Origin of the sequence: Kitasatospora sp. NPDC088548 (assembly GCF_044753005.1) — a bacterium.
Taxonomy (GTDB): Bacteria; Actinomycetota; Actinomycetes; order Streptomycetales; family Streptomycetaceae; genus Kitasatospora.
Genome location: NZ_JBIVMI010000007.1, coordinates 151,804 through 205,087, shown reverse-complemented (window position 1 = coordinate 205,087; position 53,284 = coordinate 151,804). Strand labels below are relative to the sequence as shown.

Genomic DNA, 53,284 nt, shown 5'->3' with positions numbered 1-53,284 from the left:
AAGGTGGGTGTACGCGAAGGGGTCTGGGCCCCGGCCGCCACTCCCTGACCGCACCCCGCGCCCCGGGCCGGCCCGCACGGGACGGTCGGCATGCGGCGGGGCGGGCCCACCCCAGCGGACCCGCCCCGATCACCGGACGCGGCCTCGGACCCGAGGCCCGGGGTCACTTGATGTAGACGCTGGCCCCGAACTCGAAGGTGCGCTCCTCGCCCGGGCGGACGATGCCCAGCACCCGGCCCCGGCAGTCCGCGTGCTCGTAGACGTAGGCGACCTCGTTGGTGTCGTTGGTGACCGACAGCGGCCAGCGCTCGCTGTCGTAACAGCCGCTCGGGTTCTGGTACCGGTGGCCGCTGACGTACAGGTTGCCCGACGCGGCGAGGGCGGCGGCGGGGACGGCCAGGGCCATCGCTCCGGCCGCGGCGAGGGTGGCGCACACGGTTGCGAGACGTCGCATGGTCGATACCTCCGGGGAAGGGGTGACGAAGGAACGGGGGCTCCCGTCTTCGTGGCAGTCCGTACCCGGGTCGCCACGTTCCGAAAGCACAGGTCACCCGCACGCGCATCTCGAACCCGGGGACGTACGGCCGACCGGCCCACCGGCGGCGCCCAGCCAGTGCCCAGGCGGTGCCCAGCCCGTGCCCAGGGAGGGATTACCGGCTGGTCCGTATGCAATTCACCAAAACGGGGGAATTGCTTATCCAGAAGTTTGCCGAGTTCCCGGGTGACCGTCCGGACGGCCAATCGGCCTAACCCTCCACCTGTGCGGGGAATGTGAACTTCCATTCGATTTTTCGTGCGGTTCCAGTGTGTCGTCCGCGTGTTCACACGCCGAAACACGGTCCCCACCTGCGGATTCACCAATTCGGCCGAGTGGCCGACTCCCCCAGGCCAATGGTCGGGATGGATGATGAGAATTTCCTTTGGTCTCGCCATTTCCGCATCCGCGCACGCCCGGGGCGAGTCATGGTGAATGGGCGCGGCATCCGTCCGACTACCCCCATCGAGATCGTCGCGCGCTGCCGCTCCCGTGCGGGGGAACGGCTCATCCGCGTCGTCATTCTGTACACGGATCTGAGGAAGAAACTCCTATGGACGCACACGAGAACACGGGCGGGGCGGGCACCTTGCGCCGACCCGCGCCGGGCCGTGCAGCCGGCTGGCCGGTGGCCGAAGCGCCGGAGCCCCGCAGCCTGCTGGACATCCTCGCCAGAACCGCCGGAACCCACCCGCACGCGCCGGCGCTGGACGTCGGCGGAACGGCCCTCGACTACCGGGCGCTGCTGCACGAGGTCGAGCGGTTCGCCGACCGGCTGGCCGCGCACGGCATCGGCACCGGCGACCGGGTGGGCGTCCGGGTCCCCTCGGGCACCGCCGACCTGTACGTGGCGATCCTGGCCGTGCTGCGGACCGGCGCCGCCTACGTCCCGGTCGACGCCGACGACCCGGACGAGCGGGCCGAGTTGATCTGGCAGGACGCCCGGGTCTGCGCGGTGATCGGTGCGGGCAGGCAGCTGACCGCCGATCTGCGGTGCGCGCCCGGCGGCCGGCCCGGACGCCCCTCCCCCGCCGACGACGCCTGGATCATCTTCACCTCCGGCACCACCGGCCGGCCCAAGGGCGTCGCGGTCACCCACCGCTCGGCCGCGGCCTTCGTGGACGCCGAGGCCCGGATCTTCCTGCGGGAGCGCCCGCTCGGCCCCGGCGACCGGGTGCTGGCCGGTCTCTCCGTCGCCTTCGACGCCTCCTGCGAGGAGATGTGGCTGGCCTGGCGGCACGGCGCCTGCCTGGTGCCCGCGCCCCGCTCGCTGGTCAAGGCCGGGACGGACCTCGGCCCGTGGCTGGTCGAGCGCGGCATCACGGCGGTCTCCACCGTGCCCACCCTGCTGGCGCTCTGGCCCGACGAGTGCCTGGACGCCGTCCGGCTGGTCATCGTCGGCGGCGAGGCCTGCCCGGCCGAGCTGGTCGAGCGGCTGGCCGCGCCCCACCGCGAGTTCTGGAACACCTACGGCCCCACCGAGACCACCGTGGTCGCCACCGCCGCCCGGCTGCTGCCCGGCGAGCCGGTGCGGATCGGCGCCCCGCTGGACGGCTGGGAGATCGCCGTGGTGGACGCCACGGGCCACCCGGTGGGCTGGGACGAGACCGGCGAGCTGCTGATCGGCGGCGTCGGCACCGCCCGCTATCTGGACCCGGCCAAGGACGCCGAGAAGTTCATCGCGCATCCGCGGCTCGGCAGCGCCCGGGTGTACCGCAGCGGCGACCTCGTCCGCAACGACCCGCGCGGCCTGGTCTTCGTCGGCCGCGCCGACGAGCAGGTCAAGCTGGCCGGCCGCCGGATCGAGCTCGGCGAGGTGGACGCCGCGCTCCAGGCGCTGCCCGGGGTCCGGGCGGCCGCCGCCGCGGTGCGGACCACCCCGGCCGGGGGCCAGCTGCTGGTCGGGTACCTGGTACCGGGCCCGGGCGGCACGCTCGACCTCGCCGCCGCCCGCCGCACCCTGCTGGAGCGGCTGCCGCAGTCCCTGGTACCGGTGCTGGCGGTGCTGGACGACCTGCCCACCCGCACCTCCGGCAAGGTCGACCGGAACGCGCTGCCCTGGCCGCTCGCCCCGGCCGGCCCGCAGCCGGAGGCCGGGCCCCGCCCGGACGGCACGGCCGGCTGGCTGGCCGGGCAGTGGGAGGCGCTGCTCGGCCAACCCGTGGGCGCCGACGGCGACTTCTTCGCCCTGGGCGGCACCAGTCTGGCCGCCGCCAAGCTGGTCTCCGTGCTGCGCGCCCGTTACCCCGACGTCTCGGTCGCCGACCTCTACGCCCACCCCACCCTGCCCGGTCTCGCGGCCCGGCTGGACGAGCTGGGCGGCGGTCCGCACGAGGAGCGCCGGGTGCGCCCCACCCCGCTGCGCGCGGGTCTCTGGCAGACCCTGGTGCTGGCCGCGCTGTTCACCCTCGGCGGGCTGCGCTGGGTGCTGGCCCTGGCCGCGCTCGACAACCTGACCGGGGGCAACCTGACCTGGGCCCCGAAGACGTCCTGGTGGCTCGTCATCACCGGGCTGCTGCTGCTCTCCAGCGCGCCCGGCCGGATGGCGCTCGGCGCCGGTACCGCCCGTCTGCTCACCGCCGGTCTGCGGCCCGGGAGTTACCCCCGGGGCGGCGCCGTCCACCTGCGGGTGTGGACGGCCGAGCGGGCGGCGGTCGCGTTCGGGGTGGCCGGTCTCTCCGGCACACCGTGGGCCCGGCACTACGCGCGGGCCCTGGGCTGCGAGGTCGGCGAGGGCGTGGATCTGCACACCCTGCCGCCGGTGACCGGCCTGGCCCGGCTGGGCGCGGGCTGCACCGTCGAGGGCGAGGTCGACCTGGCCGGCTGGTGGCTGGACGGCGATGTGCTGCACCTCGGAACGGTGGAGATCGGCGAGGGCGCCCGGATCGGCACCCGGTCCACCCTGATGCCCGGCGCCCGGGTCGGGGCCGGTGCGGACATCGCCCCCGGCAGCTGCGTCCTGGGCGTCGTCCCGGCGGGCGGGTTCTGGCACGGCTCCCCCGCCCGGCCCAGCACCGAACCGCGCCCGGCCTGGCCCGCGCCGAACGGGCCGCGGCTGCGCCGCCGCGCCCGTTCCCGCCGCTGGGACCTGGCGTACGGGCTGGGGCTGCTCGGCCTCGGCCTGCTCCCGGTGGTCGCCGCCGCCCCCGCGCTCGTCCTGCTCTACTCGATCATCGACGGTGACCGCACGCTCGGCGGCGCGCTGATCCAGCTCCTGCCCGCCAGCGTGCTGCTGACCGTGGTGACGGTCGCCTGCTACGCGGGACTGGTGGCGCTGCTGGTCCGGCTGTTCAGCCGGCCGATCCGGCCCGGCTTCCACCCGGCGCACGGCAAGGTGGCCTGGTGCGTCTGGGCGGTCAGCCGGCTGACCGACACCGCGCGCCGCTCGCTCTTCCCGTTCTACGCGAGCCTGTTCACCCCGGTCTGGCTGCGGATGCTCGGCGCCAAGGTCGGCCGCCGGGTGGAGGCCTCCACCGTGCTGGCGCTGCCCGGGCTGATGCAGGTGGACGACGGCGCGTTCCTGGCCGACGACACCCTGATCGCGCCGTTCGAGCTGCGCGGCGGCTGGCTGCGGGTCGGCCCGGCGCGCGTCGGGCGCCGCGCGTTCGTGGGGAACTCCGGCATCGTCGGCCCCGGCCGCACCCTGCCCGACCACGCCCTGGTCGGCGTCCTCTCGGACGCGCCGGTGCGCAGCCAGCCCGGCTCCTCCTGGCTGGGCCGCCCCGGTTTCGCCCTCCCCCGGGTGGCGGACGCGGGCGAGGACAGCCGCACCTACAACCCGCCGCGCCGGCTGGTGCTGGCCCGGGCGGCGGTGGAGCTCTGCCGCTTCATCCCGCTGGCGCTCGCCGTCGTCCTCGGCAACCTGGTCTTCGGTGCGCTCCAGGAGCTGCGGGACCGCTACGGGCTGGCCGTCTCGCTGGCCGGTGGCGGCGTGGTGCTGATCGCCGCCGCGATCGCCGCCTGCCTGGTCACCACGGTGGCGAAGTGGCTGCTGGTCGGGCGTTTCAAGGCCGCCGAGCACCCGCTCTGGTCCAGCTTCGTCTGGCGCAACGAGCTGTACGACACCTTCGTGGAGGATCTCGCCATGCCGTGGGGCGGTCAGACGCTGACCGGCACGCCGTACCTCAATTTCTGGCTGCGGAGCCTGGGTGCCGAGATCGGCCGCGGGGTCTGGTGCGAGACGCACTGGCTGCCGGAGAGCGACCTGGTCGCGGTCGAGGCGGGCGCGAGCGTCAACCGGGGCACGGTGCTGCAGACCCATCTGTTCCACGACCGGGTGATGCGGCTGGACGCCGTGCGGCTGCGGGCGGGCGCCACCACCGGCCCGCACAGCATCGTGCTGCCGGGCTCGACGCTGGGCGCCGGCACCACGGTCGGGCCCGCCTCGCTGGTGATGCGCGGTGAGAAGGTCCCGGACGGGGGGCGCTGGCTGGGCAACCCGATCGCCGCCTGGCCGGCGGCCGCGGCCACCGCCGCGGCCGTGGCGGAACCGCCGGAGACGCCGCGTCGGGCCGCGGCGGAGGCGGAGTACGTCAGGGTGCGGTAGTCGTCACGGACGGCAGGGCGCACCGGGTGTCGGCCGCCGTACGCGTTCCTCGCGTACGGCGGCCGACGGCGTTCCGGGGCGGCCGGGGCCGGTCGCCGGGCCGGTCGCGGGCGGCCCTGGTCATCGGGCGGGGCCGTCAGGACGCCGGGCTCTCCGCGCCCTCGACGTCGGCGAGCAGTTTGCGCAGGAGCCCGTCCAGGGCGGCCCGTTCCTCGTCCGAGAGGGCGGAGAGCAGCGCGGTCTCGTTGGCCGCGTGGTCGGTGAAGGCGGCGTCCACGAGGGCGCGGCCGGCCGCGGTGAGGGCGATGCGGACGCTGCGCCGGTCCGCCGGGTCGGTGCGGCGTTCCACCAGGCCCGCCGATTCCAGCCGGTCGATCCGGCTGGTCATGCCGGCCCGCGACATCAGCAGCAGCGCGGCGAGTTCGGAGGGCATCAGTTCGTACGGGGCGCCGGAGCGGCGCAGGGTGGCGAGGACGTCGAACTCGCCGCGCTGGAGACCGTGTTGCTTGAACACCTCTTCGACCGCCCGGCCCGCGAGCAGCGCGAAGCGGCCGAGGCGGCCGACGGTGCCGACCGCCGCCAGGTCGAGGTCCGGGCGCTCCCGGCTCCACTGGTCGAGCATGACGTCCACGTGATCCATAGGGGCATATTATTCGATGGGAGATAGTTAGACGTAGTACTATCAGCCAGGGAACTATCGGAGCGCTCACTGTGGGGAGAGGCCAATGACGTTGATCGGACCGGAAGCCGTGGTGGTGCGGGGCGACGAAGCCGAGACCGTCGGAATGCTCGGCGGCAAGGGGCGGCTGCTGGCGGACTCCAGCGCCACCGGCGGCGCCCTGAGCACCCTGCGCGTCACGCTGGGACGCGGAAAGGACGGCGCCACTCCGCACTACCACGGGGGTTCCTCGGAGCTGTTCTTCGTCGTCGACGGCTCGGCCCAGGTGCTGGTCGGGAACGAGGTGGTCACCGCCCGGAGCGGCGACCTCGTGGTGGTGCCGCCCCATCTGCCGCACGCCTTCGCGGCGGCGCCGGACTCCGGGGCGGACCTGCTGATCGTGATCACCCCCGGGGTGGAGCGCTTCGACTACTTCCGCCTGCTGGAGCGCATCCGCGCGGGCGAGGCGACGGTCGAGGAGCTGCTCGCCAAGCAGGACCTCTTCGACAACCACTTCCTGGAGTCGCCGAGTTGGCGCGACGCCCGGGAGGAAGCCGCCCGGTCCGAGCCGTAGACCGCCCGGCACCGGGCCCGGCCCGACAACAGGGGAGGAACCCCGTGACCGACACCCGCACCATCACCAACCCGCCCGGCCTGCACGACCCGACGCCGTTCGGCTACAGCCACGCCGCCTCCGCGCCCGGCGAACCGGTGTTCATCGGCGGCCAGTACGCCTCCGACGCCACCGGCCAGGTCGTGCCCGGCGACTTCGCCGCCCAGGTGGAGCTCGCCCTCGCCAACCTGCGCACCGCGCTCGCCGGGGTCGGCCTCGGCTTCGAGCACGTCGTCCGGCTCGGCTCGTACATCGTCGACCACGACCTGGAGAAGCTGGCCGTCCTCGGCAGGGCCCTGGCCGGGGCCTGGGGCGACCGGCTGCCCGCGCAGACGCTCAGCGGGGTCGCCTCGCTCGCCCTGCCGGGGATGCTCTTCGAGATCGACGCGGTCGCGGTCCGGCCGGCGGCGGCGGGCTGACCCGCCCACGCGAAGGGGTCCCACCGGTCGGTGGGACCCCTTCGCCGTGCCGCCCTGGTCGGCCCGGCGTCGTTCGAGTCGGCGCAGACCGCTCACATGGCCCGGGTCGCCGCGCGCAGCCGTCGTTCCACGGCGCCGGGGTCGTCGCTGAGGAACAGCACCCGCAGGGACGGGCCCACGTCGGTGGCGGCCGTGTCGAGGACCTGGAGCAGGATCGTCAGCTCGCGGACCGGCTCATCGACGAGGACGGCCTCGGCGCCGCTCACCAGGATCAGCAGCCCGGCCGGGTCCGACTGCCGGGGCGGGTAACGGGTGTCGGCGAGGCATTCCTCGAAGGCGTCCCAGTTGTGGCCGAAGTAGGCCGGGAACGCCAGGGCTTTGGCCCACTCGTTGAACAACTCCGGTTTGGTCCGGCAGAGTTCGCCGCGTACGCGGTGCGAGTGGACGGCGCCGCTGGTGCACGGGTCCGCCAGGCCGGCCCACGGACGGCCCGGCAGGAGGTCCCACCGGGCGGCCGCGAGCAGGTCCAGCGGGGTCGGGTCGGTCATGCGATGGCGCCCGTACGGTCGCGGAGGGCGGTGGTGGCGGTCAGCATCCGCCCGCGATCTCACGGAAGTTGTCGTAGTGGTCGTCGGTGTACCAGACCTGCCGGGTGTCCTCGTCGCGGATGATCCGCTCGGCGTCGCGGTGGGTGGTCGGGGTGGGACGCGGGTTGACATCGTACTCGTGGTACTGGCCACCGGCCGGGAGGTCGCCGCTGCGGTTGCCGTACGGGTTGCCGCCGCGGATGTACTCGGGGCCGGGGATCCGGTAGTCCACCGGCCTGGCGGTGGTGGGCCAGTCGAGGTCGCGCCAGATGGCGCAGGCGCGGCCGACCTGCGCCGGGAGGTCCTCCACCGACAGCGGCGGGTAGATGGCGTCGGCGGGTGCGAGGACTGTGGCGACAGCGGGCGCGGCCGAGGCGGGCAGCGCGGCCGCCGCCGGGAGGGCGGCGAGGGCGAGGGAGAGCACCAGCGCTGCCTTGGCCAGTCGGCCGGCCCGGACGGGGAACGTGGTCATACGGGGGTACCTGCCTTGGGATGGAGGTGGGTTGAGGCCGAGAGAAGGAGTACCGCGCGGGGGTGAAAGCCGGTGGGCGACCACGCCGCGCTCAACGGGCTACCACCCGACCGGGTGATGGGCGGGACACCGGTGACTTCGGCCTGCCACTCCGGGAGACCTCGCTCCCCGGGGGCCGGGGCAGGGTGACGCCTCGCCTTCGGAACGGGGGGGCGGGCGGGATCACCGGAGGCGACCGTCCGGCTGCGGGGAACAGCGGTGCCCCTCGTGGGAGCGTCGGAGACCTGGCGGTTTCCAGACGAATGAGTCCGAAGTCAGGGCTTCAGCGGCGGTCGCCGAGACTGGCGACCACGGCGTCCAGTCGACCCATGGTGTGGGCCACGCCGAGCCCGTCCATGTAGTCGCGGACATGCGGACCCGGAGCACCAGGAGGCCGGGAACGCTGAAGGTCTGGCCGGTGGTGGCCACGGTCCCGGTGACGACCTGCTCGACGGTGATCACCTCGGGGTCGGTGCTCTCGTGCACGGCGACTTCGTGGATCTCCCTCGGCTGCACCGGGCTCGCGCCCCAGGCCGCCCGGTAGCCCGCGCGGACCTCTTCGCTCCCCTGGTAGCGCGCGGGCATGCCGGGGGACAGGAACGGGAACTCGTGGACGGCGTCGACCGCGTACAGATCGGCCAGGTCGTCCGCGGACTTGTCCAGCATCGCCCGCTGGTAGCGGGCCAGGACCTCACGAGGGCCGGGGCTGGTGGAGGTTGTGTCCGGCATGGCGGTCGGGCTCCGTTCGGTCAACGCGCGGCCGGGCTCATACGAGCGACAGGCCGGGACTTCGGGCGTACGGACGTGGCGAAGGCCCCCAAGATCCGGTTGTGACGCCCGACTTGGAGACCCTCTTGACCCCACTTTATGTGAAGGCCGGCGACGGGACCGGAGGAACTCGACGGACGGGACGACCACCCCGGCCCAGCGACTCCGAACTCATCCACCTGGCGGCGAACCGCCCCTGCCCGGCTACTGGCTCCGTGTCTCCTGCCGGCAGGAGGTGATGAACCGCAGCAGGTGTTCATTGACCAGGCCGGGGCGGTCCAGGTTGAGTCCGTGGCCGGCCCGTTGCACGATCTCGGCCCGGACTCCCGGGATCAGCGCGGTGACCCTCTTGAGGGCCTGGCGCGGCCGGAGGAGGGCGCTGCGGCTGCCCAGCAGGACGAGGGTGGGCAGCTCGATGGAGCTCAACTCCGCGTCGGTGAACGGCCTGGCCGCGGGGCGGGTGTTCGGCTTGTAGGTCCGCATGCCCAGCATCAGGGGGGCGATCATCTCGGGCGGTGAGCCGAGTGCGGGGTTGGCGAGCAGGCGCCCCAGCGCGGGGCGGAAGCGCCGTGGGGCGAGCATTCCGAACAGGCCCCCGATCATGTGCGCGTAGAACCGGGCGGGGACCTTCTCGATGCCGCCCGGGTCCAGCGGTGCGATCGAGGCGAGGCGCTCGGGTGCGTGGACGGCCTGATTGAGGGCCAGCCACCCACCGTAGGACAAGCCGACCAGGTGGATCTTTTCCAGTCCGAGGCCGGCGAAGACCTCGCCGAGCCAGGCGGCGTTCTCCCTGGATCCCGTTGCGACGGCGCGCTGAACGCTGCGGCCGGGGTCGTCCAGCGTGTCGATCGCGTAGACCGGGTGGTGCCCGCCCAGGGCGGCGATCTGCGGGTACCAGTTGGACGCGTGTCCGGCGTGGCCGTGCAGCAGCACGATCGGTTCGCCGGTCCCGGGCCCGTAGTGGTGGACGTGGACGGTGCCGTAGGCGGTTTCGACATCGAGTTCCCGGCGGGGGCGCGGCCACAGTTCCATCGCCCGGTCGTATGCCTCAAGGAACTTCGTCCGGGCTTCCTCGCTGACGAAGTGTCCGACGCCTGTCCTGGTCATGATCCCTCCCGGTGCACGAAACAACAGGGCTTGATGGTATGTTTGTACCATAAAAATATTCGAAGGAGGTCCGGTGCCGAAGCTGGTGGATCACGAGGAGCGGCGAGCCCACATCATCGACGCCCTGCTCCGCACGGCGGCGGACACCGGGCTGCATGCCGTCACCATGCGGTCCGTCGCGATCGAGGCGGGCGTCTCGGTGCGGCTCGTGCAGTACTACTTCGACACCAAGGAACAACTCCTGCTCGCCGCGATGACCCGCCTGGCCGTGCGCATGGGCGAGCGGGTCCGCGACCGGGTGAGGACGGCCGGGCCCTCGCCGGCTCCGCGCGACATCGTCGAGGCGGTCCTGCTCGAAGCCGTACCGACCGACGAGGAGAGCCGGACCTTCCACCTCGTCCACACCGAGTACGCGGTGCTCTCCGTCACCGACCCCGCACTCGCCGGCCAGTCGTTCCTCGCGGCGCCCAACGAGATGGAGGACTTCCTGGCCGGCCTCCTGACCGACGCCCGACAGGCCGGCGACACCGATCCGCGGCTGGACGCCCGCCAGGAGGCCGTCGTCCTCATGGCGGCCTCGGCCGGCCTCGGCCTCAGCGTCCTGCTCGGGCAGCGGACGGCGGACGACGCGACCGCCGTCCTGCACTACCACCTCGGTCGGCTCTTCCCCGGTTCGCAGGCCTCCGACGGCCGTGGCACAACAGCCATGTGAATCGAAGCGATCTGCGGCTGCGCCGCGTGGGCGCGAGTGACCAGAAGCGATGCCGTAGGCCGGCAGCCGGGCCGGAAGACCCCGGCTGCCCGCCCGTTCGGACGGTGGGTCAGACCATGGCGAGCCGGTCCACCAGCAGCTCCACCCTCCGCTCGGCGTCCGCCGGCGGCAGCCGTCCCGCCCGGGTCAGGGTGGCCAGCCCGTGCAGGGCCGCCCAGAACACCTCGGTGAACAGTGCCGGGTGGACGCCGTCCCCGGCGACCTCGCCGAGGCTTTCCAGCAGGGCGGCGAAGGCGTCCTTCAGCGGCTCCGGGGTGTCCTCGTGTGCGAACGCCAGGCCGCCGTCGAGCTGGAACATGGCGTCGTAGACCGCCGGGTTGCGCTCGGCGAAGTCGAGGTAAGTGCGGGCGAGGGCGGTGACCCGGGTGCGAGGGCCGTCCGCGGCGGAGGTCGCGGCCCGCAGCGCCGCGGCCATCTCGGCGGCGCCCTCGAGGGCGACGGCGCCGATGATCTCGCGCTTGCCGCGGAAATGGCTGTAGAGGACGGGCTGGCTGTATTCGATGCGCTCGGCGAGCCGGCGGGTGGTGACCGCGTCCCAGCCCTGCTGCTCGGCGAGTTCGCGGGCCGTTGCCACGATGAGGCGTTCGCGCTCCGCCCGTTCGCGCTGCTTGCGTTCCTGTACCGACATGACTCGATCCTAGCATCGCTAGACAAGCAAGCGGCAGCAGAGCTAGCGTTGCCTCATCAGCTAGCATCACTAGATGCCAGGAGGGGTCATCATGCTCAACGCACTCGAGGTGTTCACCACCGTGGTCGTCGGCCTGATGGTGGGGGTGGAGTTCTCCGTCGCCTTCGTCATCAACCCGATCCTCAACGCACTCCCCGGTGACAGTGGCCAACTCGGCCGCGCCCACGGGGCCCGGATGCTCGGCGCCGTGATGCCGGTCTGGTACATCGGCTCGCTCGTCCTCGTCGCGGTCTGGGCCATCGCCGGATGGCACCACCACGGCACCGGCCTCGTCGTCACCGCCGCCGCGCTGCTGATCCTCAGCGTGATCATGTCGCTCCTGCTGCTCGTCCCGATCAACAACCGGGGCAAGACGTGGACCCCCGAGAACCGGCCCGAGGACTGGAAGGAGCAGACGAACCGCTGGAACCGCTTCCACTACGTCCGCGTTGCCGTCATCATCGCCGCCTTCGCCCTGCTGGCCGCCGCCCTCGTCTGAGCCCGCGGGCCAAGACCGCGCAGGTGGTGGCACTTCCTCTACTCCGCGGGCGGTGGCCGACGATTCGCACGGATCCACACCGCCCGCGGAACCCAGGACCCCCTCTACCGGAGGTTCTGCCTCTATCGTGATCGCGACTTCCGCGAAAGCCAGGTCGTTCGAGAACCCCGGGCGACGCCTACGGAGTTGTCGAGGACGCCGACAGCGCCGACACCTTCATCCCGCCCGGCGAGGAACTGGAACCACAGACGCAAGCGTGACCGAGCGCTGTCGCCTTTCGCCTTCACGGCCCGTCACGTGGGTGCCGACTACCGTGATGCAGGGCCTCGGGCTCCATGTCGCTTTCTCCGCTGTCGCGTCATGACGATGGCAGTCCTGACGCCCTGGCTCACTCCGTCACGGGCAGGCACTCGGCGAGCAGGTCGACGACGTCGCGCCAGGCCCGTTGCGCGTGCCGCGGGTGGTGGCCGACGCCGGGGAGCACGGTCTGGTCGACCGGCGGGTGGTGGAAGGCGTGCTGGGCTCCGCCGTAGACCACGAGGCGCCAGTCGACGCCCGCGGCCTGCATCTCGGCGGCGAAGGCGTCCCGTTGCCCGGCGGGCATGATCGGGTCCTCCGATCCGACCCCGGCCCACACGGGGCAACGGATGCGCGCCGCCTCGCCCGGTCGGCCCGTGGTCAGTGCGTTGACCGTCCCGATCGCCCGCAGGTCGACGCCGTCGCGCCCGAGTTCCAGCGCGATGGCGCCCCCGGTGCCGTAGCCGATGGCGGCGATCCGGTCGGGGTCGGTCCGCGGTTCGGCACGCAGCACGTCGAGTGCCGCGTGGCCGATGCCCCGCATCCGGTCGGGGTCGGCGAGCAGCGGGGTCACGTGCGCCAGCATCTCCTGCGGGTCGGTGAACCAGCGCCCGCCGTTGATGTCGAAGGCCAGTGCCACGTAGCCCAGTTCGGCGAGGGCGTCGGCCCGGCGGCGCTGGAAGTCGTTCAGGCCCGGCCCCTCGGGCCCGATCAGGACTGCGGGCCGGCGATCGGCACCGGCGGGGAGCGCGAGGTGCCCGATCATCGTCAGGCCGTCGGCCGGGTATTCGACCGTGTGTGTGGTGACTGTCGTCATGAGACCGGACTGTAGTGATGGTCGGGCCCGGTCGGGCCGGTCTTCGCCGTCGGCGGAACGGCGCGGGTGTGGGCCCGTGGGTGGGCGCGGTGGAAGGCTCTGGTTCCGGCGGAGAGCACACGGGCGAGGTCATCGTCCGCACCTCCCCGGCGAAGCGCGCCAAGTTCCTCCAGGGCGTCGAGGCCGGCGAGTTCGGCCACCACGCCGACCCGGACGCCTGACCCGCACCACCACGAGCACCGCGTCATGAGCCGATCCGCCCGGCTCCGCCATGGCCGTCGGGGCCGGGCGGACGACCGGCGGGCCCCTCGTGGGGCGAGGGGCCCGCTCGACCGGGTGGATCAGACGGGTATGCCGCGGGTGGTGGCTCGGGTCGCGGGCTTGGGGTCGTCGGTGGCCGCCTCCTCGACGTCGTGGACCTTGAGGGCGGTGATGACGCCGAGGACGACGGTGAGGATGGCGAGGGCGAGGAGGACCGCGAAGGCGGTGGCGACGAGGAAGTCGGCGGTGCCGGGCCTCATCGGCGGATTCCGAGGACGCGGGTGCCGAGGTGGGCGGCGAGGCCGTGGAGGAGCTCTTCGGCCTGGTCGCGGGTGAGCGGGAAGGCGAGCTGTTCGCCGGGGCCCGCGTGGACGTCGAGGTCGACGGCCAGGCGGAGCTGGACGGTGGCGTCGGGGACGTGTTCGACGGTGAGGTAGGGGACGGTGGTGCGCTCGACGTGCACGGCCTGGGTGGTGGCGAGGGGGATCACGACTCCCACGGGTCACCGCCCCGCCCGGCGTCGAGGAGGAGGTTCAGGAGGTTGAGGAGAGTGGTGGAGGGCGCGGTGCCGAAGTTGACGAGGACCCGGCCGTCCATGGTCCGGTCCGTGCTGGCGGACGGGAAGATGATGCCGAACTTGCGTCCGCGCTCGTGGACTTCGGCGATCAGGCTGGTGATCTGGGCCTCGGTGTAGACGCGGGTGCGCGGGTCGGTGGGCTTGATCGGGTGGCGGCCGCGGTTGTCGTTCACGCGGCGGCGTCCAGCTCGAACCAGACGATTTTGCCGTTCTTGCGGGGCGTGGTGCCGAAGCGGTGGGTGAGCTCGCGGACCAGGTGCAGGCCCCGGCCGGACTGCGCGTACGGGTCGGTGGGTTCGTGCGGCTCGGGCAGCACGGGGTTGTCGTCGCTGACGCAGACGCGCAGGCTGCGGCCTTCGAGGAGGAGGATGACGACGGTCGGCGCGGGGCTCCCGCCGTGCTTCCACGCGTTGAAGTACAGCTCGTGGAGGGCGAGTTCGGCGTCGTAGATGGCGTCGTCCGGCCATCCGGCGAGGGACATCGCGTCACTCAGCTCCGCGCGGGCAGCGGACCAGTCGGGCGGTTCGGGCAGGTTGAAGGCACGCATGGGAGACCTCCGTGGGGGTTTGGGATGAGTGCGCGTCGGCGGGCTCATCGCCGTGAGCCAGGCCAGGGCGTGACTGGTTGAGGCCACGCGTGGCTGCTCTGCGGTGCCTGGGCAGCAGGTACCTACCGCCCTTGAAGCAGGCATTACTGACGGTGCATCGGGTGCCGACGGAGACTGACGCTACAGCAAGAGTCCCGCATGTGAGACTCATACGCCCAAACATCACCCGTAAGTGGTGACTAGGAGACTCTTGGTGGACCAAAGCTCCCGCCACGCGGCACACTTGCCTCACATCACGTAAGGACGGAACCAATGCCGCCACGCCGACACCCGACGCTGAGGCAACGCCGACTCGGCGCCGAGCTGCGCAGGATCCGCGAGGCTGCGGCACTCAGTGGTCCCCAGCTCGCCAAGATTCTTGACATTGATGTGAGCCAGATCAGCCAGATGGAGAACGGAAAGGCTGGCGTCAGTCGCCAGAGGATCCGAGCAATCGCTGGAGCCTGCAAGTGCCTCAACGATCCACTCATCTACGCACTGGGCAACATGACACAGGACCGGACGAAGGGTTGGTGGGAGGAGTATCGCGGCCTGCTTCACAGCACCTTCCTCGAATCAGCCGAACACGAAGACTTCGCTGCGGGGTCCATGAAGGTATGGTCGACAACATTCCTTCCAGGACTGTTGCAGACCGGCGACTACGCAAAGGGGGTGTTCGGTCGGAAAATCCCAAGCCTCACGGTCCATGAGATCGACCTGCACACTGCCTTCCGAACGCAGCGCAGAAGCATTCTTATGCGGAACCCACAGAAGAAGATCGAGGCATACCTCAACGAGTCATGCCTCCACACGCGGTTCGGCGGCACCAGCGTGCTGCGGCAGCAACTGAACTGCTTGATCGAGGACTCCCATCGGGAGAACATCAGCATCCGCGTGGTCCCCTTCACCGTTCACACCCACCCAGGGCCCACCGAGAGCTTGATCTACAGCTTCGGCGACATTCCCGAGCTTGACACAATTGAAATTGACACCTCTCGAGGCCCCGCTTTCTTCGATTCCCCAAACGAGCTTGAGAGCTATCGAGCCATCTTCAACCGCATCGAGATGGCAGCCCTCAGCGAAGAGGAGTCGCGCAACCTAATCAGCGAGACGGCTCAAAACCTGAAGGATTGAGATGTTGCAGACCGATTGGCAGAAGTCTTCCTTTAGTAGCGCCACCGACACCTGCATGGAAGTACGAACCGCGGGTGAGGTTGTCGAGCTACGAGAATCCGTCACCGGTGACGTCATCGTTCAGACCACTGCGGTGAAGTTCGCCAAGTTCCTCCAGGGCGTCAAGGCCGGCGAGTTCGACCACCACGCCGACTTCAACAGCTAGCCCGCGCCCACCCTGCGGCCCCTCACTCGTCCGAGTGAGGGGCCGCTTCACTTTGTGTATCACACTTGATTCACTACGCACGGTGGCCATAACGTTGCAGCACGCACAGGCCGCTGGGCTCGTGTGATTCCTTGGGCGCTTCATGCCCTGCCCCGCGAGATGCAAAGGATTAAAAGATGATCAGTTCCGACTGGCAGAAGGCTTCCTTCAGTAGCGCCACCGACACCTGCGTAGAGGTGCGCACCGCCGACGGCGTGGTCGAGATCCGCGAGTCCGACACGGCCGAGGTCATCGTCCGCACCACCCCGACGAAGTTCGCCAAGTTCCTCCAGGGCGCCAAGGCCGGCGAGTTCGACCACTACGCCGGCTTCAACAGCTGACCCGCGCCCGCCCTGCGGCTCCTCACTCGTCCGAGTGAGGAGCCGCTCCGTTTGTGTATCACCCTTGATTCACTACGCACGGTGGCTCTAACGTTGCAGCCCGCACCGGGCGCTGGGCTCGTGTGCTCCCTTGGGTGCTTCATGCCCGCCCCAACAACCTTGAAGGGTTAGGGATGTCCGGCATCAACTGGCAGAAATCCTCGTTCAGCGGCTCGGGCAACGACTGCGTGGAGGTGCGCACCGTCGACGGCATAGTCGAGATCCGCGAGTCCGACACGGTCGAGGTCATCGTCCGCACCTCCCCGACGAAGTTCGCCAAGTTCCTCCAGGGCGCCAAGGCCGGCGAGTTCGACCACCACGCCGATCCCAACGCCTGACCCGCACAACGCCCGTGGGCTCCTCACCAACCGGTGAGGAGCCCACGATCAACCCTCACCCCTCCTCGGAAAGGCGCAGCCCCGTCATGTCCGACGCCCCACCCCTCGACATGCTGCTCGCCAACGCCCTGAGCGCCACCCACTACGCCGTCTCCACCGCCTTCACCGCCCACGCCGAACGCCACCACCTCTCCACCCAACTCCCCTCAGCCCCGGATGACTTCGACTGGCCCCAGCTCGAACACTTCATCCACCATCTCGGCTTCGAGGCGGACGAGTCCGACGCCGTCCTCTCCCTCTATCGCCTCCTCACCGCCGTCCAGCGCATCGCCTACCGCGAAGCCGCCGGCCGCAACAGCACCTGGCACCCCACCCGCCTCCACCCCCGCCCCCACTGACACAGGAAGTCGGCCCCTCCGACTTCCCACTTCGTTCAGCTCCGGTAAGGGCCGCTCTACGGCAGCACCTCGTCGGCGCTGCGCGGTTCCGTGCGCTCCTGACGATTGAGCCGGTGACGCACGATGGAGGAGCGGCGGTAGACCTCCTTGCGCGCCCGCATGATGCTGCCGAGGGGCGCGTGTGCGGCCGTCACCCGCCACGGGGTGAAGGAGAGCGCGTCCATCCTCCTGAGGTTGTCCTCGTCCGAGATGTCCTGCTGCGGGAGGCGCAGCCTGGCCACGGTGACGAACGGGGACAGCTGCTCGGGCCACTCGACGGTGACGTCCTCGACCGGCATCCGGTCCAGGCCGGTGCAGAGCTGCACCTGGATGTCGAACGCGTACGGCCGGTCCCGCAGTTCGGAGACGAGAGCCGGCCGGAAGACCTCTGCCGCCGAGGTCAGGTCGAGGGTGCGCTGGACCACCGCGGCGGCGAAGCGGGGGTCGGGGGCGATCCGCACCTTGGCGATGTGGTCACCGTGCCGGACCGCGCCCATCGTCCAGTAGGTCGACAGCAGAATGTTCACCAGGGGCCGCTGTGCCACGGTGAGGAAGGCCAGGAACTCGTCCCACGCCCAATCGTCCTGGTCCAGCGTGCCCATGCCGGTCACGAAGTCGCGGTAGAAGCGATGCCGGCCGGGCGGCCCCGCGGCGAAATAGGTGGGCGCTTCGAGGAAGAGCTCCTGGATGAACAGGTAGTGCTCCACGGTGTTGCAGAAGAAGACCGGCGCGTTGATGAGCGCGTAGTCGAAGGTGCGGGTGTCGGGCTCGTCGTCCAGGAGGGTCGGGCCGCCGACGTCGAAGATCTTGAGCGCCAGTCCGGTCGCGCGGCCGAGTCGCGCGTCGGCTCCGGTATGCGGTGAGCCGTTGGAGAAGCGCAGCAGCGCGTCGTGCCGCCCTGGTGTCGCGTAGATGCCCTGTGCGTACTCGGCGGGGACCCCGTCGAGGATCTCGACTTCTCCCCTGACGAGTCCGTACCCCTTGGCGTGGGCGTCACGCACCGCAAGGCCGGTGCCCTCGGCTGTGACCGACTCGGTGATGTACCGCTCCGTCTTCCCGATCACTGTCCGGAGCTTGTCGTCGAAGTCGGGTTCGGCGACCTCGACGTCCGCGGTGTAGGGGATGAACCGTGATGACATGAGTCGACCACTTCTCATCGGCGGCTCCGCCCGTGAGAGCGGCGCCTGACGTTCGGAGCCGGAGCCGTACGACGCACACGGCCGCCGTCGGCCCGCGGGCTCGGCGATTGCCCGCAACCTCTGGTCACCACCAGCGTAGGCACGGCCGACAGGCTGCCGCGCGGTGAACACGGCCGCCCGGCTCGCCTGTTGTTGATGTCGCGCGGCCTGCCGAGGCGGTCGATGATGTCTGTGGAGGGGTTCTCCACCCGCCCGGCGCGCGTCCGGGTAGCTCACGGAGGAGTTTGGCGGGGGCGGCTCGGCCGAGCCCGGCCGGTCGGTTCATCCCTGATCGCCGCCCGGAGGACGCCATGGGCAAAGTTCTCGGTGATGTGCTGGGCCTGGCGGCCGGTGTCGCGATCAGCCCGCTCCCGATCATCGCCGTCATCCTGGTGCTGGTCACGCCACGAGGACGGCTCAACGGACCGCTGTTCACCATCGGCTGGATCGTGGGGCTCTCCGCGGTGGGCGCGGTGATGCTGGCGATCGGCGGGTCGGGCGGTGCCTCCACCGGGCACCAGCAGCCGGCGGCCTGGGTGGGCGGCCTCAAGACCGGGCTGGGACTGCTGCTTGTGCTGTTCGGTGTGCGGCAGTGGCGTCGGCGCCCCACCGCCGCCATGGAGGCGCAGCTTCCGAAGTGGATGGCGGCGATCGACCGCTTCACACCGATCAAGATCACCGGTCTCGGGCTGGCCCTGTCGGCGGCCAATGTCAAAAACGCCTCGCTGACCATCGCCGCAGCATCCTCGATCAGCGCGGCCGGGCTGCCCGTCGGGCAGCAGGTCGCATCGCTGGCGGTCTTCGTGGTCATCGGATCCCTCGGACTTCTGGCCCCACTCGCGGTCCTGCTGTTCGCGGGCGAGCGGGCGACGAGCGTGCTCAGCAGCTGGAAGGACTGGACCGCCCGGCACAACGCCGCCGTGATGGCGGCCCTGTTCTTCGTCCTCGGGGCGAAACTGCTCGGCGACGGCATCAGCATCCTCGTCTCCTGACCGCGCGGACGGCCGGTGACGGGAATTCCCACTTCCGGCGAATAGACCCCTCACTGGTTGCGGTTGCACGGTCGTTGGGACGGTCATACGTTGGCGAGGCACGAGGATTCGGACTCCGGGAACAGGCGCGAATAAGGAGGGACACCGATGGCTGCGACAGAGACAAGCCAGCCGGAGCGGCCAGGCCTGAAGGATGGGGTGTGCAGCGAATTCACCGTCTGTACCAAGATCAAGCCGGGCCACGCGGATGCGCTGCGCGAGACGCTCGCCAGTATCAGGAACGCGTTCGAGGCGAATCGAGCGGCGCTGCAACAGATCGGCACATTGCACGACGCGCGGCACGTGATATTCGACAACGACACACGGTTCATGTTCGCCAGCGTCTTCGACGGGTCCTGGGACACCTACATCGACGACTTCGCCACGACGGTCGTCGGGAATAACTTCGACAAGGTCTTTTCGCACTCGGAAGGATTCCCCGGCGTTGCCGACCCCAAGGCGAAGGAGTGGTTTGTCGCCCACCAGGCGCCTGCGCTCGCCTTCATCAGTTCCTACCCCGAACTCACCGTCAAACAGATCTGGAAGAACCAACGCGTGAGCGAGGCGTTCCAGGAAGTGCTCGACACCCCCGAGTTCCGGGCGGCGCTCGACAATCCGGCCAACGCGGCACTGCTGGCCACGCCGGCCTTCCAGAAGCTGCTCGACGAAGCCGCGGGCTGAGGCCTGCGAACAGCTCACGCCCTCCGCGGCCCGGCGCCCCGAAACAAATGCCGTGCTGGTGTCTCCCAGCCAGGCTATTACCCATGAAGACCTACCAGGGAGACACCGCAATCATGGACTCGGCGACAAGCAACAGCGTGCCCGGTGTGAGTCTCGATATCGACGACATCCAGAGTGGAGCGCTCCATCCCCGGCCGGCGCCGTACGTGGGCAGGTTCTTCTTCCTCCGCGTCGACGACCGCCATGCCGGGCGTGCCCTGCTGCGGTGGCTGCTCCCGGCGATCGGTGGTGGACTCCCCGGTGCCGACCCGAATCAAGACGCCTGGGTCGCCGTGGCCTTCACCTACCAGGGACTACGAGCCCTCGGGGTACCCCAGGACTCCCTCGACAGCTTTCCCCTCGCGTTCCAGCAGGGCATGGCGGCGCGCGCGGACGTGATCGGCGACACCGGCGAAAGCGATCCGGCCCATTGGGAGCCACCGTTCGGAAGCCCCGATGTTCATATCGTGCTGAGTGCGCTCTCACCCGATGGGGCACGTCTGGAGAACGCGCTGAAGCGAGCCCTCGCCGCCCAGAAGGAGCTGCCCGGTGTCGAGGTGATCTGGCAGCACGAGGTCCACCAGCTCCCCACCGGGCGCACCAACTTCGGCTTTCGCGACGGAATCAGCTATCCGAGCATCGAGGGAAGCGGCATCCCCGGCTCCAATCCCCGGGAAACCCCCGTCAAGGCCGGCGAGTTCATCCTCGGCTATCCCGATGAGACCGGCAATCTGCCGCCCATGCCGCGGCCGGAGGTCCTGGGGCGCAACGGAACCTACCTCGCCCTCCGCAAGCTCCACACCAAAGTGGCCGCCTGGCGCCAGTACTTGCGCGCGAACACCTCCAGCCCCGAGGAGGAGACGCTCCTGGGGGCGAAGATGATCGGGCGCTGGCCGAGCGGGGCGCCGCTGACCCTCTCCCCGGAGCACGATGACGCGGCCCTGGGCGCGGATCCGCGCCGCAACAATGATTTCCTCTACCGGAAAGACGACGACCGCGGCTTCAAGTGCCCTGCCAGTGCGCATATCCGGCGGGTGAACCCGCGCGATTCCACCATTGTCGGGGAGGCCCGGCTGCACCGCATCATCCGCCGCGGCACCAGCTACGGCCCGCCGCTGCCGGAGGGCGTGCTCGAAGACGACGGCGCCGACCGGGGCCTCATCGGGGTCTTCATCTGCGCCCACCTGGACCGGCAGTTCGAGTTCATCAAGTCCGAGTGGGTCAACGACGGCAACTTCATCGGGTACCCGGGCGAAAAGGACCCGGTGGCCGGCCATCACGACGGGACGGGCAGCGTCACCATCCCGGAGCGGCCCATCCGGCGCCGCCTGCGGAACCTGCCGAGCTTCGTCGTCACCCGGGGCGGCGAGTACTGCTTCCTGCCGGGTCTGCGCGCCCTGCGCTGGCTCGCCGAGCTCGAGAACTGAGCGCCCTGACCGATCAGCTCTTCCGTCCCCGGACAGCCGGCCCACTCGGGCAGCGAAGCCCGTCACGTCGGCCCCGTACGGGGCCCGTGATCACCGACCTGCCGTGGCGATCTTGTCGTGGCCACCGTGTCAACAGGTCGAGCAGGCCGGTCGCGGAACGGAAGACGGTAACTCCAAGGGTCTAGGAACTCGGGGTCCGTCTCTGTTTCTTTTGGTGTGTGGACCGCCCGAGGGCCGAAGTGGGCGGGACAGCCCGGCGGTCAGGGCCGCCGCGGTGCCGTTGTCCCTGAACCGCCGTCTCGGTCCCGCCCCGCTTGACCGGGTTCGGTTTCGTCGGACGCTCCGGGGATCCGACAACGGTGCAGCGCGCCGACAACGAAGCGAACCCAGTCCAGTTCCTCGGACTCCCCCGGCCCCTGCTGCGTGACGAGGTGCAACCGCCCCCAGACTCCCGCCCGGCTCCACTGGTTGAAGCGCCGGTAGACCGTCTGCCAGTGCGGGCCGAAGACCGGGGGCAGCTCCCGCCACGTGCAGTTCGCCGTGACCACGAAGACGATCCCGGCCAGCACTTCACGGTCCCCGGCCCTGCGTCGGCCGCCGCCCTGCGGCCGGGCCACCTCCACCGGAGGTACTACCTTCACGAACGATTCCCACAGCTCATCGGGGACCAGGCGTGCAACGAGACTCACCACGCCCTGCTCAAACGACTCGAAGAGCCATAAGAAACGGCACTCGCCGAGCAGCTTCCGAGGCCATGAATAGTGTGATCTTCGAGCGGACTGAGTCATGCCCTTCGGTCTGCCGCAAAGTTCTGACCCCCACGGACACAAGAGGATGGCAGCAATGTCCGAAATCATCAATGTGCTGATCGCGTTCAATGCCGATGACATCATCAAGGACTACCCGAACCCGTCTCAGAAGTCGTCCGACCCGACGCCGATCGACGAGGCCGACAAGTACGTCTACATGATGGTCAAGACGAAGAACGTCTATTCCGGCCAGACCGGCGCCAAGCTGGACATCAGCGCAGAGGTGGGCGACCTGATCCGGTGGCGCGAGACGACCTACTCGTTCGACTCCGAGTACAGCGTCCTGCTCTACCAGTACGAAGGTGACAGCAAGCTCCTCAGCAAGCCCGAACCCACGTCGACCGAGGCCAACCTTCCCTTCCCGACCCCGACCCCGCAGGACTCGGCCCACTTCGACCCCCAGACGGTGACGGGTCACTACTGGTACGCCAACGTGAAAGCCAGCGGCGAGGGCAACTACCACTTCTACTTCCAGCTCATCGACAAGAAGGGGAAGCCGGTGGGTTACTTCACCTGGGACCCCTACCTCCACATCGAGAAGTGAGCCCTCCGCCCGGCCCGGCCGGCTCGTCCGGCCGGGCCGGGCGGCCTACCGGAGCCGTCGGTCCGCCCGCAGAAAACCGGCGCCCAAGAACGTGAGCGTGGAATGCCAGCGAAAGCAGGAGGATCCGTGGAGCCAAAAAAAATTATCGACATTCTCGCCATGTTCGACACTCGTGCGATCCTCGATACGAATGAGGAACATTCCCGCGATGCCGAATATCCGACGAGAGTGGCCCCCGGGTACGTCCACACGGTGAGCCCTGGGGTCGAATTCACCCGCCTCTCCGAAGGAGAGCTCTACATCGGCGTACCGCCCGGCAGTTTTGCCAGGTGGCGTGAGACCGCACTTCCGTTCGACGAAGAATACAGCGCCCTGATGTACCGATGCATCGGCGACAGCGAACTTGTCGACGGGTTCGACCCTCTGGTGTACCTGGTTCGCCAGCCGCACCCGCAAAGCGGCGACGGGGAGAACGGAGAATTCGACACAGATATCGTGAAAGGCCATGCCTGGGGAATGCGGGTCGCCGGGATCGGCAGCGGTGACTTCGAGTTCCACTTCCAGGTCGTCAAAGGCCGGGAAGAAGTGGTCGGCTACTTCTCCTGGCCGGTGAACATCACGTTCATGGGGACCCCTGCCCCGGCCTGATCGGGAGGTGACCACGGTCGCACGCCGGGCAGGGACGCCCTGCGGACGGGCACACCCCCTTGTGGCACATCGGACGGAGCTCCGGAACAGAGCCGTGACAAATGGCTGACAGCCTTTCAATCGCCACCGTCCGGCCAGACTTCAGGGGATGACCAGCATGTCCTTCCGCCTCCGCGGCGCCCGCTCCGCAGCCCTCACGCTCACCGCCGCCTGCGTCCTGACCCTGGCCGCCTGCGGGCCCGACAACTCCCCCTCGGACACCGGCGTGACAACGGCCGCGGCGGCCGGCGCCGGCAGCGCCCCCGCCGGGGCGGCGCCGGACACCGGCACCCCCGCCCCGAGTGCCGGCACCGGCAAGCCCGCCACACCGAGCGGGACGAAGAAGCCGTCCGCCGCCCCCACCACGGCGGCCTCCGACAAGGCCGGCAACGGGACCGCACCGGCGTGCACCACCGCCATGGTCAAGCTCACCGCGAAGACCATGGCCCGGCCGATCAACCACTTCATGCTCGAAGTCACCAACACCTCAAGCACCAGCTGCGACCTGTACGGCTACCCCGTGATCCGCTTCAGCGAGGACCAGCAGGCCGTCTCCCCGGTGAACGAGGAGAGCAAGCCGCAGTCCCTCGTCCGCCTCCAGCCCGGCGCCACCGGCTACGCGAGCATCCAGACCTCCAGCGCCGCCTCCGCCAACAAGGGGGAGTCCGTCACCTCCTTCGGCGTCCACCTCCAGGGCGCCGACCCCGACGCCGGCACCTCCGGCGCCCCCGCCAAGGTCGCCGCCCCCGGCGGGAAGCTCACCGTCGACTTCGAGAACGTCCGCCTCGGGTACTGGCAGAACGACGCCGCCACGGCCGTCGCGACCAGCTGACCTCTACGGCTGCGCCCGGGTCGCCCCCGGGGCGGGGAGCGCGACGTCGGCCCGGCGCGGGTCGGGCTCGTAGGGGATCACGTCGGCCGTTTCGACCGACCAGCGCAGGACGGCCTCGCGCAGGCGGGCCTCGGTACCGGCGTGCTGCGGGCGGCCGGCGAGGTTGGTGCGCTCGTGCGGATCGGTGGCGCGGTGGTAGAGCTCGGGCTGCTCGTACAGGCGCCAGACGTAGGTCCACTCCTGGTCCCGTACCGCGATCGCCTTGCCGACCAGCGCCGGGTCCTCGTGCTGCAGTGCGGCCTTCCGGTCGTAGGGGAACGGCGCCTGCTCCAGCTGCGGTTCCTCCTCGACGGTGAAACCGCCCTCGGTGAAGGCGTACTGGCGGTGCGGCGCCGCCGAATCGTGCAGCAGCGGTACCAGGCTGCGCCCGAAGTGACGGTGCGGGGCCTGCACTCCGGCCAGTTCGAGGACGGTGGGCAGGATGTCCACCAGCTCCACCATCCCGTCGCAGACCTGGCCCTCGCCGAGGCCGAGGCCGGGGCCGCTGATGACCAGCGGGTCCCGGGTGATGCAGTCGTGCATCGCGGACGGGAACTTCTCGATCAGGCCGTAGTCGCCCAAGTACTCGCCATGGTCGGCGAAGAAGAGCGTGACGGTGCGGTCGGCGGCGCCGGCCCGCTCGACGGCGGACATCACCCGGCCGAGGTGGTGGTCGAGGCGCGAGACCATGCCGTAGTACGTGGCGGTCACCTCCCGCCACTGCTCCGGTTCCACCCGGTCGAGCCCGTAGCTCTCACGGATCGCCCGCATGTAACGGGGCTCGCCGGCCGGGTCGCCCGGCGGCACCGGGTCGGGGACGGCGTCGCGGCCGTACTGGGAGAACCAGGGATCCTGCGCCTGGAACGGGCAGTGCGGCGCGACCAGCGGGAGGAAGAGCACCCAGGGCCGGGCGGGCGGCTCCCGCAGCCACTCCTCGGCGGTGCACACCGCCGCCTCGTCGAAGTCGGTGCCGTCGTCGTCGGGCAGCCGGCCCTTGTAGAACAGCCGGGACCAGATGCCGTCGGGGTAGGGGCGGCGGTAGTCGGAGGTCGGCGGGGCGGCGAAGCCGTACTCGTGGACGCTCTCCTCGGCCACCCCGGGTGCGAAGGTGTCGCCGCGCGCGCCGGCGAAGGCGAGGTGGTAGCCGGCGTCCTTGAGGATGCGCAGCAGGTTGGGCTCGTGCGGCTTGAGCAGGTGGGTGAGGGTGCGGTGGCCGGCCGTGTGCGGGTACCAGCCGGTGAGCAGGGAGGCCCGGCTCGGGGAGCAGACCGGGTGCTGGACGTAGGCGTTGTCGAAGCGGGTGCCGCGGGCGGCGAGCGCGTCCAGGTGCGGGGTGCGGACGAGGGGGTTGCCGAAGGTGCCGAGGGCGTCGGCGCGCAGCTGGTCCGGCATGAAGATCACGAAGTTCGGGCGCTGGTCCATGGGCCGTTCCTTGGTGCTGGGGTGGTCGGCGTTGACACGTGTCACCGCCGGAGTGCACCGCCAAGGTGACACGTGTCAACGACACCGGCAAAGCCCCTCAGCCAGCTTTCACCTGGTGTTTTCCGGCACCCACGCCCGTTCACCAACTGTTCGGGTGACACGTGCCGCAGCATCGGCTAGGGTGCGCGCATGACCGCGTACGACACCGCCGACCACGAAACCCCCCGGGGCGGACGGCGGCCCACCAGCGCGGACGTGGCCCGGCTCGCCGGCGTCTCCCGGGCCACGGTCTCGTACGTTCTCAACGGCCGCTCCGAGCGCCCGATCGGGGAGCAGGCCCGCCTGCGCGTCCTGGCGGCCGTACGGGAACTCGGCTACACCCCCCACAGCACCGCGCGCACGCTCCGCTCCGGCCGCAGCGATCTGGTGCTGGCCCCGATGCCCCGGCTGCCCATGGGGCCGACCCGGCACCGGTACTTCGAGGCGCTCAGCCAGGAACTCTCCCGGCGCGGCCTGAACCTCCTGCTCCACGGCGACCGGAGGGCCGAAGGCGTGGACGGCGCCAGGGCCTGGGCCCAGCTGCGCCCGGCCGCCGTCGTCGCGGACGCGGACCGCTGCCCGCCCGAGGCCGCCGCGTTCCTGCGCCGCGCCGGAGTGGACGCCGTCCTGCTGACCGGCCCGCGCGCACTGCCGTACGCGCCGACGCTGGTGGTGGCCGGCGCCGCCGTCGCCGAGCTGGCCACCCGTCACCTGATCGACAGCGGCCGCCGCCGCCTCGCCTGCCTCGTGCCCGGGGGCGACATCGCCGCCGTCGGCCGCGCCCGCTTCGAGGCCGTCACCGCGGCCGCCGGAGCCGCGGGCGTGCCGGTCCAGCGGGTCGACTGCGAGCTGGACGACGGAGCCCTCGCCGCCGCGGCGGCCGCCTGGCGCGATCCGGCCCTGCGCCCGGACGCCGTCTACGCGTACAACGACGAGTTCGCCCTGGTGCTGATCCAGGAACTCAGGGACGCCGGGCTCGACGTCCCCGGCGACATCGCCGTGGTCGGCTCGGGCAACCTGCCGCTCGGCGCGGCGCTCCGGCCCGCACTGACCACGACGTACTACGACCCCACCGACACCGCCGCCGCCGTCGCCACCGCGATCGAGCACCTGCTGCAGGGCCCGGGCGGCCCGTCGGTCACCGGCCCCCGCCCCCGCCTCCTGGTCCGCGCGTCCGGCTGACCGCCCGACCGGCCGGCCGCGCGGCCGGGCCACGTCGGGCCGGGGTCACAGCGCGGCGGCCCGCCCGCGCACGAGGAAGTTCTGCACCCCCAGGCCCGACGACCGGCACGGCCAGAACGAGGCCGGCGTTCGTACTCTGCATGTCAACTCCCCCTTGTGGCACCGTGCTTCGACGGCAGCCCCGTGCCACCCATTGTGCCCGGAAGCCGATGGGTGGCACGCGACCGGGGCGGCTCCCGCAGCGTTGCCGATCACGGGGGCGCACGGGCGTCACCGCCCACCGGCGCGCCGCACAAGAAACCCGGAATCGCCGTGTCCGCCGCACGCCAACGGGTATGGATCGGCCACCAGAACGGTTCGGACCCGAACCTGCCGATCCGACCCCTCGGGGTGAACGCATCAACACACCGGCACACCCACGACCAGCGGATTCGCCCACCAGCCCGGTTCCACCACCTACCCTGCACACCACCCGCGGGGGCCGCACCGAACCGGTGAGGGCCCCACGGGAGACCCCGCCCCTCCTCGGAAAGGCGCAGCCCGTCGTGTCAGACACCCCAGCCCCGCCCCTCGACCTGCTGCTCACCAACGCGCTAGCCGCCACCCGCTACGCCGTGGCCACCGCCTTCACCGCGCACACCGACCGCCATCTCCTCCCCGCCCTGCTCCCCCCGGCCCCCGACGACTTCGACTGGCCCCAGCTCGAAGCCTTCATCCACGAACTCGGCTACGAGGCCGACGAGTCCGATGCCGTCCTCTCCCTCTACCGCCTCCTCACCGCCGTCCAGCGCATCGCCTACCGCGAGGCCGCCGGCCGCAACAGCACCTGGCACGCCACCCGCGTCCACCCTGCCCGGCCGTCCGGCCCGGACCCGGCTTCCGTCTCCTGAGAGGCTTGGGCCATGTCCGAGAAGCGTTCACAGACCACGACACTGGCAGAGATGATGGCCGCCCTGCCGCCGGCCCGGGACTCGTACGGCAGGGGCATCCCGTCCCCCGCCGGTCGTGAGGAGTTCGTCGACGACACCGGTCAGCGGTGGCGGAAGGTCCGCGGCCCGCTCCAGCGGAATCTCGCCAAGCGTCTGGCACTTCAGGCCGACGAGATGATCATCGGAGAGGGCGGTGGAGGGCACTTCCGCCATGTGCCTTCCACCGGCCGGGCCACGACCTGGCACGCGATCAAGAACCTGCTCGGTGCCACCTGTACGCCGAGCTACCGCCCGTACGAGTTCGCCTCCGGGGACGGCCGGACGCTCCTCTACGTCGAGGAGAGCTGCTGAGCCCGCCCGCCCCGGCCGGCCGCCCGCGATCCGGCCTCAGCCGGTGGCCGCGCACGTCTCGGGCTTCTCCTCCTGCAGGTAGTGATGCTTGATGAGGTTCTCGGGGCTGAACTTCTCGCCCGCGTCCTTCAGCTCCTTCGGCGTCAAGGCCGGGTCCAGCCACTGCTGGACGCCGTTGCCCGGCTGGGCGTACGCCGCCGCGATGTGCCCCTCCTGGACGCTGAACGGATTCAGCACCGAGAAGCAGTGGTACCCGCTCGTCGGCTTCTGGTCGACCTCGTAGTCGAGGCTCTGCGGTGTCAGCGACCGCTGCGCGAAGGAGGTCCCCGCGTCGGCCAGGAACCCGCCGGAGTTCTCACCGAAGCGATCGAGCAGCTTGCCCGTGGGGAGCGAGACCACGGTCTCGTCGAACTTGTCTCCGTCGTCCCTGAAGCCGTTGTTGGCCGGGTACTTCCAGTTCAGGCCCTCCCGGTACCACTTCAGGAAGTCGTCGGGCGTCAACCCCCCGAAACGCCGGTAGTCCTTGAGCAGCGCCGCGACCGGCTGCCCGGCGGGCAGGGTCGCGGGGCCCAACTCCTTGAAACCGCAGTAGTACTTCTTGAGATCGTCCGGCGTCGGCCGGTCGGCCTCCCTCGGGCAGTCCTGGGGTGCCGGGTCGACCATGGCCGTCGCGGCCGCGCTCTCGGTGGCGGCCGCCCCGGTGACCAGCAGGGCGGCCGCCAGGGAACAGGCGGCCAGGGCGTTGCGTCGCATCTACTGCGTCCTCTCGACGGGGAGTTGACGACGCGACAGGACGGTTGTGCGGCAGCCGCGTCGGCACGGAAGCTACACGCCGCCGACGCGGTGATTCGCAGACGAAACGCCGAAAGGGTGAACCCCTTCACCCCTTTGGTCCTGAGCAGAACGGCGAGGCCTCGCCGGGGCCCCCTTCCGGCGCGCGGCGGAGGCACCTGCCGTCACGTACCGTGCACCCGTGGTGACGGTTCCGCGTCGCCACGCGACCGCCGGGCACGACGGCGTGACCGCACTCCCGTGCGCCGCCTCGGCAGGAAGGGACAGCATGCGAGGCAAGAGGTTCTGGCCGGCCGCCGCGGCGCTGGCGCTGGCCGCGCCCACGGCCGTACCCGCCACCGCGGCGGTGCGTGGCGGGGACCACTACACCTGGGTGGCGCTGGGCGACTCCTACACCGCCGGCCTCTTCACCGGGCGGCGCGACGACCACCCCGACGGATGCGAGCGGACCCCGGGCTCCTACCCGGACGTGGTCAACCGGCGGCTCCACGCGTACCCCCCTGAAGGGCTGTTCGTGGAGCTCCGCGACGTCAGCTGCGGCAACGCGGCGATCCCGCACCTCACCAGGGAACCGCAGACCCCGATCGGCCGGGGCGCCGGTGTGGACGACCCGGCGGAGCCGGCCGGCGGCTGGCCGCAGGTGCCACCGCAGATCGAGCGGGCCGGGATCGACGACCGGACCGACGTCGTCACCGTCGGGGTCGGCGGGAACAGCCTGCCGTTCGGCGAGCTGATCACCCGATGTCTCGCGCTCGGCGCCGCCGACGGCCGGGGGCAGCCCTGCCGGGACTACTACGAGAACCCGCCCGCGGGCGTGAAGAGCGTCGCGGACCGCCTCGACCGGATCGAGGACGACTACGTCACCATGCTCGGCGACGTCCACCGCAAGGCCCCGAACGCCAAGGTGATCACGATCGGCTACCCGTCCCTGCTGCCCGCCGACCCCGGTGAGTGCGGCTACGGGGACCCCACCGGGACGTCCACCCTCGCGCGGGCGGACATCCCCTGGCTGCGGGAGCTGGAGCAGCGCCTCAACAGCACCATCCGGGCCGTCTCCGGCTACTTCGGCGACCGCTTCGTCGACACCGACACCGCGAGCCGGGGCCACGACGCCTGCCGGGCCGCCGAGGTGAAGTGGCTGGAGGGGTTCTGCGGCACCGCGGCCCCCGGGAGCGACTGGCCGGCCGCGTCCTGCGCCGGCCTCGCCCCGGGCCGGCGGCAGACGTTCTTCCACCCCAACGAGCAGGGCCAGTGCGCGATCGCCGAACTCGTCGAGCCCGCCGTCCGCCAGGCGCTCCTCGACGGCTGACCTTCGACGCCGCTCAGTCGCCGCTCAACCGTGGCGCGCCGCAGCGGACTTCTGCCCCAGCAGCACCGCCTGCGGCCACTTCCGCCCCTCGCACACCAGCCGCGCGGTGACGGCGATCCCGGCCTCGCCCAGCAGTTCGGCAAGGCGATCGGGCTGCGACAGGTAGACGTCGTAGGACACCGCCCGGCCGAACGAGCGCTCCGGGCGCAGGTGCTCGTCACCGACGTGGAACCCCACCAGCAGGTGGCCGCCCACCGCCAGGACCCGGCGGAACTCCGCGAACACCACCGGCAGGACCTCCGGCGGCGTGTGGACGATCGACCACCAGGCCACGATCCCGCCGAGTCCGCCGTCGGGGAGGTCCAGGGCCGTCATCGAGCCCACCTCGAACCGCAGGTCCGGATACGTCCGGCGGGCTATCTCCACCATCCTCGGCGAGAGGTCCACCCCGAACACGGCCGCACCGAGCGCGGCCAGGTGCGCGGTGACATGGCCGGGACCGCACCCGAGGTCGGCCACCGGCTGCCCGCCGTAGGCCTCCACCAGCTCGGCGAACCCCGCCAGCATCGGGCGGCCCACCCGGTCCTCCGCGAACAGCGTCGTCACGCGCGCGGCATAGTCATCGGCGATGCCGTCGTAGGACGAGCGGGTGGCAGCCAGTTGCTGTAAGTCCGTCACGCTGGAGGAGCATAGTGTCCGCACGCGGGTCGGGCCCGGCCGGTCCGGCGGCCCCGGAAGCGGGCCGACCGCCGTGGAAACACCGCCGCCCCGGAGGGGAAGGTCGGCCCAGCCGACTTCCTACTCCGGGGCGGTGCGGAAAGCAGCGCGCGAGGCGGTACTCAGGCGACGATGCCGGACTCGGCGATGGTGATCTTCGCCTTGGTCCTGCCGCTCTGCGAGCCCAGCGACTCGATCTTCGTGACCAGGTCCAGGCCCTCGACGACCTCGCCGAAGACGACGTGCTTGCCGTCCAGCCAGTCGGTCACGATGGTGGTGATGAAGAACTGCGAGCCGTTGGTGTTGCGGCCGGCGTTGGCCATGGACAGCAGGCCCGGCTTGGTGTGCTTCAGCTTGAAGTTCTCGTCCGCGAACTTCTCGCCGTAGATGCTCTTGCCGCCGGTGCCGTCACCGCGGGTGAAGTCGCCGCCCTGGAGCATGAAGCCCGGGATGACGCGGTGGAACGAGGAACCCGCGTAGCCGAAGCCGTGCTCGCCGGTGGCCAGCTCGCGGAAGTTCTTGGCGGTGGTGGGCACGACGTCGTCGTACAGCTTGAAGACGATGCGGCCCGCGGGCTCGTCGTTGATGGTGATGTCGAAGAAAACGTTGGAAGCCATGCAGGGATCATGGCACGGCCGGATCCCCGACGCGCGACAGCCCCGGGGAACACCCCCACGGCGTCGTGGCGTGTACGCCACCGGCGAACACCGGGTGCAGACGGGCCGCGCGCACGGCCGGCGCGACCGCGGCAGGACCGGGCGGCCGGGAGTCGGCCGCCAGCCACGCCAGGCAACCGTACGCCAGCGCGGCCAGCGCCACCGCCGCCAGCAGCACCGGGGCGACGGCCCGCCCCCGGAGCGCGGCCGACGCCAGAGCCCACACCGCGAGCGCGACGGCCGGTACGCCGAGCACCATCGCCGGGAGCTCCACGGACAGCAGGCTCAGGTCCCGCTCGCCCTCGAAGCCGCCCCGCAACCCCGGCCGGGCGCCGTACAACCACACCCCGAACCCGGTCGCCGCCCCGGCCGCCGCCACCAGGCAGCCGGCCCCGGCCGACCGCTCCGCACGCTTCCCCATGCCCTGGTGGACGCACACCCCTGCGGGCGGGTTCCGGGCCGGGGCTTCCGGGTCAGGGCTTCCGGGCCAGCAGGTACGCCTGCGGGGTCTTCTCCACCCCCGCGACCGGCTCGCGGACCAGGCGGGCGGTGATCTCCAGGCCGGCCGTCCGGGCCAACGCGGTGATGTGGTCGGGCTGCTGGCGGCGGAAGTCCAGCGCGACCGGGTGGCCGAAGGGCCGCTCGACCCGGAGGGGCTCGTCGCCGACCTGGAAGGCGAGCAGCAGATGGCCGCCGGGGGCGAGCACCCGGTGGAACTCGGCGAACACCTCCGGCAGGCGGTCCTGCGGGGTGTGGATGATCGAGAACCAGGCGACGGCCCCGGCCAGGGCGCCGTCCGCGAGGTCCAGACCGAGCATCGACCCCACCTCGAACCGCAGCCCCGGGTGGGTGCGGCGGGCCAGCGCGACCATCCCCGGCGAGAGGTCGATGCCGGAGATCTCCAGGCCGAGCCCGTCCAGGTGCGCCGTCACCCGGCCAGGTCCGCAGCCCAGTTCGGCCACCGGGCCGCCGCCGGACGCCTGCACCAGCTCGGCGAAGGACGCCAGCATCGCGCGGTCCAGCGGCTTGACGGCCAGCTCGTCGCGGTAGCGGTCCGCGTAGTCGGCGGCGATGGCGTCGTAGAACGCCCGGGCGGTGGTCAGGAACTCCGGCTCGGTCACGATCCGGCACCCTACCCCCGCCGGACAAGCCTTAACATCACCTCGCATCGATCATCCATCTCGCCCAGGGGGAACGGGACATGAGCGCAACGATCGGCCGGGTCGGGGTCTACCTGGCCCACCCGCGGCCGGGCAGCTTCAACCACGCACTGTACGAGGCCGTGGTGGACGAGCTGCGCGGGCGCGGGTGCGAGGTACTGGCGCACGACCTGTGCGCGGAGGGGTTCGAGCCCGTGCTGACCGCCGAGGAGACCGGGACGGTCGCCGACGCCGCCGACCCCCGCGATCCCCAACTCGCCCTGCACCGGGCCGAGGTGGCCACGCTCGACGCGCTGGTGCTCGTCCACCCCAACTGGTGGGGCATGCCGCCCGCCGTCCTCACCGGCTGGGTCCAGCGGGTGCTCGCCCCCGGCGTCGCGTACAAGCTGGGCACGGCGGACGGCGAACCGGCCGGTCTGCTCAAGGCCGGGCGGGCGCTGGTGCTGAACACCTCCGACACCCCGGAGGCGCGCGAGCTGGGCGAGTTCGGCGACCCGCTGCACCGCATCTGGGCCGCCTGCGTGCTCCCCTACGTCGGCGTCGACGACATCCGCCGCGTCGTCTTCCGCACGGTGACGGACTCGACCGGGACCGCCCGCGCGGCCTGGCTCCGCCAGGCCCGGCAGGAGGCGGCCGCCCTGATCGGCTGAGGCGGTCCCGGCCCCCGGTCTCAGGGCGCCGGTGTGAAGACCAGCGAGGCGTTGTGCCCGCCGAAACCGAAGGAGTTGGTCAGGGCCGCGGTCAGGGCACCCTTCCGCGGTGCGCCCGCGACCACGTCCAACTTGACGGCCGGGTCGAGGGTTTCGAGGTTGAGCGTGGCCGGGACGACGCCGTCGCGCAGGGCCAGTACGGCGGCCAGCGCGCCGATCGCACCGGCCGCGCCGAAGAGGTGGCCGGTCATCGACTTGGTGGCGGTGACGGCCGGGTGGAGGCCGATCGCCTCGGTCACCGACTCCGCCTCGACCAGGTCGCCCAGCTGGGTGGAGGTGGCATGGGCGTGGACGAGGGCGATGTCCTGCGGGGCGAGACCGGCCTCGGCCACCGCCCGCCGCATCGCGCGGACCTGGCCCTCGGCCGCGGCCGCCGTGATGTGGTACGCGTCCGAGGTGACCGCCGCACCCGCGAGGGCGGCATGGGCCCGGACCCGGCGGGCGGCGGCGAACCCGGCCCGCTCCAGCACGACGACCGCCGCGCCCTCGCCGATCACGAAGCCGTCCCGGTCCACGTCGAACGGCCGGGACGCCCGCGCGGGCTCGTCGTTGCGCGTGGAGTGCGCCTTGGCCTGGGCGAACCCGGCGAGCGGCAGCGGACAGACACATGCCTCGGCGCCCCCCGCGACCACCACGTCCGCCCGTCCGAGGCGGATCAGGTCCAGGCCCATCGCGATCGCCTCCGCGCCGGACGCGCAGGCGCTCACCGGGGTGTGCGCGCCGGCCCGGGCGCCCAGTTCGATGCTGACCCAGGCCGCCGGACCGTTCGCCATCAGCATCGGCACGGTGTGCGGCGACACCTTCCGCACCCCGGACGCCTCCAGTACGTCGTCCTGCGCGAGCATGGTGGTCGCCCCGCCCGTCCCGGTGCCGATCACCACGGCCAGCCGTTCCGGGTCCACCTCGGGCGCGCCCGCGTCGGCCCACGCCTGCCGGGCGGCGACCAGCGCCACCTGTTCGCAGCGGTCCATCCGCCGGGCCCGCACCCGGTCCAGCACCTCGGACGGCTCCACCTTCAGCCGCCCGGCGATCCGCACCGGCAGCCCGGCCGCCCACTCCTCCTCGATCGCGCGGATGCCCGACTCCCCGGCCAGCATCGCGGCCCAGGTCGAGGCGACGTCCCCGCCGAGCGGCGTCGTCGCCCCGAGCCCGGTGACCACCACGCGATTGGTGTCAGCAGTCATCGAACGAACCTCCTGTGGTTGTGGAGATTGTGGTGGAGATACAACCCCCCGCCCGGATCGGTGCGGGGAGCGATCGACTCACCGGCCACTCTGCCAGGGAGTTGGTGACCACTCGGGGGTGTAAGCCAACCGATTCGACCGGGACAGCCTTGTAGGTTTCTTCTAATTCCCGAAGCGAGCGCCCCGGCCGGCCGGGTCAGTTGACGTCCTTCCCAGGGTGTCGCCGGTGCGGTGCTCCTGGAAGTACCGCGCCATCCGGTCGTTGCGCATCGCCTCCCAGAGCTGGGCGGCCGCGCGCTCGTCGAGCGCCGTCCTCCCCCGGCGGCCCGAAGATGCCGAGCCCCTCCCGCCGGGCCCGGCGGCCCCGGCGGGCTCGGCGGATTCGTCCGTGCGCTCGGGCTTCGGATCCATGCGCGCACTGTGCCGTCCGTCACAGCCCACGCGCGGGGGTAGTGCCGGGATCGCGCCGCCGCCCGCCCCGCCCCGCCCGAAAACCGCGCCGTCGGCGGCCGAAACATCGGTGCTGGCAGGACGGCCCGTAGGGGCGGATAGCATCGGTGCTCGCAGGTCATGTCAGTCCAGGTCGAGATTCCGCAAAGGGGAACCAGTGACCCTCCGCATCTCCGTGATCGGTACCGGCTATCTCGGCGCCACCCACGCCGCCGCCATGGCGGAGTTCGGCTTCGAGGTCCTGGGCCTGGACATCGACCCGGAGAAGATCGCCACGCTGACCGCGGGCCAGGTCCCGATGTACGAGCCGGGCCTGTCCGAGCTGCTGCTCAAGCACGTGGCCGGACACGAGGGTTCGACCGGTCGGCTGCGCTTCACCACCTCCGCCCAGGAGGCCGCCGAGTTCGGCGACGTGCACTTCGTCTGCGTCAACACCCCGCAGCGCAAGGGCGAGTTCGCCGCCGACATGAGCTACGTCGACGCCGCGATCGATGCGCTCGCCCCGCATCTGACCCGCCCGGTGCTGGTGGTCGGCAAGTCCACCGTGCCGGTCGGCTCGGCGGGCCGGCTGGCCGAGCGGCTGGCCGCGCTCGCGCCGGTCGGCGAGGGCGCCGAACTCGCCTGGAACCCGGAGTTCCTGCGCGAGGGCTTCGCCGTCCAGGACACCCTGCGCCCGGACCGCATCGTCGTCGGCGCCCGCAGCGAGCGCGCCGAGCAGCTGCTGCGCGAGGTGTACGCGGACCCGATCGCGGCCGGGGTGCCGTTCATGGTCACCGACTACGCCACCGCGGAGCTGGTCAAGGCCGCCGCCAACTCCTTCCTCGCCACCAAGATCTCGTTCATCAACGCGATGGCCGAGGTCTGCGAGGCGGCCGGCGCCGATGTCACCCAGCTGAGCACCGCCCTCGCCTACGACGAGCGGATCGGCGGCAAGTTCCTCAACTCCGGCCTCGGCTTCGGCGGCGGCTGCCTGCCCAAGGACATCCGCGCGTTCATGGCCCGGGCCGGCGAGCTGGGCGCCGACCAGGCGCTGACCTTCCTGCGCGAGGTCGACTCGATCAACATGCGGCGCCGCTCCCGGATGGTCGAGCTGGCCCGCGAGCAGTGCGGGGGCGGCTTCCTCGGCCGCCGGGTCGCCGTTCTCGGCGCGGCCTTCAAGCCCGACTCGGACGACATCCGGGACTCCCCCGCGCTCAACGTCGCCGCCCAGATACAGCTCCAGGGCGCGCAGGTCACCGTGTACGACCCGAAGGCGATGGACAACGCCCGCAAGATGTTCCCCGGTCTGGCCTACGCCGGGTCTCCGCTGGAGGCCGCCGAGGGCGCGCACGTGGTGCTGCACCTCACCGAGTGGAAGGAGTTCCGCGACCTCGACCCGGCCGAGCTGGGCGCCGTGGTCGAGGAGCGCCGGCTGCTCGACGGACGCAACGTCCTGGACGCCGCCGCCTGGCGCGCGGCCGGCTGGACGTACCGGGCGCTGGGCCGTCCGAGCTAGGGCGACGGGTCCGGGCGGGAATCCCCCGCCCGGACCCGTCGTTGGCAGCGGCATGACGAGCTACGGCGACGAAGCGACGGTCCGCGACATCCTCACCGCCAAGGGCGACACCTGGGCGGTGGTGGGCCTCTCCAGCAACACCGCCCGCGCGGCGTACGGCGTCGCCCAGGTGCTCCAGCGCTACGGCAAGCGCATCGTGCCCGTCCACCCCAAGGCCGAGACGGTCCTCGGCGAGCCCGGCTACCCCTCGCTCGCCGAGATCCCGTTCCCGGTGGACGTGGTGGACGTGTTCGTGAACTCCGCCCTGGCCGGCGAGGTCGCCGACCAGGCGGCCGCCGTCGGGGCCGGGGCCGTCTGGTTCCAGCTCGGCGTGGTCGACGGGGCCGCCTACGAGCGGACGACGGCGGCGGGCCTGGCGATGGTCATGGACAAGTGCCCGGCCATCGAGATCCCGCGGCTGGGCTGAGCCCCCCTCCCACGGAACGCGCCTACCGCACCGGCACCGCCACGTCGCAGACCGGCTCGGCCGGCGGTGCGGTGGCGACATGGCCGAAGTAGACCTCGCGGGCCGGGCCCGCGGCCTCCAGGCCCCGCTCCGCCACGGCCTGGTAGACCGCGTCGTAGGCGCCGAGGATCTGCGGGTACTCGATCTGGGCCCGGGTGAGCCGGGCGTACAGCTCGCGGTGGGCCGGCTCGACCCGGACGGCGGCGGACCGCCCGGCGAGCGCGGCGAGCGAGGGGTCGATCGGGACGCAGACCTCCACCGGGCCGTCACTGTCCTCGCTCACCTCGCCGTGGAGGACCACGAAGGGCGCGGCGTGGACGCCCCCGTGCGCGTCGGCGACGGCCTGCAGCCGACTCGACGCGGCCGGGATCCACTCGGGCAACTCACCCACCCTGATGTGCCGTTGCTCGCTCAGTACGGTCTGCTCGGGTACCTCGCGCTGTTCGATCCGGTGCATGCCCCGGCTCCCCTCTCCTCCTGACAGACGGATGCGGAGGTACACCGCCAGCTCCCGCTGCACGGCGATCCGGCGCTCGACGGACGCCCAGTAGTCGGCCAGCCGGTCGGCACCGGCCGGGCCGTCCCCGGCCGCCAGCACTCCGGCGACCTCGGCCAGCGGCATGTCGAGCCGTCGCAGCAGCACGATCAGCCGGGCCCGGGCGACCTGGTCGTTCCGGTAGAACCGGTAGCCGGTCCCGGCGTCGACCCGGGCGGGCGGCAGCAGTCCGAGGCGGTCGTAGAGCCGCAGGGCCTTGAGCGAGAGCCGTGACCGGCGGGCGAACTCGCCGATGCCGAGCAGGGGTTCCGAGGTGTCCTCCACGCCGGTCACGCTCCCGTCTGCCCCAGGGGCAGGGTCAAGCCGCTGGGGAAAAGGGCCTAGCCGTCCAGCTGGGCGATGGTGGCGATGGACGGCCGCCGGGTCTCCCGCAGCCCGGCCGCGACGGCCTCGGCGTCGCGGAGCACGCGCACGGCGTTGTGCCAGGTGAGCTTGGCGAGATCGCCCTCCGACCACTTGCGGCGCAGGAGTTCGGCGATCAGGTTGGGGTAGCCGGCCACGTCGTCCAGGCCCTCGGGGAGGAAGGCGGTGCCGTCGAAGTCCCCGCCGATGCCGATGTGGTCGATGCCCGCGACCTCGCGCATGTGGTCGAGGTGGTCGGCGACGGTCGCCGGGGTGGCGACCGGGCGCGGGCTGGTCTCCTCGAAGGCGCGCTGGCAGGCCATCCCGGCCGGGGTGGTGTCCAGGTGGTCGAAGCCGTGGGCGCGCATGTTCTCGTCGGCGGCGACGGTCCACGCTATGGCGGCGGGCAGGATGAACTTGGGGACGAACGTGGCCATCGCCACGCCGCCGTTGGCGGGCAGCTGGGCGAGCACGTCGTCGGGGATGTTGCGCGGGTGGTCGCAGACGGCGCGCGCGGAGGAGTGCGAGAAGATCACCGGCGCCTCGGTGACCCGCAGCGCGTCCCGCATGGTGTCGGCGGAGACGTGCGAGAGGTCGACCAGCATGCCGAGCCGGTTCATCTCCCGGACGACCTCCTCGCCGAACCGGGTCAGGCCGCCGGCCACCGGCTTGTCGGTGGCGGAGTCGGCCCACGGCAGGTTGTCGTTGTGGGTGAGCGTCATGTACCGGACGCCGAGCGCGTGCAGGGCCCGCAGGGTGGCGAGCGAGCAGTCGATGGAGTGGCCGCCCTCGGCGCCCATCAGGGAGGCGATCCGGCCCTCGGCGCGGGCGGCCTCCATGTCGTCGGCGGTGAGGGCGAGCCGGAGCCGGTCGGGGTAGCGCCCGACCAGGGCCCGGACGAAGTCCATCTGCTCCAGGGTGGCACTCACCGCGTGGTCGCCGGCCAGGCCGGCGCTCACGTACACGGACCAGAACTGCGCGCCGACCCCGCCCGCGGCGAGGCGGGCGAGGTCGGTGTGCAGCCGGGCGCTCTGGTCGGCGGCCAGGTCGAGCGCGTCGAGGTCGTAGCCGGCCTGCTCGCGCATCGCCCAGGGGAGGTCGTTGTGGCCGTCCACCACGGGGGTGGTGCGGAGGACGGACCGGGCCCGGTCCAGCAGGACGGCGGAGTCCAACAGCTCAGATGTCATACGAGCTGTTCTATCCGATTTGACTACTTTCCAAAGCCGAAGGACGAGGACCCGGCCACCTTGGCCCGAAGCTTCTTGCCCTTCTCGGTGGCCTGGCTGTTCAGTTCGGTCTGGAAGTCGGTCATCCGCTCGGCCAGCTCCGGGTCGAACGCGGCCAGCATCCGCACCGCCAGCAGCCCCGCGTTGCGCGCACCCGCCACCGAGACGGTGGCCACCGGCACACCGGCCGGCATCTGGACGATCGACAGCAGGCTGTCCATCCCGTCCAGGTAGCGCAGCGGCACCGGGACGCCGATCACCGGCAGCGGGGTCACGGAGGCGAGCATGCCCGGCAGATGGGCCGCACCGCCGGCGCCCGCGATGATCGCCTTCAACCCGCGCTTGTGGGCGTTCTCCCCGTACGCGATCATCTCGTGCGGCATCCGGTGCGCGGAGACGACGTCCACCTCGTACGGGATCTCGAACTCGTCCAGGGCCTTGGCCGCGGCCTCCATGACGGGCCAGTCGGAGTCCGAGCCCATGACGATGCCGACAACAGGGTTGGTCATTCGGTGATCGTTCCTCGCAGGTAGGCGGCCGCGTGGCGGGCGCGCTCGCGGACGTCGTCGAGGTCGTCCCCGAAGACGTTGACGTGGCCGACCTTGCGGCCGGGCTTCACGTCCTTCCCGTACATGTGGATCCGCAGACCGGGGTCGCGGGCCATGCAGTGCAGGAAGGCGTGGTACATGTCCGGGTAGTCGCCGCCGAGGACGTTGACCATGACGGTCCACCGGGCGCGCGGGCGCGGGTCGCCGAGCGGCAGGTCGAGCACGGCCCGCAGGTGGTTCTCGAACTGCGAGGTGACCGCGCCGTCCTGGGTCCAGTGGCCGGAGTTGTGCGGCCGCATGGCCAGCTCGTTGACCAGGATGCGGCCGTCCCCGGTCTGGAACAGCTCGACCGCGAGGTGGCCGGTGATGTCCAGCTCGCCCGCGATCCGCAGGGCCAGCTGCTGCGCCTCGTCGGAGAGCGCCGGGTCGAGGTCCGGCGCCGGGGCGGTGACCTCGGCGCAGACGCCGTTCTCCTGGACGCTCTCCACCACCGGGTAGGCGACGGCCTGGCCGCTGGGCGAGCGGACCACGTTGGCGGCCAGCTCGCGGACGAAGTCCACCTTCTCCTCGGCCAGCACCGGGACGCCCGCCAGGAACGGCGCCTGCGCCTGCCGCTCGTCGTCGACGACCCAGACGCCCTTGCCGTCGTAGCCGCCGCGCACGGTCTTCAGGACGACGGGGTAGCCCGTGCCCTCGTTCGCGAACGCGGTCACATCGGCCGGGTCGGCGACCAGGCGGTGGCGCGGGCAGGGCACGCCGATGGAGTCGAGCGTGGCCCGCATCACGCCCTTGTCCTGGGCGTTGACCAGCGCGTGCGGGCCGGGCCGGACGGCCACGCCGTCGGCCTGCAGGGCGCGCAGGTGCTCGGTCGGCACGTGCTCGTGGTCGAAGGTGACCACGTCACAGCCGGCCGCGAAGCGGCGCAGGGTGTCGAGGTCGCGGTAGTCGCCGAGGACGACCTCGGAGACCACCTGCGCGGCGGAGTCCTGGGGCGTGTCGGCGAGGAGTTTGAACCTGACCCCGAGCGGGATGCCCGCCTGGTGTGCCATGCGGGCCAGCTGCCCACCGCCGATCATGCCCACCACTGGAAAATTCGCATTGCCCGGGGAAGTCACCCCGCCAGGATATCCGGGCCGGTGGGAGCCTGTGGAACCGCTGTCCCGGGCGGACCGCCGCCCCGGGAGCCCGGACGATACCCGGGCCCTGGGGGCTGAGCCGATCGGTGGAAGCGGGTAGCCTGGAGCGCTAGGTCCTGGTACGCGTGGTCTGATCATGTGCGTGCACGCAGGGCTCAGGGGCAGCCGCGCAGCCGCGCCGGACCCCCTTCGTCCGCAGGCACATGGAGGCAGCCCGGTATGGCGACGACCGCAGCGTCGAACCCCTCGCTGGCGCAGAGACTGCGCGGCCTGTCGGGCGAAGTGGTGAAGTTCGGCATCGTCGGCCTGAGCGGAGTGGTGGTCAACTTCGCCGTCTTCTGGGTCTGCATCAACGGCCTGCACCTGGCCTCGCTGCGGTCCAACATCGCGGCCACGCTGATCGCCATCGCCACCAACTACCTCGGCTACCGCTACTGGCTGTACCGCGACCGCGACGCCGCCTCCCGCAAGCGGGAGATCACGCTGTTCCTGCTCTACAGCGGCATCGGGATGCTGATCGAGACCGGTGTGCTCGGGTTCTCGGTGTACGTGCTCGGCCTGGACTCGCACTTCGAGCAGCTGGCCGCCAAGGTGGCCGGGCTCGCGGTCGCCACCGTGTTCCGCTTCGTCTCCTACCGGACCTGGGTCTTCAAGGCGCTCCCCGAGCCGGCCGCCGAGGCCCCGGCGGACCAGGTCCTGGGCCAGGGCGCGGGCACGAGCCAGAGCGCGGGCACGGGCAAGGGCAAGGGCCGGGCCACCGAGGTCGTCGCGCAGGCCGAACTGATGCTGGCCGCCGAGCAGATCCGGTACGCCAAGGCCGAGTAGCCGAGCAGGCCCGGCACCCACCTCGTCTCGTTCGGCCGCCGCGTTCAGTCCTCGCGCTGGCTGCGGCCGAGGAAGATCGCGAACACCGGCGGCCGCAGCGAGAGCAGTTCCAGCCGCCCGCCGTCCGCCTCCGCGAGGTCCCGGGCGACGGCCAGCCCGATCCCGGTCGAGTTGCGGCCGCTGACCGCCCGCTCGAAGACCCGGTTGCCCAGCTCCGGCGGCACCCCGGCGCCCTGGTCCTGGACCTCGACCACCACCGACGTCCCGGAGGTCCGCACCCGCAGGGTGATCGTCCCGGCGCCGTGCATCAGCGAGTTCTCGATCAGCGTGGCCAGCACCTGGGCGACCGTCCCCGGGGTGCCCACGGCGGTGACCCCGCGCAGCCCCTCCACCTGGAGCACCCGGCCGGTGCCGCGCAGCGACGGCCCCCACTCCTCCACCTGCTGCTTGACCACCTCGTCCAGGTCGAAGGCGACGGCGGTGGGGCTGCGCGGGTCGCGCTGGGTGGTGAGCAGCCGCTGGACGACGTCGGTGAGCCGCTCGACCTGCTGGAGGGCGATGGTGGCCTCCTCCTTGACGGTCTCCGGATCCTCGGCGAGCGCGGTGATCTCCTCCAGCCGCATGGAGAGCGCGGTGAGCGGGGTGCGCAGCTGGTGGGAGGCGTCGGCGGCGAGCCGGCGCTCGGCGGTGAGCATGCGGGCGATCCGCTCGGCGCTGACGTCCAGCACCTCGGCGACCCGGTCGAGTTCGGGCACCCCGTAGCGGCGGTCGCGCGGCCGGGGGTCGCCGGAGCCGAGGCGTTCGGCGGTCTCGGCGAGGTCGGTGAGCGGGCGGGCGAGCCGCTTGGCCTGCCAGACGGCGAGGGCCACGGCGGCCTGGACGGCGAGCAGGGCGACCACGCCGAGCAGCAGCAGCATGTTGGCGATCTCGTGGTCGACGGCCTCGCGGGACTGCTCGACGATGACGGTCTCGCCGCTGTTGCCCTTCTCGACGGCCTTCAGCAGGTGGGTCCCGGCCGGCCGCACACCGCTGGAGACGGGGGGCTGGCCGGGGATGTCCACCTCGACGTAACTGCCGTCGGTGACCTGGTTGGCGAACTTGTCGCCGGTGACCGGCTCGCCCGCGGCGAGCCGGTTCTCCACCAGGGCGAGCACCCGGACGGCGGCCGCGTCCACCCGGTCCTGGGCCGAGTTGACGATGGTGCGCTTCTCGACCAGGGCGAGCGGAACGCAGAACACCACGACCACCACCAGGACCACGCCCAGCAGCGAGTTGATCATCCGGCGTTTCACGCTGCCGCTCCCGTGGTGTTCCGCTCCGTCGGCCGTCGCCCCGGCCGCTGTGCCCGTACGGGGCTAATTCTTCTCGAACCGGAAGCCCACGCCGCGCACGGTGGCGATGTAGCGGGGGTTCGCCGCGTCGTCGCCGAGCTTCTTGCGCAGCCAGGAGATGTGCATGTCCAGGGTCTTGGTGGAGGTCCACCAGGTGGTGTCCCAGACCTGCCGCATGATCTCCTCGCGGGTGACCACCCGGCCGGCGTCCCGGACCAGCACCCGCAGGAGCTCGAACTCCTTGGCGGAGAGGGTGAGCTCCTCCTCGCCGAGCCAGGCGCGGTGCGACTCGATGTCGATCTTCACCCCGTGCGCGCCGGTGGTGAGCTGGTCGACGTTGCCGCGCCGGAGCAGGGCCCGGACGCGGGCGAGCAGTTCGGCCAGGCGGAAGGGCTTGGTGACGTAGTCGTCGGCGCCGGCGTCCAGGCCGACCACGGTGTCCACCTCGTCGGCGCGGGCGGTGAGCACCAGGACGGGGCAGCTCTTGCCGTCGGCGCGCAGGCGGCGGCAGACCTCCAGGCCGTCCATCTCGGGCAGGCCGAGGTCGAGGACGACGAGGTCGACCTCCTCGGTGAGTCCGGCGGCCAGTGCGGTCGGACCGTCCTCGCGGACGAGCACCTCATAGCCCTCACGTCGCAGGGCCCGGGCGAGCGGTTCGGAGATCGCCGGATCGTCCTCGGCGAGCAGCACACAGGTCATAAGGGTGATGGTAGTCCGCCGGGGTATCCGCGACGGCGCTGTGAAGTAGTTCACAGACAGTGATCATCAAATGGAAGGAGATCATCCGACACGCCCGCCCGCAGAACCGCTTCTTCGTCGAAGAATCCACCCTCCAGGCTTGAATCCTAAGGAATCTGTGCGGTCAAACCATGGATAGCTCAAGGGAATCTGTCGCAAGCTTTACCATCGCCATACCTTATTCATGGCTTTTGTCATCTGATGGCGCCAAATATCGCCACGTACAGTGGTTAGGTCCCCGTCCAGCCTCCCACCCATTGGCGGACGGGCCGCACAAGAGCAAGGAACCACGACCCATGGCGTCATCGACTCTGGAGGCCGGCGTACAGCGGCCGTCCTCCCCCGGCGGCAAGACCTTCCTGGGACACCCCCGCGGCCTCGCCACCCTCTTCATGACCGAGATGTGGGAGCGCTTCAGCTTCTACGGCATGCGTGCCCTGCTGGTGCTCTACCTGGTCGCCGAGCACGGCGACGGCGGGCTCGGCTACGAGGCGGCCGTCGGCGCCGCGATCTACAGCGTCTACAACGCCATGGTCTACCTGCTCGCCCTGCCGGGCGGCTGGATCGCCGACCGCTTCTGGGGCGCCCGCAAGACGGTGGCCGTCGGCGGGTCGATCATCATGGTCGGCCACTTCCTGCTCGCGGTGCCCGCCACCGCCTCGTTCTTCGCCGGCCTCGGCCTGATCGCCGTCGGCTCCGGCCTGCTCAAGGCCAACATCTCCACCATGGTCGGCCACCTCTACGACGGGCCGACCGACCCCCGTCGCGACGGCGGCTTCACGATCTTCTACATGGGCATCAACGCCGGTGCCTTCTTCGCGCCGCTGGTGATCGGCACCGTCGGCCAGAAGGTCGACTGGCACCTCGGCTTCGCCCTGGCCGGCGCCGGCATGGCCCTCGGACTGATCCAGTACCTGCTCGGCAGCCGGCACCTGAGCCCGCGCAGCAGCACGGTGGCCTCGCCGATCTCCGCCGCCGAGAAGTCCTCCGTGCTCCGCAAGGGCATGTTCTGGCTGGCCCTGACCGGCGTCTTCTTCGGCGTCGTCGCGCTGACCGGCAACTTCAGCGTCGGCTGGGTGATCTGGCCGCTGTCCGTCGCCGGCATCGGGATCCCGGCCTTCTACTTCGCCCGGATCAAGCGGGACAAGGACCTGACCCCGGACGAGCAGTCCAAGATGAGCGGCTACATCTGGTTCTTCGTGGCCGCCGCCGTGTTCTGGATGATCTACGACCAGTCCGGCTCGACGCTCAACATCTTCGCCAGGGAGTCGACCTCCTCGACGCTGTTCGGCACCGGCTTCCCGTCGAGCTGGTTCCAGTCGTTCAACCCGCTCTACATCATGGCGCTGGCCCCGGTCTTCGCCTGGCTCTGGGTCTGGCTGGCCCGGCGCGGCAAGAACCCCAGCACCACCATGAAGTTCGCCATCGGCCTGCTGCTGATCGGCGCCTCCTTCCTGGTGATGATGCTGGCGATGGCGGCCGCCTCCGGCGGTGCCAAGGTCACCCCGCTCTGGCTGGCCTCGGTCTACCTGATCCAGACCGTCGGCGAGCTGACCCTCTCCCCGGTCGGCCTCTCCGTCACCACCAAGCTGGCGCCGCCCAAGTACGGCAGCCAGATGATGGGCATCTGGTTCCTGGGCGTCACCGCCGGTGACTGCGTGGCCGCGATCATGCAGCTGATGGTCGGCAAGGGGACGGGATCCACCTGGTACTTCGCCAGCCAGGGCCTGCTGGCGGTGCTCGCCGGTGTGGCGCTGGCGATGTACCGCAAGAAGGTCGTCCGGCTGATGGGCGACATCCACTGACGGCCCCCGCCGGCCGCTGACAGCCCGCCGACGGCCCCACGAGCACCCGCCCCCGGGGCCGGTGCGCGGTCCCCGGACCCCGCGCACCGGCCCCGTCCGAATACCGGGGACAGGCCGCGCCCGGGCGTGCCATGGTGTCAGGCATGCCGACCGACACCCTCCCCCGCCAACTCGCCCGCACCAGGCGCTTCTCCCTCGGCGCACCCACCCACCCCACGGTCTCCGCCGACGGCCGGACGGTCCTCTTCCTGCGCAGCCGGGCCGGCGACGACCCGCTCACCCGGCTCTGGGCGCTGGACACCGACAGCGGCGAGGAGCGGCTGATCGCCGACCCGGCCGCACTCGGCGACGCCGGGCAGGACGTGCCGGAGGCCGAGCTGATCCGCCGCGAACGGGCCCGGGTCTCGTCGAGCGGCATCACCGACTACGCCACCGACGCCACCGCCCGGCTCGCCGCCTTCGCCCTCGGCGGCGCGCTCTGGCTCGCCGACACCGCCGACGGCACGGTGCGGCGGATACCCACCGCCACCGAGGTGTACGACCCGCGCCCCGACCCGGCCGGGCGGCTGGTCGCCTACGTCGGCGGCGGCGCCCTGCGGGTGGTCGGCGCCGACGGCACCGGCGACCGCGCGCTCGCCGAACCGGAGGGCCCCGAGGTCACCTACGGCGTCGCCGACCATGTCGCCGCCGAGTCGATGTACCGCACCCGGGCACACTGGTGGTCGCCGGACGGCACCCGGCTGCTGGTCGCCCGGGTCGACAACAGCCCGGTGTGCCGCCTCCACCTGGCCGACCCCGCCCACCCGGCGCGCCCGCCGCGCGTCCTGCGCTACCCGCTGGCCGGCACCGCCAACGCCGATGTCGGCCTCTGGCTGCTCGGCCTGGACGGCACCCGCACCGAGGTCCGCTGGGACCGGACGGCCTTCGAGTACCTGACCGCCGCGGGCTGGGACGGCCACGGCCCGTACGCCGCCGTGCAGAGCCGCGACCAGCGCACCGTCCGCACCCTGGCCGTCGACCCGGCCGACGGCGCCACCCGGACGCTCGCCGAGCGCCACGACGAGCACTGGGTCGAGCTCGTCCCCGGGCTGCCGGTCCGGACCGGCTCCGGTGCCCTGGTCGACTCCGCCGACCTCGGCGACACCCGTCATCTGACCCTCGACGGCGAGCCCGTCACCCCGCCCGGCCTCCAGCTGCGCACGGTGCTCGGCACCGAGGGCGAGCAGGTGCTCTTCACCGCCTCCGCCGAACCCACCGAAACCCACCTCTGGACGTACGACCCCGCCACGGGCGCCCGGCAGCTGAGCAGCGTGCCCGGCGCACACACCGGCACCCGGCGGGCCGGCACGCTCGTACACACCGCCCGCACGCCCGACACCCCGGGCCCGCGCAGCACCGTCCACCGCGCCGGGCGCCCCACCGCCGAGCTGCGCTCGCACGCCCAGCCGCCCGTCCTCACCCCCCGGCCCGAGCTGCTCCGCCTCGGCCCCCGCGAGCTGCGCGCCACGCTCTTCCTGCCGACCGGCCACCGGCCGCAGGACGGCCCGCTGCCGGTCCTGCTCGACCCGTACGGCGGGCCCGCCGGGCAGAAGGCCGTCCGGGCCGGCGGCTGGTCCGACCTGATCTCCCAGTGGTTCGCCGAGCAGGGCTTCGCGGTGCTGGTCGCGGACGGGCGCGGCACCCCGGGCCGGGGCCCGCGCTGGGACAAGACCGTCTTCGCCGACATCGCAGGACCCGCCCTGGACGACCAGGTGGAGGCGGTGCACGAGGCCGCCCGCAGCCGCCCCGGCCTGCTCGACCTGGACCGGGTCGCGATCCGGGGCTGGTCCTTCGGCGGCTTCCTGGCCGCGCTCGCCGTGCTGCGCCGCCCGGACGTCTTCCACGCCGCCGTCGCCGGCGCCGCCCCCACCGACCAGCGGCTGTACGACACCCACTGGAAGGAGCGCTTCCTCGGCCACCCCGACGAGCACCCCGAGCGCTACGAAGCCTCCTCGCTGATCGGCGACGCGCCGCGCCTGGAGCGCCCGCTGCTGCTGGTGCACGGCCTCGCCGACGACAACGTGCTGCCCGTCCACACGCTGCGGCTCTCCTCCGCCCTGCTCGCGGCCGGCCGCCCGCACGAGCTGCTCCCGCTGAGCGGGACGACCCATCTGCCGACCGACGAGACGGTGGCGGAGAACCTGCTGCTGCACCAGCTGGACTTCCTCCGGCGCAGCCTCCGGCGCTGAGCCCGGTCCGCCCGGCCCGGACCTCCGCCGACCCGGACCTCCCCCGGCTCAGACCTCCCGGACCCCGGCGCGCCAGACGGCGGCGGTCAGCGGGACACCCGGGCGGTAGGCGAGGTGGACGTGCGAGGGCGCGTCCAGCAGCTGGAGGTCCGCCCGGGCGCCCACGGTGACCGTGCCGGCATCGGTGCGACGCAGCGCGTGGGCGCCCCCGGCGGTGGCCGCGTACACGGCCTCGTCGGGGGTCATGCCCATCTCGCGGACGGCGACCGCGACGCAGAACGCCATCGAGCTGGTGAAGCTGGAGCCCGGGTTGCAGTCGGTGGAGAGCGCGACGACGGCGCCCGCGTCGAGCAGACGGCGCGCGTCCGGGTAGGCGGCGCGGGTGGAGAACTCCGCGCCGGGCAGCAGGGTGGCCACCGTCGCCGAACCGGCCAGCGCGGCCACGTCCTCGTCGGTGAGGTGGGTGCAGTGGTCGGCGGAGGCCGCGCCCAGCTCCACGGCGAGCCGCACGCCAGGGCCGTAGGAGAGCTGGTTGGCGTGCACCCGGGGGGTGAGGCCGCGCTGGATGCCGGCGGTCAGGACCGCCCTGGCCTGGTCGCCGTCGAAGGCGCCGTTCTCGCAGAACACGTCCACCCAGCGGGCGTACGGCGCGCAGGCGTCCAGCATGTCGCCGGTGACCAGGTCGACGTACCCGGCCGGGTCGTCGGCGTACTCGGGGGCCACCACATGGGCGCCGAGGTAGGTGGTCTCGGCGGTGTAGGAGGCGGCGATCCGCAGCGCCCTGGCCTCGTCCACGACGGTCAGGCCGTAGCCGGACTTGCACTCGATGGTGGTGGTGCCCTGGCGCAGCGCCTCGCGGACGAACCGGGCCAGGTTGGCGTCCAGTTCGGCGTCGGTCGCGGCGCGGGTGGCGGCCACCGTGGTGCGGATGCCGCCCGCGCTGTAGGCCTGGCCGGACATCCGGGCGTTGAACTCGGCGGTGCGGTCGCCCGCGAACACCAGGTGGGCGTGCGAGTCGACGAAGCCGGGCAGCAGGGCCCGCCCGGCCGCGTCGTACCGCTCGTCGGCGGCGGGCGCCCCGGCGGCGGGCCCGACCCAGGCGATCGTCCCGCCGTCCACCACCACGGCCGCGTCGGTGAGCAGGCCGAGCGGCCCGGTCCCGTAGCCGGGATCGTTGGTGACCAGGCTGCCGATGCCGGTGATCAGGGTGCTCGGGATGCCCGGGGTGATCGAAGCGGCCGGGGTGATCGAAGCGGGAACGGTGCTCGAAGCGGGAGGGGTGCTCGGGGTGCTCAAGGCGGAACCTCTCGGAGGGGGTCACGGTCCCGGGGGCGGGCCCCCGCCCGCCCCCGGGAGGTTCAGGGGGTCAGCAGCTCAGCGCGGCGATCGAGGTGCGCAGAGCACCCGGGACGTCCGGCACCAGCTGGTGCACACCGTCCCTGACCACGTGTCGGCCGCCGACCACCAGGTGCCGCACATCGGCGGCCGAGGCGGCGAAGACCGCGATCTCGGCGCCGAGCCGGGGCGGCGGCCCTGCGGTGCGCACCGAGTCCAGCCCGATCACGGTGAAGTCGGCGAGCGCGCCGGCCTCGATCCGCCCGGCCTCCGGCCAGCCGAGCGAGGCGTGCCCGTCCTCGGTACCGGCCCGCAGCAGCGCGTTGGCCGTCCAGTGGCCCCGGGTGCGGGTGCGCAGCCGCTCGTTCAGCTCCAGCGCGCGGGCCTCCTCGAACGGGTCGACCACCGCGTGGCTGTCGCTGCCGAGGGTGACCGGGCAGCCGGCCGCGGCCAGTTGGCGGGCCGGCCCGACACCGTCCGCGAGGTCCCGCTCGGTGGTGGGGCACATGCAGATGGTGGTGGAGGAGTCGGTGAGGAGCTTGATGTCCTCGTCGGTCAGATGGGTGGCGTGCACGGCCGAGGTGCGCGGGCCGAGCACCCCGTGGTCCGCGAGCAGCCGGGTCGGGGTGACGCCGTGCGCGGTGAGACAGGCGTCGTTCTCCGCGGTCTGCTCGGAGAGGTGGACGTGCAGCGGGGCCCGCCGCATCGACGCCCAGCGCGCGACCGTGCCCAACTGCTCGGCGGGCACCGCCCGGACGGAGTGGATGGCGGCGCCGATCCGGGCGTGCTCGCGCGGCTTGAGGGCGTCCGCCCGCTCGGCCCAGGCGTCGGCGTCACCGTCGCTGAACCGGCGCTGGGGCTTGGTCGGTTCGGCGCCGAAGCCCGACGACAGGTAGCAGGTGTCCAGCAGGGTGATCCGGATGCCAGCCCGGGCGGCGGCCTCGATCAGTGCCTCGCCCATCGCGTTGGGATCGTCGTAGCGGGCGCCGCCGGGCGCGTGGTGCAGGTAGTGGAACTCCCCCACCGCGGTGATCCCGGCCAGCGCCATCTCCGCGTAGGCGGCCGTGGCGAGCGCCAGGTAGCGGTCCGGGTCGAGCGCCCCGGCGAACCGGTACATGGTGTCCCGCCACGTCCAGAAGGTGCCGGAGCCGACCTGGACGTTGCCGCGCAGCGCCCGGTGGAAGGCGTGCGAGTGGGCGTTGGCCTGGCCGGGCAGCAGCAGCCCGTCGAGCCGGACGGCGCCGGGCGGGCAGGGCCCGCTCTCCGGCGTCACCCCGGTGATCCGGCCGCCGGGCCCGGTGGCGATCAGCACGTCGGGTTCGACCACCGGCCCGTTGACGTGCGGCAGCCAGGCGTACGGGGCCCAGTAGGTTACTGACACGCCAGGTCCTCCAGGACGTCGGCCAGGGCGGCGACCCCGGCCAGGCAGTCCGCCTCCTCGGCGTGTTCGGCCGGGGAGTGCGAGACACCGCTCGGGTTTCGTACGAACAGCATGGCGGTCGGAACGGCCGATGCCAGGATTCCGGCGTCGTGTCCCGCGCCGGTCGGCAGGACGGGGGCGGCGGCGCCGTCCCCGCCGATGACCCGCGCGAGCCGGTCGCGCAGCGGCCCGTCGAAGTCCACCACCGGCGTGTACGACTCGCGGGTCAGCTCGACCCGGACGCCGTCGCGGTCGCCCCGCTCGGCGGCGGCCCGCTCGATCTCCGCCACCAGAGCGGTGAGGGTCGGCTCGTCGGCGGCGCGGGAGTCCAGCCAGCCGCGCACCAGCGAGGCGATCGCGTTGGTGCCGTTGGGCTCGACGGCGACCTTGCCGAAGGTGGCCAGCGCGCCCGCCAGCCGGGCCTTCTTCCGGGCGGTGAGCACGGTGTTGGCGTAGGTCAGCATCGGGTCGCGGCGGTCCTCGATCCGGGTGGTGCCGGCGTGGTTGGCCTCGCCGTGGAAGTCGAAGCGCCAGCGGCCGTGCGGCCAGATCGCGCTGGCCACCCCGACCGGCCGGTCCTCGGCGAGGTGGCGCCCCTGCTCGACGTGCAGCTCGACGAAGGCGCCGATCCTGGCCAGCCGGTCGCCGTCCGCGCCGATCGCGGCCGGGTCGTGGCCGGCCCGTTCCATCGCGTCGGGCAGCCGGACGCCGTCGGCGTCGCGCAGCTCGAACGCGGCCTCGGGCGACAGCACGCCGGCGGTGAGCCGGGAGCCGATGCAGGCCACGCCGAACCGGGCGCCCTCCTCGTCGCCGAAGTTGACGATCGCCAGCGGACGGGCCAACTCGGTGCCCCGGGCGCGGAGTTCGTCGAGTGCGGCGAAGGAGGAGACCACCCCGAGCGGGCCGTCGTAGGCGCCGCCGTCGGGGACGGAGTCCAGGTGCGAGCCGGTGACGACCGCGCCCGGGCCCTGCGGATCACCCAGCCAGGCCCACTGGTTGCCGTTGCGGTCCAGCTCGTAGGTGAGGCCGCGGGCGCGGGCCTGCCCCTCGAACCAGTCCCGGCACTCGGCGTCGGCGGAGCTCCAGGCGAAGCGGCGGTAGCCGCCGGAGACGGCGGAGCGGCCCACCGGGAGCAGCTCCGCCCACATCTCCTCGAAGCTCGGGGGCTTGACGGTCACAGCGCACCCGTCGGGCCGTGCTCGCGCATGGGGACGCGCACCCCGCGCTCGTCGGCGACCTCGGCGGCCCGGTCGTACCCGGCGTCCACGTGCCGGATCACGCCCATGCCCGGGTCGTTGGTGAGCACCCGGCGGATCTTCTCGCCGGCCAGCGGCGTGCCGTCGGCGACGGTGACCTGGCCGGCGTGGATCGAGCGGCCGATGCCGACGCCGCCGCCGTGGTGGATGGAGACCCAGGACGCGCCGGAGGCGACGTTGACCATGGCGTTGAGCAGCGGCCAGTCGGCGATCGCGTCGGAGCCGTCCAGCATCGCCTCGGTCTCCCGGTACGGGGAGGCGACCGAGCCGCAGTCCAGGTGGTCGCGGCCGATCACGATCGGCGCGGACAGTTCGCCGGACGCCACCATGTCGTTGAACCGCTCGCCGGCCTTGTCGCGCTCGCCGTAGCCGAGCCAGCAGATCCGCGCGGGCAGGCCCTGGAAGTGCACCTTCTCCTGGGCCATCCTGATCCAGCGGTGCAGCGACTCGTTCTCCGGGAAGAGGTCGAGGACGGCCTTGTCGGTCTTGTGGATGTCCTGCGGGTCGCCGGAGAGCGCCGCCCAGCGGAACGGGCCCCTGCCCTCGCAGAACAGCGGCCGGATGTACGCCGGGACGAAGCCGGGGAAGGCGAACGCCCGGTCGTAGCCGGCCAGCCGGGCCTCGCCGCGGATCGAGTTGCCGTAGTCGAACACCTCGGCGCCGCGGTCCAGGAAGCCGACCATCGCCTCCACGTGCCGGGCCATCGACTCGCGCGAGCGCTGGGTGAACTCGGCGGGCTTCTCGGCCGCGTAGGTCGCCATGTCGTCGAAGGCCACGCCCAGCGGCAGGTAGCTCAGCGGGTCGTGGGCGCTGGTCTGGTCGGTGACGATGTCGATCGGCGCGTCCATCGCGAGCAGCTGCGGGAACAGCTCGGCGGCGTTGCCCAGCACGCCGATGGAGAGCGGCTGCCGCTTGTCGCGGGCGGCGGTGGCCAGTTCCAGCGCGTGTGAGAGGTCCTTGGCCTCGACGTCCAGGTAGCGGTGCTCGATCCGGCGGGCGATCCGGGACGGGTCGCAGTCGACGCAGATCGCCACGCCGCCGTTCATGGTGACGGCCAGCGGCTGGGCGCCGCCCATGCCGCCGAGCCCGGCGGTGAGGGTGATGGTGCCCGCCAGGGTGCCCCCGTAGCGCTTGTTGGCGACGGCGGCGAAGGTCTCGTAGGTGCCCTGGAGGATGCCCTGGGTGCCGATGTAGATCCACGACCCGGCGGTCATCTGCCCGTACATGGTGAGCCCGAGGGACTCCAGCCGCCGGAACTCCTCCCAGTTCGCCCAGTCCCCGACCAGGTTGGAGTTGGCGATCAGCACCCGGGGCGCCCACTCGTGGGTCTGCATCACACCGACCGGGCGGCCGGACTGGACCAGCATGGTCTCGTCCCGCTTCAGCCCCTCCAGCGTGCGCACCATGGCGTCGAACGACCGCCAGTCCCGCGCCGCCTTGCCGGTGCCGCCGTACACCACCAGCTTCGACGGGTGCTCGGCCACCTCCGGGTCGAGGTTGTTCATCAGCATCCGCAGGGCGGCCTCCTGCTGCCACCCCTGCGCCGTCAGCGTCGTACCCCGCGCCGCGCGCACCTCACGCGGCCCGCCCGTCTGCTGCTGCACCATGCTCCCGGCC

At 71.9% G+C, this 53,284-nt stretch carries 60 protein-coding genes (1 of these 60 cut by a window edge); 28 read left to right on the top strand and 32 right to left on the bottom strand.

Going from position 1 to position 53,284, the window contains the following annotated elements; translation table 11 throughout:
• Positions 1-48, top strand: the 3' end of a protein-coding gene (locus ACIP82_RS12475) for a hypothetical protein (protein WP_400653276.1). Its footprint begins 414 nt before the window's first position; 48 of the gene's 462 nt are visible here — the last part of the coding sequence; its start codon lies beyond the left edge, outside the window; its stop codon occupies positions 46-48.
• Between the two features lie 115 nt (positions 49-163).
• Here the strand turns inward: ACIP82_RS12475 and ACIP82_RS12470 are convergent, their stop codons facing one another.
• Positions 164-454 carry a hypothetical protein gene (locus ACIP82_RS12470; RefSeq protein ID WP_363613157.1) on the bottom strand — a complete coding sequence of 97 codons (291 nt, stop codon included), beginning with the start codon at positions 452-454 and terminating at the stop codon, positions 164-166.
• A 634-nt stretch (positions 455-1,088) separates the two neighbouring features.
• On the opposite strand from ACIP82_RS12470, the gene ACIP82_RS12465 reads away from it, so the two are divergent.
• A complete protein-coding gene (locus ACIP82_RS12465) occupies positions 1,089-5,081 on the top strand; it encodes a Pls/PosA family non-ribosomal peptide synthetase (RefSeq protein ID WP_400653274.1) in 3,993 nt (1,330 codons plus the stop codon).
• Positions 5,082-5,217: 136 nt separating this feature from the next.
• Here the strand turns inward: ACIP82_RS12465 and ACIP82_RS12460 are convergent, their stop codons facing one another.
• Positions 5,218-5,721, bottom strand: coding sequence for a MarR family transcriptional regulator (locus ACIP82_RS12460; protein WP_363605790.1), 504 nt, complete (start codon positions 5,719-5,721; stop codon positions 5,218-5,220).
• 85 nt (positions 5,722-5,806) lie between these two features.
• Here ACIP82_RS12460 and ACIP82_RS12455 point away from each other — a divergent pair, with 85 nt between their 5' ends.
• Positions 5,807-6,313 carry a cupin domain-containing protein gene (locus tag ACIP82_RS12455; RefSeq protein ID WP_063352400.1) on the top strand — a complete coding sequence of 169 codons (507 nt, stop codon included), beginning with the start codon at positions 5,807-5,809 and terminating at the stop codon, positions 6,311-6,313.
• 44 nt (positions 6,314-6,357) lie between these two features.
• Positions 6,358-6,771 carry a RidA family protein gene (locus ACIP82_RS12450; protein WP_400653271.1) on the top strand — a complete coding sequence of 138 codons (414 nt, stop codon included), beginning with the start codon at positions 6,358-6,360 and terminating at the stop codon, positions 6,769-6,771.
• 92 nt (positions 6,772-6,863) lie between these two features.
• Here ACIP82_RS12450 and ACIP82_RS12445 read toward each other — a convergent pair whose 3' ends face one another.
• The 4 genes from ACIP82_RS12445 to ACIP82_RS12430 all read right to left on the bottom strand — a co-directional run bounded on the left by ACIP82_RS12445 (position 6,864) and on the right by ACIP82_RS12430 (position 9,744).
• Positions 6,864-7,319 (bottom strand): barstar family protein, encoded by a 456-nt coding sequence (locus tag ACIP82_RS12445; protein ID WP_363605787.1) that lies wholly within the window; start codon positions 7,317-7,319, stop codon positions 6,864-6,866.
• A 40-nt stretch (positions 7,320-7,359) separates the two neighbouring features.
• Positions 7,360-7,830 (bottom strand): ribonuclease domain-containing protein, encoded by a 471-nt coding sequence (locus ACIP82_RS12440; RefSeq protein ID WP_400653269.1) that lies wholly within the window; start codon positions 7,828-7,830, stop codon positions 7,360-7,362.
• A 222-nt stretch (positions 7,831-8,052) separates the two neighbouring features.
• Entirely contained in the window at positions 8,053-8,598 is a 546-nt protein-coding gene (locus ACIP82_RS12435) for a nuclear transport factor 2 family protein (protein WP_400653267.1), read from the bottom strand.
• 243 nt (positions 8,599-8,841) lie between these two features.
• Positions 8,842-9,744, bottom strand: a complete 903-nt coding sequence (locus tag ACIP82_RS12430; RefSeq protein WP_400653266.1) for an alpha/beta fold hydrolase — start codon at positions 9,742-9,744, stop codon at positions 8,842-8,844.
• A gap of 73 nt (positions 9,745-9,817) precedes the next feature.
• Between ACIP82_RS12430 and ACIP82_RS12425 the strand changes: the two genes are divergently transcribed.
• A complete protein-coding gene (locus tag ACIP82_RS12425; protein ID WP_400653264.1) occupies positions 9,818-10,456 on the top strand; it encodes a TetR/AcrR family transcriptional regulator in 639 nt (212 codons plus the stop codon).
• 109 nt (positions 10,457-10,565) lie between these two features.
• Here the strand turns inward: ACIP82_RS12425 and ACIP82_RS12420 are convergent, their stop codons facing one another.
• Entirely contained in the window at positions 10,566-11,144 is a 579-nt protein-coding gene (locus tag ACIP82_RS12420; protein WP_400653262.1) for a TetR/AcrR family transcriptional regulator, read from the bottom strand.
• A gap of 91 nt (positions 11,145-11,235) precedes the next feature.
• On the opposite strand from ACIP82_RS12420, the gene ACIP82_RS12415 reads away from it, so the two are divergent.
• Positions 11,236-11,682: an anthrone oxygenase family protein gene (locus ACIP82_RS12415; protein WP_400653260.1), complete on the top strand. Its 447-nt coding sequence runs from the start codon at positions 11,236-11,238 to the stop codon at positions 11,680-11,682.
• Between the two features lie 388 nt (positions 11,683-12,070).
• Here the strand turns inward: ACIP82_RS12415 and ACIP82_RS12410 are convergent, their stop codons facing one another.
• Positions 12,071-12,796, bottom strand: a complete 726-nt coding sequence (locus tag ACIP82_RS12410; protein WP_400653258.1) for a dienelactone hydrolase family protein — start codon at positions 12,794-12,796, stop codon at positions 12,071-12,073.
• Between the two features lie 89 nt (positions 12,797-12,885).
• Here ACIP82_RS12410 and ACIP82_RS12405 point away from each other — a divergent pair, with 89 nt between their 5' ends.
• A complete protein-coding gene (locus ACIP82_RS12405; protein WP_400653257.1) occupies positions 12,886-13,017 on the top strand; it encodes a hypothetical protein in 132 nt (43 codons plus the stop codon).
• Between the two features lie 120 nt (positions 13,018-13,137).
• Here ACIP82_RS12405 and ACIP82_RS12400 read toward each other — a convergent pair whose 3' ends face one another.
• From ACIP82_RS12400 to ACIP82_RS12385, 4 genes are read right to left on the bottom strand one after another with little or no spacing between them, the layout of a single operon-like run.
• The gene (locus ACIP82_RS12400) at positions 13,138-13,317 is read right to left on the bottom strand and encodes a hypothetical protein (protein WP_363605773.1); all 180 of its coding nucleotides are present in this window, start codon (positions 13,315-13,317) and stop codon (positions 13,138-13,140) included.
• On the bottom strand, positions 13,314-13,556 hold the full coding sequence (locus ACIP82_RS12395; protein WP_400653255.1) for a hypothetical protein: 243 nt from the start codon (positions 13,554-13,556) through the stop codon (positions 13,314-13,316). Before ACIP82_RS12395 ends, ACIP82_RS12400 begins: the two co-directional genes overlap by 4 nt.
• Positions 13,544-13,807 (bottom strand): hypothetical protein, encoded by a 264-nt coding sequence (locus ACIP82_RS12390; RefSeq protein WP_363605770.1) that lies wholly within the window; start codon positions 13,805-13,807, stop codon positions 13,544-13,546. The genes ACIP82_RS12395 and ACIP82_RS12390 overlap by 13 nt, the downstream gene beginning before the upstream one ends.
• Positions 13,804-14,181, bottom strand: coding sequence for an ATP-binding protein (locus tag ACIP82_RS12385; protein WP_400653253.1), 378 nt, complete (start codon positions 14,179-14,181; stop codon positions 13,804-13,806). The genes ACIP82_RS12390 and ACIP82_RS12385 overlap by 4 nt, the downstream gene beginning before the upstream one ends.
• Positions 14,182-14,493: 312 nt before the next feature.
• Between ACIP82_RS12385 and ACIP82_RS12380 the strand changes: the two genes are divergently transcribed.
• From ACIP82_RS12380 to ACIP82_RS12360, 5 genes are all read left to right on the top strand, one after another.
• Entirely contained in the window at positions 14,494-15,354 is an 861-nt protein-coding gene (locus ACIP82_RS12380) for a helix-turn-helix domain-containing protein (protein ID WP_400653251.1), read from the top strand.
• Position 15,355: 1 nt separating this feature from the next.
• On the top strand, positions 15,356-15,559 hold the full coding sequence (locus ACIP82_RS12375; RefSeq protein WP_400653249.1) for a DUF397 domain-containing protein: 204 nt from the start codon (positions 15,356-15,358) through the stop codon (positions 15,557-15,559).
• A 176-nt stretch (positions 15,560-15,735) separates the two neighbouring features.
• Positions 15,736-15,939: a DUF397 domain-containing protein gene (locus ACIP82_RS12370; protein WP_400653247.1), complete on the top strand. Its 204-nt coding sequence runs from the start codon at positions 15,736-15,738 to the stop codon at positions 15,937-15,939.
• A gap of 173 nt (positions 15,940-16,112) precedes the next feature.
• Entirely contained in the window at positions 16,113-16,316 is a 204-nt protein-coding gene (locus ACIP82_RS12365) for a DUF397 domain-containing protein (RefSeq protein WP_400653245.1), read from the top strand.
• Positions 16,317-16,402: 86 nt separating this feature from the next.
• On the top strand, positions 16,403-16,714 hold the full coding sequence (locus ACIP82_RS12360; RefSeq protein ID WP_400653243.1) for a hypothetical protein: 312 nt from the start codon (positions 16,403-16,405) through the stop codon (positions 16,712-16,714).
• A 56-nt stretch (positions 16,715-16,770) separates the two neighbouring features.
• On the opposite strand, the gene ACIP82_RS12355 is transcribed toward ACIP82_RS12360, so the two are convergent.
• Positions 16,771-17,892, bottom strand: a complete 1,122-nt coding sequence (locus tag ACIP82_RS12355) for a catalase family protein (protein WP_400653241.1) — start codon at positions 17,890-17,892, stop codon at positions 16,771-16,773.
• Positions 17,893-18,242: 350 nt separating this feature from the next.
• On the opposite strand from ACIP82_RS12355, the gene ACIP82_RS12350 reads away from it, so the two are divergent.
• The 3 genes from ACIP82_RS12350 to ACIP82_RS12340 all read left to right on the top strand — a co-directional run bounded on the left by ACIP82_RS12350 (position 18,243) and on the right by ACIP82_RS12340 (position 21,109).
• Entirely contained in the window at positions 18,243-18,923 is a 681-nt protein-coding gene (locus ACIP82_RS12350; protein ID WP_363605759.1) for a GAP family protein, read from the top strand.
• Between the two features lie 147 nt (positions 18,924-19,070).
• Entirely contained in the window at positions 19,071-19,643 is a 573-nt protein-coding gene (locus ACIP82_RS12345) for a hypothetical protein (protein ID WP_400653239.1), read from the top strand.
• 83 nt (positions 19,644-19,726) lie between these two features.
• A complete protein-coding gene (locus tag ACIP82_RS12340) occupies positions 19,727-21,109 on the top strand; it encodes a Dyp-type peroxidase (RefSeq protein WP_363605755.1) in 1,383 nt (460 codons plus the stop codon).
• A 260-nt stretch (positions 21,110-21,369) separates the two neighbouring features.
• Here ACIP82_RS12340 and ACIP82_RS12335 read toward each other — a convergent pair whose 3' ends face one another.
• On the bottom strand, positions 21,370-21,897 hold the full coding sequence (locus ACIP82_RS12335; protein WP_400653237.1) for a transposase: 528 nt from the start codon (positions 21,895-21,897) through the stop codon (positions 21,370-21,372).
• 55 nt (positions 21,898-21,952) lie between these two features.
• Here ACIP82_RS12335 and ACIP82_RS12330 point away from each other — a divergent pair, with 55 nt between their 5' ends.
• From ACIP82_RS12330 to ACIP82_RS12320, 3 genes are all read left to right on the top strand, one after another.
• Positions 21,953-22,462 carry an inclusion body family protein gene (locus tag ACIP82_RS12330; RefSeq protein WP_363605751.1) on the top strand — a complete coding sequence of 170 codons (510 nt, stop codon included), beginning with the start codon at positions 21,953-21,955 and terminating at the stop codon, positions 22,460-22,462.
• A gap of 126 nt (positions 22,463-22,588) precedes the next feature.
• Complete coding sequence (locus ACIP82_RS12325) at positions 22,589-23,110, top strand: AidA/PixA family protein (protein WP_363605749.1); 522 nt, start codon at positions 22,589-22,591, stop codon at positions 23,108-23,110.
• Positions 23,111-23,258: 148 nt separating this feature from the next.
• A complete protein-coding gene (locus ACIP82_RS12320; protein ID WP_363605747.1) occupies positions 23,259-23,981 on the top strand; it encodes a DUF4232 domain-containing protein in 723 nt (240 codons plus the stop codon).
• Positions 23,982-23,984: 3 nt separating this feature from the next.
• Here ACIP82_RS12320 and ACIP82_RS12315 read toward each other — a convergent pair whose 3' ends face one another.
• Positions 23,985-25,442, bottom strand: a complete 1,458-nt coding sequence (locus ACIP82_RS12315; RefSeq protein WP_400653234.1) for a sulfatase-like hydrolase/transferase — start codon at positions 25,440-25,442, stop codon at positions 23,985-23,987.
• Positions 25,443-25,631: 189 nt separating this feature from the next.
• On the opposite strand from ACIP82_RS12315, the gene ACIP82_RS12310 reads away from it, so the two are divergent.
• From ACIP82_RS12310 to ACIP82_RS12300, 3 genes are all read left to right on the top strand, one after another.
• Complete coding sequence (locus ACIP82_RS12310) at positions 25,632-26,663, top strand: LacI family DNA-binding transcriptional regulator (RefSeq protein ID WP_400653232.1); 1,032 nt, start codon at positions 25,632-25,634, stop codon at positions 26,661-26,663.
• 545 nt (positions 26,664-27,208) lie between these two features.
• Positions 27,209-27,553, top strand: coding sequence for a hypothetical protein (locus ACIP82_RS12305; protein ID WP_363605741.1), 345 nt, complete (start codon positions 27,209-27,211; stop codon positions 27,551-27,553).
• A 12-nt stretch (positions 27,554-27,565) separates the two neighbouring features.
• Entirely contained in the window at positions 27,566-27,943 is a 378-nt protein-coding gene (locus tag ACIP82_RS12300) for a hypothetical protein (RefSeq protein ID WP_363605739.1), read from the top strand.
• Between the two features lie 36 nt (positions 27,944-27,979).
• Here ACIP82_RS12300 and ACIP82_RS12295 read toward each other — a convergent pair whose 3' ends face one another.
• On the bottom strand, positions 27,980-28,696 hold the full coding sequence (locus ACIP82_RS12295; RefSeq protein ID WP_363605737.1) for a TNT domain-containing protein: 717 nt from the start codon (positions 28,694-28,696) through the stop codon (positions 27,980-27,982).
• Positions 28,697-29,003: 307 nt separating this feature from the next.
• Here ACIP82_RS12295 and ACIP82_RS12290 point away from each other — a divergent pair, with 307 nt between their 5' ends.
• Complete coding sequence (locus ACIP82_RS12290; protein WP_363605735.1) at positions 29,004-30,044, top strand: SGNH/GDSL hydrolase family protein; 1,041 nt, start codon at positions 29,004-29,006, stop codon at positions 30,042-30,044.
• A gap of 24 nt (positions 30,045-30,068) precedes the next feature.
• Here ACIP82_RS12290 and ACIP82_RS12285 read toward each other — a convergent pair whose 3' ends face one another.
• The 4 genes from ACIP82_RS12285 to ACIP82_RS12270 all read right to left on the bottom strand — a co-directional run bounded on the left by ACIP82_RS12285 (position 30,069) and on the right by ACIP82_RS12270 (position 32,538).
• Complete coding sequence (locus tag ACIP82_RS12285; RefSeq protein WP_363605733.1) at positions 30,069-30,722, bottom strand: class I SAM-dependent methyltransferase; 654 nt, start codon at positions 30,720-30,722, stop codon at positions 30,069-30,071.
• A gap of 161 nt (positions 30,723-30,883) precedes the next feature.
• On the bottom strand, positions 30,884-31,378 hold the full coding sequence (locus ACIP82_RS12280) for a peptidylprolyl isomerase (RefSeq protein WP_363605731.1): 495 nt from the start codon (positions 31,376-31,378) through the stop codon (positions 30,884-30,886).
• 7 nt (positions 31,379-31,385) lie between these two features.
• Positions 31,386-31,838, bottom strand: a complete 453-nt coding sequence (locus ACIP82_RS12275) for a hypothetical protein (protein ID WP_400653228.1) — start codon at positions 31,836-31,838, stop codon at positions 31,386-31,388.
• 52 nt (positions 31,839-31,890) lie between these two features.
• On the bottom strand, positions 31,891-32,538 hold the full coding sequence (locus ACIP82_RS12270) for a class I SAM-dependent DNA methyltransferase (protein ID WP_400653226.1): 648 nt from the start codon (positions 32,536-32,538) through the stop codon (positions 31,891-31,893).
• A gap of 80 nt (positions 32,539-32,618) precedes the next feature.
• On the opposite strand from ACIP82_RS12270, the gene ACIP82_RS12265 reads away from it, so the two are divergent.
• On the top strand, positions 32,619-33,227 hold the full coding sequence (locus tag ACIP82_RS12265; protein WP_363605725.1) for an NAD(P)H-dependent oxidoreductase: 609 nt from the start codon (positions 32,619-32,621) through the stop codon (positions 33,225-33,227).
• Positions 33,228-33,247: 20 nt separating this feature from the next.
• Here the strand turns inward: ACIP82_RS12265 and ACIP82_RS12260 are convergent, their stop codons facing one another.
• Together ACIP82_RS12260 and ACIP82_RS12255 are read right to left on the bottom strand one after the other, a co-directional pair.
• Complete coding sequence (locus ACIP82_RS12260) at positions 33,248-34,471, bottom strand: beta-ketoacyl-[acyl-carrier-protein] synthase family protein (RefSeq protein WP_400653224.1); 1,224 nt, start codon at positions 34,469-34,471, stop codon at positions 33,248-33,250.
• Between the two features lie 162 nt (positions 34,472-34,633).
• A complete protein-coding gene (locus ACIP82_RS12255; RefSeq protein ID WP_400653222.1) occupies positions 34,634-34,882 on the bottom strand; it encodes a hypothetical protein in 249 nt (82 codons plus the stop codon).
• Positions 34,883-35,078: 196 nt separating this feature from the next.
• Between ACIP82_RS12255 and ACIP82_RS12250 the strand changes: the two genes are divergently transcribed.
• A complete protein-coding gene (locus tag ACIP82_RS12250) occupies positions 35,079-36,416 on the top strand; it encodes a UDP-glucose/GDP-mannose dehydrogenase family protein (RefSeq protein WP_363605721.1) in 1,338 nt (445 codons plus the stop codon).
• Between the two features lie 52 nt (positions 36,417-36,468).
• Positions 36,469-36,882 (top strand): CoA-binding protein, encoded by a 414-nt coding sequence (locus ACIP82_RS12245; RefSeq protein WP_400653220.1) that lies wholly within the window; start codon positions 36,469-36,471, stop codon positions 36,880-36,882.
• A gap of 22 nt (positions 36,883-36,904) precedes the next feature.
• Here the strand turns inward: ACIP82_RS12245 and ACIP82_RS12240 are convergent, their stop codons facing one another.
• Genes ACIP82_RS12240 through ACIP82_RS12225 form a run of 4 tightly spaced genes read right to left on the bottom strand, consistent with a single transcriptional unit; the run spans position 36,905 to position 40,708 of the window.
• Positions 36,905-37,741: a MerR family transcriptional regulator gene (locus tag ACIP82_RS12240; RefSeq protein ID WP_400653218.1), complete on the bottom strand. Its 837-nt coding sequence runs from the start codon at positions 37,739-37,741 to the stop codon at positions 36,905-36,907.
• 56 nt (positions 37,742-37,797) lie between these two features.
• Complete coding sequence (locus ACIP82_RS12235; protein WP_363605715.1) at positions 37,798-39,006, bottom strand: dipeptidase; 1,209 nt, start codon at positions 39,004-39,006, stop codon at positions 37,798-37,800.
• Positions 39,007-39,029: 23 nt separating this feature from the next.
• Entirely contained in the window at positions 39,030-39,554 is a 525-nt protein-coding gene (gene purE, locus ACIP82_RS12230) for a 5-(carboxyamino)imidazole ribonucleotide mutase (RefSeq protein WP_400653216.1), read from the bottom strand.
• Entirely contained in the window at positions 39,551-40,708 is a 1,158-nt protein-coding gene (locus tag ACIP82_RS12225; RefSeq protein ID WP_363605711.1) for a 5-(carboxyamino)imidazole ribonucleotide synthase, read from the bottom strand. Before ACIP82_RS12225 ends, purE begins: the two co-directional genes overlap by 4 nt.
• A gap of 240 nt (positions 40,709-40,948) precedes the next feature.
• Here ACIP82_RS12225 and ACIP82_RS12220 point away from each other — a divergent pair, with 240 nt between their 5' ends.
• Positions 40,949-41,554: a GtrA family protein gene (locus ACIP82_RS12220; protein WP_363605709.1), complete on the top strand. Its 606-nt coding sequence runs from the start codon at positions 40,949-40,951 to the stop codon at positions 41,552-41,554.
• 44 nt (positions 41,555-41,598) lie between these two features.
• On the opposite strand, the gene ACIP82_RS12215 is transcribed toward ACIP82_RS12220, so the two are convergent.
• Both ACIP82_RS12215 and ACIP82_RS12210 read right to left on the bottom strand, forming a co-directional pair.
• Positions 41,599-42,846 carry an ATP-binding protein gene (locus ACIP82_RS12215; RefSeq protein ID WP_363605707.1) on the bottom strand — a complete coding sequence of 416 codons (1,248 nt, stop codon included), beginning with the start codon at positions 42,844-42,846 and terminating at the stop codon, positions 41,599-41,601.
• Between the two features lie 63 nt (positions 42,847-42,909).
• Positions 42,910-43,584, bottom strand: coding sequence for a response regulator transcription factor (locus ACIP82_RS12210; RefSeq protein ID WP_030290974.1), 675 nt, complete (start codon positions 43,582-43,584; stop codon positions 42,910-42,912).
• Positions 43,585-43,919: 335 nt separating this feature from the next.
• Here ACIP82_RS12210 and ACIP82_RS12205 point away from each other — a divergent pair, with 335 nt between their 5' ends.
• Positions 43,920-45,428 (top strand): peptide MFS transporter, encoded by a 1,509-nt coding sequence (locus tag ACIP82_RS12205; protein ID WP_400653212.1) that lies wholly within the window; start codon positions 43,920-43,922, stop codon positions 45,426-45,428.
• 143 nt (positions 45,429-45,571) lie between these two features.
• Positions 45,572-47,656: a prolyl oligopeptidase family serine peptidase gene (locus ACIP82_RS12200; protein ID WP_400653210.1), complete on the top strand. Its 2,085-nt coding sequence runs from the start codon at positions 45,572-45,574 to the stop codon at positions 47,654-47,656.
• A gap of 48 nt (positions 47,657-47,704) precedes the next feature.
• Here the strand turns inward: ACIP82_RS12200 and hutI are convergent, their stop codons facing one another.
• The 4 genes from hutI to hutU all read right to left on the bottom strand — a co-directional run bounded on the left by hutI (position 47,705) and on the right by hutU (position 53,274).
• Entirely contained in the window at positions 47,705-48,874 is a 1,170-nt protein-coding gene (gene hutI / locus ACIP82_RS12195) for an imidazolonepropionase (protein WP_400653318.1), read from the bottom strand.
• Positions 48,875-49,022: 148 nt separating this feature from the next.
• Positions 49,023-50,372 carry a formimidoylglutamate deiminase gene (locus tag ACIP82_RS12190; RefSeq protein WP_400653208.1) on the bottom strand — a complete coding sequence of 450 codons (1,350 nt, stop codon included), beginning with the start codon at positions 50,370-50,372 and terminating at the stop codon, positions 49,023-49,025.
• Positions 50,363-51,559: an allantoate amidohydrolase gene (locus ACIP82_RS12185; protein WP_363605803.1), complete on the bottom strand. Its 1,197-nt coding sequence runs from the start codon at positions 51,557-51,559 to the stop codon at positions 50,363-50,365. The genes ACIP82_RS12190 and ACIP82_RS12185 overlap by 10 nt, the downstream gene beginning before the upstream one ends.
• Positions 51,560-51,585: 26 nt before the next feature.
• Positions 51,586-53,274, bottom strand: coding sequence for a urocanate hydratase (hutU, locus tag ACIP82_RS12180; protein ID WP_363605700.1), 1,689 nt, complete (start codon positions 53,272-53,274; stop codon positions 51,586-51,588).
• Positions 53,275-53,284: the final 10 nt, after the last annotated feature.

What these genes read in the sequence shown, in the direction of transcription:
- ACIP82_RS12470 (WP_363613157.1), bottom strand. Translation starts at nt 454, where the DNA reads ATGCGACGTCTCGCAACCGTGTGCGCCACCCTCGCCGCGGCCGGAGCG.
- ACIP82_RS12465 (WP_400653274.1), top strand. Translation starts at nt 1,089, where the DNA reads ATGGACGCACACGAGAACACGGGCGGGGCGGGCACCTTGCGCCGACCC.
- ACIP82_RS12460 (WP_363605790.1), bottom strand. Translation starts at nt 5,721, where the DNA reads ATGGATCACGTGGACGTCATGCTCGACCAGTGGAGCCGGGAGCGCCCG.
- ACIP82_RS12455 (WP_063352400.1), top strand. Translation starts at nt 5,807, where the DNA reads ATGACGTTGATCGGACCGGAAGCCGTGGTGGTGCGGGGCGACGAAGCC.
- ACIP82_RS12445 (WP_363605787.1), bottom strand. Translation starts at nt 7,319, where the DNA reads ATGACCGACCCGACCCCGCTGGACCTGCTCGCGGCCGCCCGGTGGGAC.
- ACIP82_RS12440 (WP_400653269.1), bottom strand. Translation starts at nt 7,830, where the DNA reads ATGACCACGTTCCCCGTCCGGGCCGGCCGACTGGCCAAGGCAGCGCTG.
- ACIP82_RS12435 (WP_400653267.1), bottom strand. Translation starts at nt 8,598, where the DNA reads ATGCCGGACACAACCTCCACCAGCCCCGGCCCTCGTGAGGTCCTGGCC.
- ACIP82_RS12430 (WP_400653266.1), bottom strand. Translation starts at nt 9,744, where the DNA reads ATGACCAGGACAGGCGTCGGACACTTCGTCAGCGAGGAAGCCCGGACG.
- ACIP82_RS12420 (WP_400653262.1), bottom strand. Translation starts at nt 11,144, where the DNA reads ATGTCGGTACAGGAACGCAAGCAGCGCGAACGGGCGGAGCGCGAACGC.
- ACIP82_RS12415 (WP_400653260.1), top strand. Translation starts at nt 11,236, where the DNA reads ATGCTCAACGCACTCGAGGTGTTCACCACCGTGGTCGTCGGCCTGATG.
- ACIP82_RS12410 (WP_400653258.1), bottom strand. Translation starts at nt 12,796, where the DNA reads ATGACGACAGTCACCACACACACGGTCGAATACCCGGCCGACGGCCTG.
- ACIP82_RS12400 (WP_363605773.1), bottom strand. Translation starts at nt 13,317, where the DNA reads ATGAGGCCCGGCACCGCCGACTTCCTCGTCGCCACCGCCTTCGCGGTC.
- ACIP82_RS12385 (WP_400653253.1), bottom strand. Translation starts at nt 14,181, where the DNA reads ATGCGTGCCTTCAACCTGCCCGAACCGCCCGACTGGTCCGCTGCCCGC.
- ACIP82_RS12380 (WP_400653251.1), top strand. Translation starts at nt 14,494, where the DNA reads ATGCCGCCACGCCGACACCCGACGCTGAGGCAACGCCGACTCGGCGCC.
- ACIP82_RS12375 (WP_400653249.1), top strand. Translation starts at nt 15,356, where the DNA reads ATGTTGCAGACCGATTGGCAGAAGTCTTCCTTTAGTAGCGCCACCGAC.
- ACIP82_RS12370 (WP_400653247.1), top strand. Translation starts at nt 15,736, where the DNA reads ATGATCAGTTCCGACTGGCAGAAGGCTTCCTTCAGTAGCGCCACCGAC.
- ACIP82_RS12365 (WP_400653245.1), top strand. Translation starts at nt 16,113, where the DNA reads ATGTCCGGCATCAACTGGCAGAAATCCTCGTTCAGCGGCTCGGGCAAC.
- ACIP82_RS12360 (WP_400653243.1), top strand. Translation starts at nt 16,403, where the DNA reads ATGTCCGACGCCCCACCCCTCGACATGCTGCTCGCCAACGCCCTGAGC.
- ACIP82_RS12355 (WP_400653241.1), bottom strand. Translation starts at nt 17,892, where the DNA reads ATGTCATCACGGTTCATCCCCTACACCGCGGACGTCGAGGTCGCCGAA.
- ACIP82_RS12350 (WP_363605759.1), top strand. Translation starts at nt 18,243, where the DNA reads ATGGGCAAAGTTCTCGGTGATGTGCTGGGCCTGGCGGCCGGTGTCGCG.
- ACIP82_RS12345 (WP_400653239.1), top strand. Translation starts at nt 19,071, where the DNA reads ATGGCTGCGACAGAGACAAGCCAGCCGGAGCGGCCAGGCCTGAAGGAT.
- ACIP82_RS12340 (WP_363605755.1), top strand. Translation starts at nt 19,727, where the DNA reads ATGAAGACCTACCAGGGAGACACCGCAATCATGGACTCGGCGACAAGC.
- ACIP82_RS12335 (WP_400653237.1), bottom strand. Translation starts at nt 21,897, where the DNA reads ATGACTCAGTCCGCTCGAAGATCACACTATTCATGGCCTCGGAAGCTG.
- ACIP82_RS12330 (WP_363605751.1), top strand. Translation starts at nt 21,953, where the DNA reads ATGTCCGAAATCATCAATGTGCTGATCGCGTTCAATGCCGATGACATC.
- ACIP82_RS12320 (WP_363605747.1), top strand. Translation starts at nt 23,259, where the DNA reads ATGACCAGCATGTCCTTCCGCCTCCGCGGCGCCCGCTCCGCAGCCCTC.
- ACIP82_RS12315 (WP_400653234.1), bottom strand. Translation starts at nt 25,442, where the DNA reads ATGGACCAGCGCCCGAACTTCGTGATCTTCATGCCGGACCAGCTGCGC.
- ACIP82_RS12310 (WP_400653232.1), top strand. Translation starts at nt 25,632, where the DNA reads ATGACCGCGTACGACACCGCCGACCACGAAACCCCCCGGGGCGGACGG.
- ACIP82_RS12300 (WP_363605739.1), top strand. Translation starts at nt 27,566, where the DNA reads ATGTCCGAGAAGCGTTCACAGACCACGACACTGGCAGAGATGATGGCC.
- ACIP82_RS12295 (WP_363605737.1), bottom strand. Translation starts at nt 28,696, where the DNA reads ATGCGACGCAACGCCCTGGCCGCCTGTTCCCTGGCGGCCGCCCTGCTG.
- ACIP82_RS12290 (WP_363605735.1), top strand. Translation starts at nt 29,004, where the DNA reads ATGCGAGGCAAGAGGTTCTGGCCGGCCGCCGCGGCGCTGGCGCTGGCC.
- ACIP82_RS12280 (WP_363605731.1), bottom strand. Translation starts at nt 31,378, where the DNA reads ATGGCTTCCAACGTTTTCTTCGACATCACCATCAACGACGAGCCCGCG.
- ACIP82_RS12275 (WP_400653228.1), bottom strand. Translation starts at nt 31,838, where the DNA reads ATGGGGAAGCGTGCGGAGCGGTCGGCCGGGGCCGGCTGCCTGGTGGCG.
- ACIP82_RS12265 (WP_363605725.1), top strand. Translation starts at nt 32,619, where the DNA reads ATGAGCGCAACGATCGGCCGGGTCGGGGTCTACCTGGCCCACCCGCGG.
- ACIP82_RS12260 (WP_400653224.1), bottom strand. Translation starts at nt 34,471, where the DNA reads ATGACTGCTGACACCAATCGCGTGGTGGTCACCGGGCTCGGGGCGACG.
- ACIP82_RS12255 (WP_400653222.1), bottom strand. Translation starts at nt 34,882, where the DNA reads ATGGATCCGAAGCCCGAGCGCACGGACGAATCCGCCGAGCCCGCCGGG.
- ACIP82_RS12245 (WP_400653220.1), top strand. Translation starts at nt 36,469, where the DNA reads ATGACGAGCTACGGCGACGAAGCGACGGTCCGCGACATCCTCACCGCC.
- ACIP82_RS12235 (WP_363605715.1), bottom strand. Translation starts at nt 39,006, where the DNA reads ATGACATCTGAGCTGTTGGACTCCGCCGTCCTGCTGGACCGGGCCCGG.
- purE (WP_400653216.1), bottom strand. Translation starts at nt 39,554, where the DNA reads ATGACCAACCCTGTTGTCGGCATCGTCATGGGCTCGGACTCCGACTGG.
- ACIP82_RS12220 (WP_363605709.1), top strand. Translation starts at nt 40,949, where the DNA reads ATGGCGACGACCGCAGCGTCGAACCCCTCGCTGGCGCAGAGACTGCGC.
- ACIP82_RS12210 (WP_030290974.1), bottom strand. Translation starts at nt 43,584, where the DNA reads ATGACCTGTGTGCTGCTCGCCGAGGACGATCCGGCGATCTCCGAACCG.
- ACIP82_RS12205 (WP_400653212.1), top strand. Translation starts at nt 43,920, where the DNA reads ATGGCGTCATCGACTCTGGAGGCCGGCGTACAGCGGCCGTCCTCCCCC.
- ACIP82_RS12200 (WP_400653210.1), top strand. Translation starts at nt 45,572, where the DNA reads ATGCCGACCGACACCCTCCCCCGCCAACTCGCCCGCACCAGGCGCTTC.
- ACIP82_RS12185 (WP_363605803.1), bottom strand. Translation starts at nt 51,559, where the DNA reads ATGTGGGCGGAGCTGCTCCCGGTGGGCCGCTCCGCCGTCTCCGGCGGC.
- hutU (WP_363605700.1), bottom strand. Translation starts at nt 53,274, where the DNA reads ATGGTGCAGCAGCAGACGGGCGGGCCGCGTGAGGTGCGCGCGGCGCGG.